Here is a 57,671-nt window from a genome sequence, read left to right on the forward strand (position 1 = left end):
AATTAACGGGCTGAAAATTTTTGGCTATAATTTGCGACGAAGGAGCAAAGCCAAACATTTTGCAGTCCTGTTGAATTGCTTGTTAGGTATGATGCTAGTTAAAACCTATGTAACATTTAGGACCGTAACCCCATATGCGTACAAATTTACTATTAGCCTCAAATTCAACACCGATTTGTTGTAGTGAGTTTAGTATTTCTGTTTTTTTACACACATTTGTTTCAACTAAGCCACCATTACATACTTTTTGGTTGAAAACTTCATATCCAATATCAAACCATTCTACTGAAATAAATGGAAAAGGTAACCGATAAAGCCAATCATTTTCCCAATTGGAAATGTAACCTGAAATGTCTTTTGAACGATTTGCTACAGTCCAATTGTTTTCCCTGAAACAATTTAGAACTTCATTCCATTTTGTATTGTTACATAAACCAACTAACTGCCTTTTTTCTATTAACTTTTTCAATGAAGGAATAAGGTTTTCATTTTCCGAGGCATCAGCCATTGGTAAAAGGCTCATATAAATACCTAACAGCTTATTAGAGGGAAAAAGTCCTCCTTTTACTCATCAGACCTTTCCCTTTAAAGATTTTTAATTTCACAACTATAAAACATTTGATACAAATATTTCAATAACTTATCAAAATCAACTAAAAGGACTTATCAGTTGAAAGCAGGATTTTTTCCTTTTTTTGTCCTGAAAACTGGAATTTATTTAACACTGTGATTTTATACAGCGGAAATTATTGTTTTTAAATTAAAATATATTCAACTATAAAATCTAATCTATCACGAAACTTTCGATGATACTTTTGAGTTAAAGTTCTAAATCATTTTGGAGAAAAATCTACTTATAGACTACTCCAAAGAAATTTGCAGGCTGCGATGACTCCCCTACTGAAGTTATTCAAGAATATCTGAAATGCTTAGCTTCTTATGGGCGGCTCAGGGGCAAGAGGGGGAAGCTGCTGGAGGCTTCCCTTTTTGGCAGTGTGGAGTGCAACTCCACGACTTTGAGACTAAAGTAGAAGTTTAAAATAAATAAAGTGATGTAATCACATCGCAATATCAACCCTGACACTATTCTCCAAATAAACCACTCTCACCCTATCACCAGCCTTAAAAGGCATTCCAGGATCAAGGTCTTGAACAATCATGACGCTCTTACCATCATCTTGTTTGATCATCATTTCAATCAGCTTATATTCACGGTATCTTGGTTGACTACTCTGCTGGTTAGCAATACTACCACCAGCAATTGCACCTAAAACAGTTGCAATGTCTCTTCCGCTACCTTTACCAAATTGATTACCAATCACACCACCTAACAAAGCGCCACCAAACGTCTTCCAACCACTATTTCTATCTTTAATGATCTCTTGCTGAGTGATATTTCGAATTGAGGTAACATCACCATAAACCACTTCTTTAACAGGTTGTGCCTTGTTACGGTTGTACGGACCAGAAGCAAAGACTAAGCTTGAAAATAAACACAGTAAAATGAAACTGCCGAGTTTAGGTTTTATCATAATCAATTTTCCGTTAATTTATATATAAGAACTACATTACTCTAAAAACATGCATTCGTTAACTTTTCTCACTGAATCTGATCATAGCTTTCCTGATCCGAGTTTAGCACTCGCTGAACCAAACGGGCTTTTAGCTATTGGTGGCGACTTATCTCCAGCTCGATTAATTGCTGCATACCATAACGGCATTTTTCCTTGGTTTGATGATCAAGACCCCATTTTATGGTGGTCACCAGATCCTAGAGCTGCGGTTATCCCAGGACAACTTCACATCAGCAAAAGCTTAAAAAAGTTTTTAAAAAAATCGGATTGGATGATCACAATTAATAACGATTTTAAGTCTGTAATTCAACATTGTGCCAAGCCTAGATTAAAACAAGAAGCCACTTGGATTACACAAGATATACAAGATGCTTATTATCAGCTCCACACCTTAGGACAAGCACATTCAATAGAAGTTTGGGATCAAGACCAGTTAATTGGCGGCTTGTACGGTATTGCTGTAGGGCGAGTATTTTGCGGCGAGTCGATGTTCCACACTAAAACCAATGCATCAAAAGTCGCAATGGTTTATCTTCAAGAATTATTGCTCGAATTTGACTACGCTTTAATAGATACACAAATGATGAATCCTCACCTAGAGAGCCTTGGTGCTAGAATTATTTCAAGAAGTGACTTTTTAACTTTGTTAGCCAAGTTTAAAGCACAACAACCAAAACAAGGTTGCTGGCAAGCTAGAGTATTTCGTGAAGGGGGAGTTCGTGAATAATAGAACTACATCGACAGAAGAGCTGATTTATTTCGGCTTAACTCACCCATTTGATTGCAGCTACCTTGAGGGTAAGCAAGAGCAATTATTAACGCTCACAGATTACGAGATTGATCTTTCTCTCTATGAACGGTTATTAAGTTTAGGCTTTCGACGAAATGGCAGCGCTATATACAAACCCCACTGCCCTGCTTGTGCTGAGTGTAAACCAATTCGGATTAATGTTGATGAGTTCAAACTATCTAAGCGCCAAAAAAGAACGCTAAAAAAGAATGAGCGATTCACTTGGAAGTTAGCGGATAAAAATAAAGAAGTATATTTTAAGTTATATCAAGAATATATTGAGGCCAGACACTTTGACGGCCCCATGTATCCTGCAGATAGAAATCAATATGAACAGTTTTTGCTTTGCTCTTGGTTGCCTGATTCATTTGTAGAAATTTACGATGGCGATAAATTAATTGGAGTTGCTGTTACGGATGTTTTAAAAAACTCTGTCAGTGCCATCTACAGTTTCTTTGATAATGACTATGCCGATTACTCATTAGGCAGCTATATGATTCTAGTACAAATTGAGTTAGCACAGAAAACGAATAAGCATTATGTGTACTTAGGCTATCAAATTGATGAATGTCGAAAAATGAACTATAAAAAGTTATATCGCCCTTATGAAGTACTTACAGATCAAGGCTGGCAAAGACACAATTAATCTTGTGGTTTTTTAATGCTGCCCTTTACAGTTTGTATAAATTGGGGCATGATACGCGCAATTTTTATATTTGAAGGTAATGGGATAATAATTTAATGGCGAAAGAAGACAACATTGAGATGCAAGGCACAATCCTTGAGACTCTACCAAACACTATGTTTCGTGTAGAGCTGGAGAACGGTCACGTTGTCATTGCGCATATTTCTGGAAAAATGCGTAAAAACTATATTCGCATTCTTACTGGTGACAAAGTTACAGTGCAATTGACTCCTTACGATTTAACTAAGGGACGTATCGTCTTCCGCGCACGCTAATCTAGCAAGAATATATTCCATCTATTAAAAAACCCGGTTATTGCCGGGTTTTTCTGTTTAAGATACTCGTAATATCTATTTAGTAACTGCTTTCGCGGGTGATTTTGATTCAATCACAATTTCACCATCTTTAGCATCTACTGTTGCTTTACCACCAGACTCTAGCTCACCGAAGAGAATTTCGTCAGCTAATGGGCGCTTGATCAAATCAGTCACAACTCGTGACATAGGACGAGCTCCCATGTTCTTATCGTAACCTTTTTCAGCGAGTAAAGTTCTTGCCTCATCGGTCACAGTAAGTACAACACGCTTATCATCAAGCTGAGCTTGCAATTCAACCAAGAACTTATCGACAACTTTAGCTATAACAGTCATATCTAGGTGATTGAACCAAATAATGCCATCTAACCGGTTTCTGAATTCTGGTGTAAACACACGATTGATTTCATCCATCGCATCATCACTTCTATCCAATTGTTGGAAACCGATAGATTGCTTAATGGTTTCTTGGACACCAGCATTCGTAGTCATCACCAAGGTTACGTTTCTGAAATCGGCTTTACGGCCATTGTTATCCGTTAAAGTACCGTGATCCATAACTTGTAATAGCAAGTTATAAACATCAGGGTGTGCCTTCTCAATTTCATCCAATAAGACAACGCAATGCGGCTGCTTGATAACAGCATCCGTTAATAGACCACCTTGTTCATAACCCACGTAACCTGGAGGCGCACCAATTAACCGAGCAACCGCATGAGCTTCCATATACTCCGACATATCAAAGCGTACGAGCTTCATGCCAAGGCAATTTGCTAGTTGGTTGGTTACCTCTGTTTTACCTACACCTGTTGGCCCTGCGAATAAGAAACTACCAACGGGCTTTTTCTCTTGTCCCAAGCCGCTACGAGAGAGTCTAATTGCTGAACTTAGGCTCTCAATCGCTTTATTCTGGCCGAATACTACCATTTTAAGATTACGCTCAAGGTTCTTGAGTAAATCTTTATCTGATGCGGTAACCGTCTTCTCAGGGATACGTGCGATTTTGGCAATGATTTCTTCAATTTCGAATTTGCCAATCGTTTTCTTTCGCTTCGTTTTCGGTTGCATCGCCATACGAGCACCCGCTTCGTCAATCACATCAATGGCTTTATCAGGTAAGTGGCGATCATTGATATGTTTAGCGGATAACTTAGCTGCAGTGCTTAAGGCTTCTTGAGTGTAACGAACGCTGTGATGATCTTCATATTTGGTTTTAAGGCCTTTCAAAATCAATGTCGTTTCAGCCACACTTGGTTCATTAATATCGATCTTTTGGAAACGTCTTGCTAACGCTTTATCTTTATCAAAAATGCTCTGGAACTCTTGGAAAGTCGTAGAGCCCATACAGCGCAAGTTGCCACTTGATAATAGAGGCTTCAACAAGTTTGAGGCATCCATTACACCGCCAGAAGCTGCACCAGCGCCAATGATGGTATGGATTTCATCAATAAAGAGAATGGCATGCTCATCCGCTGTCAGTTCTTTCAATAAGCTTTTAAAGCGTTTCTCAAAATCACCACGATATTTAGTACCTGCGAGCAGAGCTCCCAAGTCTAATGAATAAACCGTCGCATCTTCCATCACTGTCGGCACTTCTTTTTGATGGATGCGATAAGCAAGACCTTCAGCGATGGCGGTTTTACCCACACCAGCCTCACCGACAAGTAACGGATTGTTCTTTCTTCTACGACATAAGGTTTGAACGGTTCGTTCAATTTCATTATCACGACCAATTAACGGGTCAATATCACCCCGCTCAGCCATTTTATTTAGGTTTGTCGTATATTGTGCAAGAATACTTTTCTCTTGCTCAGTTTCCGTTTCAGAATCACCCGCTTCAAAACTGATTGACTCAGGCTCACTATCCGACTTAGTGACACCATGAGAAATGAAGTTAACCACATCTAGTCGAGTAATATCGCAACGTCTAAGTAAATAAACGGCTTGTGATTCTTGTTCACTGAAAATCGCAACCAGTACATTTGCTCCAGTGACCTCGTTACGACCAGAAGATTGCACATGGAATACGGCACGTTGAAGAACACGCTGAAAACCTAATGTAGGCTGCGTATCTTTATCTTCACCTGTCTCAGCCATCAGCGGCGTAGTTTGCTCAATGAAGCGACTGACTTCATCTCTAAGGCGATTAATGTCTGCACCACACGATAGTAAAGCTTCTTGAGCGGACGGGTTGTCCAAAAGCGCGAGCAATAAATGCTCTACTGTCATATATTCGTGCCGAGAATCTTTAGCTTGCTGAAAAGCTGAATTCAATGTCACTTCTAAATCTTTGTTCAGCATAGGCACCCCCAAAAAAATAACCCGATACTCTTAGCGTAATATATTTTCATATTTTCTCTAGCGTACAAAGCAAAGGATGTTCATTATCTCTCGAAAATTGATTCACCTGAATAACTTTAGTCTCTGCAATATCAAAAGGATAAGTGCCACAAATGCCTTTTCCTTGATGATGAATAGTTAACATTATATCTGTCGCCTGCTGTTCATTCTTGTTAAAAAAAACTTCTAACACTTCGACAACAAAATCCATTGGCGTGTAATCATCGTTATTTAAAACGACCTGGTACATAGAAGGCGGGGAAAGTTCTGTTAAAACATCATCTTCCACAACTTCTGCACTACCTAATTTGCTCATTACTGGTTAAACCTCTTTGTAGAAACCATGTCTAATCTACATTGTTTGACATGCAACTGTCATTATCACAGTTTATATGTTGTATTTTTGTTAAATTTATCTTGACATCTTATAAATATCATCACATTCTGGTTGCCGAACGTAAATACCTTTATGTTCATTTAGTTTTTACTATCTTACCGAGAAGTAGACAACAGAAGGAAGTGGAAGTATGGCAAGCGGAACTGTGAAGTGGTTCAACAACGCCAAAGGTTTTGGGTTTATCTGCCCAGACGAAGGCGGCGAAGATATTTTTGCACATTATTCAATCATCGACATGGATGGATATAGAACTCTTAAGGCTGGACAACCTGTTGAATATCAAGTTGAGCAAGGCCCGAAGGGTATGCATGCTTCAGCCATCACACCTGTAAAATAAATAATAACTCTGCTTGTCTATTCGGTTTCGATTAAATAAAGCGGTTGAATGGTGTATTTAAAGAATAAAAAGGAAGCTCAAATAGCTTCCTTTTTTAATGCCTATCAATTGATACAAATGAAGGTTTTAAACTTGAGCCATTAACCTCAACAGCTCAAGTTCAATTTTATCATTTATCCAATCAACGCATTTAATGTAGCGCTTGGGCGCATAGCTTTACTTGCCAAAGCTGCATCAGGGCGATAGTAACCCTTTAAGTCAACAGCTGGGCCTTGTGCACCATTCAATTCAGCAATAATCGTTTCTTCATTGGCAGTCATCTTCTCAGCCAACTCAGCAAATGCTTGTGCAAGTTCTGCATCTTCAGACTGTACTTTAAGTGCTTCAGCCCAGTACATCGCTAGATAAAAGTGACTACCACGGTTATCAAGCTGACCCACTTTACGTGAAGGTGACTTATTATTGTCTAAGAATTTACCAATTGCACCATCTAGCGTTTTCGCTAGAACCATTGCTTTTTCGTTACCCGTGTTTTGGCTTAGGTGCTCTAGAGAAGCACCTAACGCTAAGAACTCACCTAATGAATCCCAACGTAAGTGACCTTCTTTCTCAACTTGCTGCACGTGCTTAGGCGCACTACCACCAGCACCAGTTTCGAATAAACCACCGCCATTCATTAGTGGAACGATAGACAGCATTTTTGCACTTGTACCTAACTCAAGGATTGGGAACAAGTCAGTTAGATAATCACGTAACACGTTACCTGTAACTGAAATCGTATCTTTACCTTCCTTAATGCGCACTAACGAGAAGCGAGTCGCTTCTTGTGGAGCCATAATATGAAGTTCAAGGCCAGCTGTATCGTGCTCTTTAAGGTACTCTTCTACTTTGCTGATTAACTGAGCATCATGAGCACGGTTTTTGTCTAACCAAAAAACAGCAGGAGTCTGGCTCAAACGTGCACGATTCACCGCTAATTTAACCCAATCACGGATAGGCGCATCTTTAACCTGACACATTCTGAAGATATCGCCTTGCTCAACATTTTGAGTCATAAGCGTATTGCCTTCTGCATCAACAACCGTCACAACACCTGCGTCAGCAACTTCGAAAGTCTTGTCATGGCTACCGTATTCTTCTGCTTTTTGAGCCATCAGGCCTACGTTTGGTACAGTACCCATCGTTGCTGGATCAAATGCACCATTTTCGATACAGAATTTAACCGTTTCATCGTAGATAGTTGCATAGCTACGATCTGGGATCATGTATTTAGTGTCTTTTTGCTCGCCATCAGGGCCCCACATTTGACCGCTCGCACGAATTGCAGCAGGCATAGAAGCATCAATGATGATGTCACTTGGTACATGTAAGTTTGTGATGCCTTTATCAGAATCAACCATAGCTAATGCAGGACGATCGGCATATACAGCTTCGATTGCTGCATTGATTTCGGCTTGCTTATCAGCTGGAAGGTTTTTAATTTTAGAAACAACATCACCAAAGCCGTTATTCGCATCAACACCAAGTTGTTCAAATTCAGCAGCGAATTTTTCAAATACTGGCTTGTAGAAAGCTTTAACCGCATGACCGAAGAAGATTGGATCAGAAACCTTCATCATGGTAGCTTTTAAGTGAAGCGATAAAAGTACATCTTCTTGCTTCGCTTTCTCAATTTCAGCTTCAAAGAAGCTCACCAATGCTTTTTGGTTCATTACAGCTGAGTCAATAACTTCACCAGCCAGTAGGTTGATACCAGATTTTAATGTTTGCTTAGTGCCATCAGCTTTCGTTAATACAACATCAACAGAAGTTTCATTAGCAACAGTTACTGATTGCTCAGTGCTGAAATAATCGCCGTTAGACATGTGCGCTACGTGAGACTTAGAGTCTGAAGACCATGCCCCCATAGAATGTGGGTTTTTCTTGGCGTAGTTCTTAACAGCATTTGGTGCACGACGATCAGAGTTACCTTCACGAAGTACTGGGTTTACCGCACTACCTTTAATTTTATCGTAAGCCGCTTTGATCGCTGACTCTTTGTCATTTTGTGGCTCATCAGGATAGTTAGGTAATTGATAACCTTGCGCCTGTAGCTCAGCAATACAAGCTTTTAGCTGTGGGATAGACGCACTGATATTAGGCAGTTTAATGATATTTGCTTCTGGCGTTTTCGCCATTTCACCTAATTCTGCTAGCGCATCAGAAATGCGTTGGCTTTCAGTTAAGAATTCAGGAAAAGTCGCAATGATACGTCCAGACAAAGAAATGTCACGGGTTTCAACATTTACATCAGCAGCGCTGGTGAAACGCTTAATGATAGGTAACAGAGAATGCGTTGCTAATGCTGGTGCCTCATCTGTCTCTGTATAAATAATTGTTGGAGTTTTATCTTTCATTTCTCGTCCTATAGATATGGATAGAAGTTAAGTAACTGACCATAAATTCTCTTACATTTTTTGACATCCAAGTTTACCGCTCTATCGCGTTGCAATTTCGGTTACATAGCTAAGGCTATGCGCCCTACATTGCGCCTTGTATACCAGCAAACCTGAAAGCCAAAATTCTGAAAAAACTTATGGTCAGCTACTTTATTGTTAATTTTTATAAGGGTATGGGTGCGTCGCAAATTCAAGTAAAAATGTGACAACTTGCCGATTTGAGAAGCATCATAAATGAATTTATGAATTCATTACAAATTCCCAAGCTGCGTAAACCCTAGTAAACTGTCAACCTAAGCAAACAATTAATACTAATTATGGTAATTGGTATAAGTAATTAATGGATAGCTTTTGACTGAAAATAGTTTCAAAAATCGTTCTAAATGGCATAAAAACGCCCCCAAGCGCTCAACAAATCACCAAGGCAGTCACAAACATAAGTTTCAAAATAAGAAAACTGTTTCTGCTGAAGATAGAAAATTAGTGCTATTTAACAAACCTTTTGATGTTCTTTGTCAATTCACCGATGAAGAAGGTCGAAAGACGTTAAAAGATTATATTGATGTTCAAGGTGTATACGCAGCAGGCCGATTAGACAGAGACAGTGAAGGACTATTGTTACTCACCAACGACGGTAAACTGCAAGCTAAATTGACGCAGCCCAACAAAAAAACCTTCAAGACCTATTGGGTGCAAGTAGAGGGTGCTCCTAGTGAAGCAGATCTGGATAAGTTACGCCGAGGTGTCGAACTCAAAGATGGATTGACCCTGCCAGCCAACGTTGAGTTAATGGAAGAGCCTGATATCTGGCAAAGAGTACCACCGATACGTGAACGCAAAAATAAACCTACACAATGGTTAAAAATCAGTATTTGTGAAGGTAGGAATCGACAAGTTCGTCGTATGACAGCCCATATCGGTTACCCTACGTTAAGATTGGTACGCTATAGTATAGGACAGTACACTTTAGATCATACCGCTCAGCCGATTGAGCTTGGCAAATATATCGAAGTTAATCCTAAGCTGTAATCATTAAAGGTGAATCAATGACTGAACGTTTTAAACCGAATGTAACGGTAGCAGGTATCGTTGCATGGAATGACAAACTGTTAATGGTAGAAGAGGTTATCGATGGTAAAACGGTTTATAACCAGCCAGCAGGGCATTTAGAAGCCAACGAAGGTCTTATCAAAGCTTGTGAACGTGAAATAATGGAAGAGACAGGTATTGCAACTAAAGCGCTTTCGTTGACCAGCGTTGACCAATATCAAGCTAAAGAAGATCTTCAATTTTTAAGGTTTACGTTTCATTGTATTGTAAATCAATACGGGGTAACCATAGACCCACCGACACCTAAACCACAGGACCCTCAAATTGTTGCAGCGCATTGGATGACGTTCGATGAAATCAAGGCAATCGAAGCACAATTAAGAAGTCCGCTTATCATTAAAACGATAAAAGATTATTTTGCAGGAAACTTGGCACCATTAAAGTGTCTATCTGCTGATTTTTTATAAGCTTCTCATCGCTATTCTCGTAGCTCAAATACTTTAGCCGTGATAGAATGCTGCGCCTATTAATACTAGGCGTATTTTGCATTTCTAATTTGGTTTTAAAGTATTTATGACATCTGAAAATTCCACAAATCATGATAAAAAAGTCATCGTTGGTATGTCCGGCGGTGTAGACTCTTCTGTTTCTGCTTATTTGCTACTTCAGCAAGGTTACCAAGTTGAAGGTCTTTTCATGAAAAATTGGGAAGAAGATGATACCGATGAATACTGTGCGGCAGCTGAAGATTTAAAAGATGCTCAAGCTGTTTGTGACAAACTTGGCATCAAACTTCACACCGTTAACTTTGCATCTGAATATTGGGACAACGTTTTTGAGTATTTCCTTGAGGAGTACAAGGCAGGACGTACACCAAATCCTGACATCATGTGCAACAAGGAAATAAAATTCAAAGCGTTTCTAGATTTTGCTGACGACATACTTGATGCAGATTACATTGCGATGGGACATTACGTTCGTCGCCGTGATGTTGATGGCACGACTCAAATGTTACGTGGCGTTGATGGAAACAAAGATCAAAGCTACTTCCTATATACTCTCGGACACGATCAAGTTGCCCGCAGCCTTTTCCCTGTTGGTGAATTAGAAAAACCTGAAGTACGTAAAATAGCTGAAGAACAAGGCTTAGTTACAGCATCTAAAAAGGACAGTACCGGTATTTGCTTTATCGGTGAACGCAAGTTCACAGATTTTTTAGCGAACTACTTACCAGCACAACCGGGTGACATCGAAACTGTTGATGGTGAAGTAATCGGTCAACACCAAGGTTTGATGTACCACACGTTAGGTCAGCGTAAAGGCCTTGGTATTGGCGGCCTGAAAAACAGCAACGAAGATCCTTGGTATGTTGTTGATAAAGAATTAGACCGCAATGTACTTGTTGTGGCTCAAGGTGGTCACCACCCTCGCCTAATGTCAGTTGGAATGAAAGTGAATCAGTTGCACTGGGTAGACCGAAAAGGCCCTGAAAATGGTTCAAAGCTCACCGTTAAAACTCGCTATCGCCAAACCGATGTTGCTTGTTATATCACTTATATCGATGACGAAACCATTCGAGTCATGTTTGATGAACCAGTCGCTGCAGTAACACCAGGTCAATCTGCTGTATTTTATGACGGTGAAGTTTGCTTAGGTGGCGGTATTATCGATGAGTTAATCAAGGACTAATTCATGGATCAGCAAAGACAAGAAAAAGCAATGGCGTTTGCGGGCATTTTGAATGCCCTGTCTTTAGTTCAAAAAATTGCTCGAACCGGCGAAATGGACATTGAAGCCACAGAAGCTTGCCTAAGCAGTATTCCGGTTACCAACCCAGATAGCATAGCCGATGTGTACCCTCACAAGTCTGTTCTCGAAAAGGGTTATAAACTTACTTTGCAACAGCTTGGGGACTCTGACAGTAAGGATATCGAGATCACCCGCTATCTTGTTGCTGTTTTATCTTTAGAGCGCAAACTGGCTAAATCCGGCAATATGTCACAGCTGGGTGAAAGAATTGGCCAGCTCGACCGTCAATTAGTGCACTTTAAAATCACTGATGAACAAATAATCAAAAGCCTTGCTAGCATCTATGTTGATTTAGTCAGCGTACTTGGTCCGAGAATTATGGTGGCAGGTAAACCAGATATTATTAAGCAAACTTCCACCCAAGAGCGTGTACGAGCCTACTTGTTAGCAGCTATTCGTAGTGCTGTTCTATGGCGCCAATTGGGTGGAAAAAGAAGAGAACTCGTGTTTCAACGTAGAAAACTCGTTGATGCCGCAAAATATAATTTACAGAATTTATAAAAAGAAAGTCACTGGATGCCCGCCTTCGCTGGCATGATAGTGAAAGAACCCCCTACAAAAAACTAGAGTTCATCAAGGAGCTTATAATGGAACTTTCCGCACTAACTGCTATCTCTCCTGTAGACGGTCGCTATGGCAGTAAAACAGTTGAGCTAAGAGAGATTTTCAGTGAGTTCGGTCTTACGAAATATCGTGTTCAAGTTGAAATTAACTGGTTAAAGTTATTAGCAAACTGCAACGGTATCGAAGAAGTACCTTCATTGAGTTCAGACGCTATCGCTCGATTAGACAGCATTAAAGATAATTTCAGTGCTGATAATGCAATGCGAGTAAAAGAAATTGAGCGTACCACAAACCATGACGTTAAGGCGGTTGAGTACTTCATCAAAGAACAATTCGCTGATAATGCTGAACTGAATGCAATCAATGAATTTGTTCATTTCGCTTGTACTTCTGAAGACATCAACAATCTATCCCATGGTTTGATGCTAAAAGAAGCAAGAGAACAAGTTGTTGTGCCTTATTGCGAAAAAGTGATTTCAGCAATCAAACAGATTGCTAAAGAAACTCGCAGTATTCCATTAATGTCTCGTACTCACGGTCAACCGGCTTCACCTTCTACGCTTGGTAAAGAAATGGCAAACGTAGTTGTACGTCTTGAGCGCCAACTAAAGCAAATTAAAGCCATTGAATTGATGGGTAAGATTAACGGTGCTGTTGGTAACTACAACGCTCACTTATCGGCTTATCCAACGGTAAACTGGCATGAACTTTCAGAAAAATTTGTAACGAGCTTAGGTTTAGAGTGGAATGCTTATACTACTCAAATCGAGCCACATGATTATATTGCTGAGCTATTTGATGCAATTGCACGTTTCAACACAATCCTCATCGATTTCGATCGTGATATCTGGGGTTACATTGCTTTAGGGCACTTTAAGCAACGTACTATTGCCGGCGAAATTGGTTCTTCAACCATGCCACACAAGGTTAATCCAATTGACTTTGAAAACTCAGAGGGCAACTTAGGCATTGCGAATGCTCTAATGCAACACCTTGCAGCTAAGCTTCCAGTTTCTCGTTGGCAACGCGACCTAACTGACTCAACAGTATTAAGAAACTTAGGTGTTGGTATTGCGCATTCTGTTATTGCATACCAAGCGAGTTTAAAAGGTATCAGCAAACTGCAAGTCAACGAAGAACACCTTCGTGATGAACTTGATCACAACTGGGAAGTATTGGCTGAGCCAGTGCAAACCGTGATGCGCCGTTATGGTATTGAAAAGCCATACGAGAAGTTAAAAGAACTCACTCGTGGTAAGCGTATTGATGGTGAGCAACTTTCAACGTTTATTGATGGTCTTGAATTACCTGAGGACGTGAAAATTGAACTCAAGAAAATGACTCCAGCTAACTATATTGGTCGTGCTGAAGCCTTTGTTGATGAGCTGTAATATAGCGTCGTTTTCTCTATAAGCCGCTTTATTAGCGGCTTTTTAGCTATTTCTGCTTCTAAGTTCTCTTACTTTTGTTAAGTAATCAGATAACACATCGCGTACATGATCAATTGAATGCTCTTTGAAACCAAGCCATTCGATTAATGAAGTTTTAGCTCCAATGATGTGCCGCTGCCCGCCTTCATTACTTGACGGGAGAAAGTCGTTTAACCTCGATAATATTTCACCTTGAACGGTAAATACTAGCGATAGGTTATCAAGATCATGAACCTGAGTTCCATTTGAATTTTTTTTAATAAAACGCTCAGCTGTTTTATCGCAAACAGATGCAGGGTTAAATACAATAGAACGACAGCCTGAAACTTTCGAACTGGCTAAAGCAAGCCCTCCTCCCAAAGAGTGCCCTACACATACAACCTTTTCTTTTCCTACTGTTTGTGTAAGTGTCTGCGTTAATAGCATTGCTTTTTCGTAAGCCGATGATTTGAGAGCTGCACCTTGCTTTACACTCTGCAATAGACCTGAAGCGTTATCCGTTCCCCGAAAAGATAAGTAATATCGATTTAGGGTTGAGTCATAAAAAAGCCGATAGCAAAAACCAGACTTGGGGTTACTTTCTGGTATATCAGATAAATCAACGCCGGTATTGGTCGTTCCATCCAAATTTCTTTCAACTTCTTTAAACGTTTGAGAAGCGTCGAGTTCGTTAGTTCTGTAACTGAAGTGAGCTAAATCTGCTGCAAGACCCAATTCTTTATCAGAAAATACATCAAGTAGATCAACCCTAACAGGGGCCGCAGATACGATACTTTCATCAGTTGTTTGCGCTTCTACATGATAGCCATCTATTAAGAGCTCAGCTTTTGGTGGGGGCTTAGGAATCGCTTTATCAACCTGTTCCCAAAAATCATCAGAGAGCAGATCTGCAGCTCCTTTTTTAACGGAATAGTCACAGGAATTTAGAGTGACAGAGGCATCAGCCTTCCCTGTATTCATTGCTCCATCAACTGAACTTCCAACAACCGTTGATCCAGCAATAATAGAAGCTGGTCGAGTTTGCTCGAAAGAGGAAGTGAGGCCCATTACATTCTGATAATTAATGCATTTGTGAAAATAATACGGATTAAAACGCCAGAAGTCAGGAATCATTAACTATCTTATATCAATTAATTTTAGTTCTATTGCTAATCAATGAGTTACATGGCATTTATAATTAAAAATTAATATTATTGCCTTCGTGTTGCTGAAATTTAGATTTTAATTTGCATTATTTCCTAAAAACAAAATCGATTTTGATCACAAGTATTGCTAAAATTTGATAAACGCAAAACCAAATGGAAATCGTAAGGTGTCGAGTAGTACCAACAAGGACTTAGAATCTGTCGTTTTATGTCATTCTTGTGATGTTGTCGTTTCTAAACGTGCGCTTCCTGTGAGTGTCCGAGCCTTGTGCCCTCGTTGCCATACAGCCCTTTATCATGCTCCATTTTGCACCATAAACGGTTTATTAGCTTTATGCATCACAGCACTGATATTGTTAATCCCTGCTAACTATTTTCCCATTTTGGAACTTCACTTTCTTGGCAGTGTCAGAACCTCTACGGTTTTTGAAGGCGCAAATGCCGTTTTAAGCCAAGGCTTTTATGTCGTTGGGATAGCTGTGATACTTGCCGCTATTGTTGCGCCCTTATTTTTCGTTCTCTCTATTCTCTCGCAAACATTAATCATCAAGTTTGCTATGGATAATATATTTGCAAGAAATGCATTCAGGTTTTTACTCAAAAAGCATAATCTCATTAAACAGTTTTCGATGCCTGAAATATATATCATCAGTTTGCTGGTGACCTCGTTCAATTTAGGTGATTTTGCTGATGTTTATTTTGGTATAGGGACATTTTGCTACACCATGTTGTTCATAACGATGATTTTTATGCAACGTGAATATGACATAGAACATATGTGGAACCACCTTCATGACTAAAAAGGTGGAATATACTCAAGGCAGTGAACTTGATTTGTTAATTTGTCACACATGCAAAAGGGTATGTCATCGTACGCTCAATAATTGTGATAGATGCGGCACTGAATTACGAGATAGAGATCACTCCAGTATCCAAAAAGCCTGGGCTCTATTAATCACAGCGGCAATCATGCTGGTACCTGCTAATTACTATCCAATCAGTATCATTACAAAACAAGGTAAAGAAACTGAGGATACTATTTTTACGGGGATTCTTCATACCATCGACTTAGGCATGATACCAATAGCCATTATTCTATTTATTGCCAGTATTCTCGTACCATGGTTGAAAATATTGGGGTTAATTACTTACCTTTCAGCCATCAGTTTTAATTTACCACTTCCTAAGCGTGTGCTTATGAAAGGTTTTCATATCATTGAATGGATTGGGCGCTGGTCTATGCTTGATCTATGTGTAATTTCATTAACGGTTGCTCTAGTTAATATGGGACAGCTGCTTGATGCTCAAGCAGGCCCTGCTGCAACACCTTTTGCTCTAGTAATTTTATTCACCCAGTTGGCGGCCAAAGTGCTTGATACAAGATTGTTGTGGGATAAAGTGGAAACGGAACATGATTCAAAGCGAAACTCCTAAAATAGTAAAAAAGAAACTTTTCTCCCCGATCTGGCTGTTACCAGCGGTAGCATTCCTTTTGGGAATTTGGCTTCTCGTCAAAGGAATAAAAGATGCAGGAACTGAAGTTAAAATTCACTTCCCGAATGCGACTGGTATTGAAATTGGTAAGACACTTGTCAAATATCAAGGGGTAAACGTTGGTAAGGTTACCGATATTGAAATTGACGGTTCACTTCAAGGTGTCATTGTAACCGTTAATATGAACTATCGTGGGGAGCCTTTTTTAAATGAAAACTCTCAATTCTGGTTAGTCAGCCCTAAAGCCAGCATTACTAAGATTGAAGGTCTAGATACGCTATTTTCTGGCAATTATATTGCAATAAAACCCGGTGATGGTGTTCGTAAATTAAAGTTTGAAGCAAGCCTAGAAGCACCACCGATAATGCCTGCAAGCGAAGGGATGCTGATCACTTTATATGCGAAAAAATTGGGTTCAATTGATATAGGCTCTCATATTTTCTACCGTCAAATTCCTGTAGGTAATGTGGTGAGTTTCCGCTTAGATAAGAGTGATCAAGTTGCTATTAGCGTATTTGTCGAAAAGCAATACGCTTATTTGATTAAGAAGAACAGTCATTTCTGGAATACATCTGGCGTTAAAGTTGATGCATCTCTTTCTGGTATTAAAATCAACGCTGAAAGTCTAGCCTCTATCATTGCTGGCGGGATCAGTTTTGATTCCCCAGGCGATAGTAAGCAAACAAACTCAGGTGCCACTTATACTTTGTTTGACACTGAAGAAGAAGCCGTTGGCGGGCTCAATATCAAACTAATAACGAACTCAGCGGATAGCATCAACATCGGTACTAGCATTGAATATCGTGGTCTAACCATGGGCAATGTAACTAAAACCGAATTAAAAAATGGCAAAATAGAAGTAGAAGCTCAGATTTATCACAGATACACTCACTTACTCTCTGATACCTCAAAGTTTTGGACTGCAGGTGCACAAATAGGCTTAGATGGCATTAAACACGCTTCAAGGTTAGTTACTGGTGCAGTAATTAGTTTTCTTCCTGGTCAAGGCACAACAAGCGCTTCAGAAACTGAATATACACTTCTTACCGATGAACCAGACGAAGCTAAAGCACCATCATTTAAATTTACGATCAATAGTGATGAGAACTTCGGTTTGAAAGATGGGTCTGCAATCACATATCGTAATATTAAAATTGGTAAAGTGAATGAAGTTTCCCTAGCGAAAGATCTCAGCCACGTAAAATATTCAGCTGAAGTTAAACCTGAATTTCGCAATTTAATTAATAAGGCCAGTTATTTCATCCCAAAGCCTGCATTGAATATCAGTGCGAACCTAAAAGGTGTATCGGTAAAAACAGGCGATCTTGCAAGTGCTTTAAATGGTTCCATTGAATTGATTGGAAAACAATCGAACCAAGAGAATTCATTAACGTCATCTCTACATCTTTATCAGTCTACCGATATTGCGAGTGAATCAGTTATCGAAGCAAACTCAATCGGTTACAACCTGATATCTGCTGAATCTTATGGGCTTGAAAATGGTTCGCCCATCTTTTATAAAAAAATGCGTATTGGTCAAATTCGAGCAGTAAAATGGCTTTCCGATACTGATAAATTTGAAATCAAATTAGGCATCAATAAACAGTTCCATTCTCTTATTAATAATAAGACCGTATTTTGGCGTAATCAGGCAGCTCGTATTGATGCCGGTTTGAATGGTATCAAAGTTGATATTGCACCTCTAAGCGGTCTATTACAAAGCAGTATTAGCCTTGGGTTACTAAAAGCATCTCCCGCAACGTCTAGCCATATTCTGTACGACTCTAGTGAGCTTGCGATTGCACAAGCAAAACCTATAACCATTGATTTTTCAGCGAAATCGAACTTAAAGGCTAACGCCCCTATCTCATACCAAGGGTTTGAAGTTGGTAAAATCACGAGTGTAAGGTTAAACAAAGATTTAGAATCAATGACAGCCACGGGATACTTGCAAAGCCAGTACGCCCAGTCGTTCACTCGTTCAGACTCTACTTATTCTCTTGTTAACGCAGAAATCTCATTAGCTGGTATCAAGGCTCCTGAAACTATACTTACAGGCTCTTATGTCTCTGTAGTTCCCGGTGTTAGCAAAAATGACGCAGACAATTTCAATGGGAAGTTAAGTAAAACTCCTTTTTCTGATGCACCTAAAGGCGCCTATAGAATCACTCTCGTCAAGAGTGAATTGGGATCTATAACTAAAGGCACTCATATTTTCTTTAGAGGTATTCCTGTCGGCCAAGTTGAGACTTACCACTTAAATAAACATGGTAATAATGTGGAAATAGAAGCTTACATTGATAGCAAGTTTGCGAAATATGTTAATCAGAGCAGTCAATTTTGGGAACGTTCAGGCATTAAAGTTGATGCAGGGATATTCTCAGGCTTACAAATTGATACTGGTTCGCTAGAAAATATACTTGTTGGTGGTATTGCTGTTGTTACAGAAGATAAAACAACTTCATCAAATCATCTCGCACCTCAAAATACTTTCACACTGCACCCTGAAGAAAAATCAGGATGGAATGATTGGGCGCCAAAACAATAAGTACTTAAATCTACGTTTGCCAGTCGGATGTGTTATCTGGCTGGCAAAAATACAGCTCATACTCATTACATAAACCTACAAATTCTTTTGCCCCCCGCACTTGAATACAATATCTTGCACTCATTCCATACGATTAAAGTCCCAACAAGAGTTTGTAAGCCACTGTTATAAATGTTAATTTTGATAAAAATGTAGACAAGAATGCAAAATAAGGAAGTGTCATGAAGTTCGAGCAGTCTAAGTTTCAAGATTATTTTTCAAGATGTTATGAAGGTTTTATTTACATTATTTATTTCTTAGCTTTTGCATTCTTTTTTAAAAAGGTATTTTCATTCGATATTGGCCTTATAGAGAGTCTCATTGTTTCAGCTCTCGTCACAATTTTTACATTTACGTATATCTATTTTAAATTTAATGCTGGATCGCATTCATTAGAGATCACTGATGAAAAAATCATATTCAAAGACGATCAATATGAAACACACATTAAACAAGCCGATTACCAAGGTTATCGAATTACTCGCTTCTTACCGCACAGAATCGAAATTAAGAACAAAGTTTATGGCGAAACATCATTTAGTTATTACGCCTTTCCACCAGAACAGCGCCGGCAGATTTTTAAATTACTCGATGCATATTAAAACAAAAAAAGCCACTGTAATTTCAGTGGCTTTTTATTTGGCAATATCAATAACGTTTATAAATCTGCAAGTGCTTCTTTACAAAGTTCGGTAATACGATCCCAATCACCTGATTCCATTGCATCTGTAGGAGCAATCCAGCTACCACCAATACATTCAACATTGGGTAATGCTAAATAATCTTTATAAGAATCAGGTGTAATTCCACCTGTTGGGCAAAAACGAATATTAGAAAGTGGGCCAGAAAAAGCTTTAAGAGCTTTAACACCACCAGATGCTTCAGCTGGGAAGAACTTAAAATGCGTGTACCCTAGATCCATTCCCTTCATCACTTCAGAAATGCTGGCAACACCAGGGATTAACGGAACACTTCCTTTCATCGCAGCTTCTAATAAATGCGTTGTTGCACCTGGAGTAATGATAAATTCAGAACCTGCATTAACCGCATCTGCCAACTGTTCTTCATTTAATACTGTTCCGGCACCAACCATTGCGTCAGGTACTTCAGCTTTAATTTTTGCAATTGCGGCTAAGGCACATTCGGTACGAAGCGTCACTTCAAGAACTTTGATTCCGCCAGCGACAAGTGCTTTAGCCAAAGGGACAGCATGCTCAATTTTATTGATAACCATAACAGGAACAACTGGACTGCAAGCAAATACTTCTGCAGGTTGAATTGACCAATTATTTTGTTTAATCATTCTCGATTCCTTAATAGTGTTCATCAATAGCTTGAGTAGAACGAGCGCCCGTTTCAGGGCTACTTAAGTTTGCTCTCAAGGCACCAAACAGCTCACGTCCCATTCCATAGCGTGAACGTTGTAAATCAATCTTTTCAGCTTCACGGTTAGCCAGTGTTGTTTCATCAACCAACAAGCTTAAGTCACCAGTAATGGCATCAACACGAACTAAATCTCCGTCTTGAATTTTACTAATTAATCCACCATCAATTGCTTCTGGAGTTAAGTGAATTGCGGCTGGCACCTTACCTGAGGCACCAGACATTCGGCCATCAGTGACTAGAGCTACTTTAAAGCCTTTGTCTTGCTGTGAGCCTAATAATGGAGTCAATTTATGCAGCTCAGGCATACCGTTGGCTTTTGGTCCCTGTCCTTTAACAACAACGACGCAGTCACGGTCTAAGCCGCCGTCATCGAAGATTTTTTGAAGTTTATTTTGATCGTCAATCACCACTGCCGGCGCTTCTACAATACGGTTTTGTTCTTGTACTGCAGAGACTTTAATAACAGCGCGGCCTAAATTGCCTTTCATAAGCTTCAAACCACCATTGGGTTGAAAAGCATTTTCAACTGTAGTTAATACTTCTTTATCTAGGCTTTCAGTTGGACCATCGACCCAAGTTAACTCACCATCGATGATTTTTGGTTCTTTCGTATAAGTACGTAAACCTTGCCCTGCAACAGTCTCAACTTCCTCATGGAGCATGCCATTATCAAGCAACTCACGAATTAGATAAGCCATACCACCTGCAGCATGGAAATGATTAATATCAGCGTGACCATTCGGATAAACACGAGCAAGCAGTGGTACCACATCAGACAGTTCAGAGAAGTCATCCCAATTCACAATGATGCCAGCAGCACGTGCAGCAGCAACAATGTGCATGGTTAAGTTGGTTGAACCACCTGTTGCTAATAGCGCAACGATTCCGTTTACAATCGATTTTTCACTGACAACTTCACCAATTGGCGTGTATTGACCGCTATTTTCTGTCAAACGGCACACTTGTTGTGCTGCTTTCTTGTTTAACGCTTCACGCAACGGATCATCAGGATTAACAAATGAAGAACCGGGTAATTGCAGCCCCATCACTTCGAGCATCAATTGGTTTGAGTTAGCCGTACCATAGAAAGTACAAGTACCAGCACTATGATAAGATGCAGACTCTGCTTCGAGTAGTTCTTCCCGCCCAATAAGCCCTTGTGCAAACTTTTGTCTAACTCGTGCTTTTTCTTTATTTGGGATACCTGACTTCATTGGCCCTGCTGGAACAAATAACATTGGTAAATGACCAAAGCTCAATGCACCAATCAATAGTCCAGGAACAATTTTGTCACAGATCCCAAGTAATAAAGCACCGTCAAACATATTGTGAGATAGACCAACGGCTGAAGCCATGGCGATGATCTCACGGCTCAATAAACTAAGCTCCATACCAGGCTGACCTTGAGTCACACCATCACACATAGCTGGTACACCACCTGCTACTTGTGCAACACTCCCAATTTCCTGGCATGCTTTTTTCAGCAATTCGGGATAATGTTCGTATGGCTGATGTGCTGACAGCATGTCGTTAAACGCCGTCACAATACCAATATTCGCTTTGTTAAAATGCCTTAGGGCATTTTTATCATCCGGATTACATGCTGCAAAACCGTGGGCAAGGTTACCGCAACTCAATGAGCTGCGATGCACGCCTTGTGTTTTTGCATCCTTCAATGCTGCAAGATATTGAGCACGCGTTGTTTTACTGCGCTCGATGATCCTATCAGTGACAGACTGAACTACTGAATGCATTTTGCCTCCTTAGGCACTCCAATACACATCTACAGGGGCTTTGTGTTGAGTTAAAACCGCTCGTATTGGCATTGTATAAATGTCATTGTCTTTTAATGCTTGACGATAAACCGTCAGCTTTTGCTCTCCAACCAAATGCAAAAAGATTTGTCGGCTGGATAAGATTCTTGATTTTGTAAATGTAATACGCTCATGTGGTGCAGAGCTTGGTGTTACAGCAGCGATAGCATCAGGCGTGGTTAATGCATGTTCCAACTCGGCTCTTTCTGCACATGGGAACCATGAACAGGTATGACCATCATTGCCCATACCTAGAATCACCACATCAAATCGTTCAGAGAAATGCTGCAGCCTGTCTGTTGCCATTTGCACACCTTCAGCAGCCGTTGAAAACATGTTTTTCAACCCTGTAAATTTAGCGGATGCGGCCTTATTTTGTAATAAATGCGCTTTTACTAAAGCTTCATTTGACGCATCCGAATCCGCATTAACCCAACGCTCATCAGCAAGCGTGATATAAACGTCAGACCAATCGATGTTTTTTGTATTTAACAGTTTGAATAACGGCACTGGTGTTGAACCACCAGAAACTACTAAACTTGCCTTACCACGTGAATCAATGGCTTCTTGTAATAATGTTGCGATTTTCTCTGCCAACTTTTCTGCAAGTTGATCAGCATCGTCAAATGATTTAAACACTGCTTCTTTCATTTTATACGCTCTACTCGTCCCATGAACGACCGTCTTTACTAATTAAGGCTACCGATGCTACCGGTCCCCACGAACCTGCTGGATACGGTTTCGGTTTTTCACCACTCTCTTCCCACGCATCAATGATTCCATCTACCCAGCTCCATGCTTGTTCAACCTCATCACGGCGTACGAATAAAGCCTGATTTCCTAACATTGCTTCAAGCAGCAAACGCTCATAAGCATCAGCGATACGATCGTTTTTAAATGTATCTGAAAAACTTAAATCTAACTTTGTTGTTTGCAGGCGTTGCTTTTGCTCTAGTCCTGGAACCTTATTCATCATCTGAATCTCTACACCCTCGTGTGGCTGTAGACGAATCGTCAGTTTATTAGGTGGTAAGTTACGGTAACTTGAACGATACAAGTTATGTGGTGGGTTTTTGAAATAAACTACAATTTCTGAACTCTTAAATGGCATGCGTTTACCACTTCTTAGATAGAAAGGTACCCCAGCCCAACGCCAGTTATCGATATCAACTCGCAGTGCAACAAAAGTTTCTGTATTTGATGCAGTGTTAGCCCCTTCTTCCTCAAGGTATCCTGGCACTGCCTTTCCGTTTAAGAAGCCATTGCTGTATTGACCACGAACGGTATTTTCAAAAACGTTGTTCTCGTTAATACGACGCAGTGATTTAAGCACTTTTACTTTTTCATCACGAATACTGTCAGCACCAAGATTAACGGGAGGATCCATTGCAACTAAAGTCAAAACTTGTAGCAAATGGTTTTGGATCATATCTCGCATTTGGCCAGCTTTATCAAAATAGCCCCAGCGGCCTTCAATACCAACTTCTTCTGCAACCGTAATCTGTACATGATCGATCGTACGGTTATCCCATTTTGACGCAAAAAGTGAGTTAGCGAAACGGAGTGCAATAAGGTTTTGAACGGTTTCTTTACCTAGGTAATGATCAATACGGTAAACTTGTGATTCATCGAAGTAGGCAGAAACTTGGTTATTGATGATTTGCGAGGATTCTAAATCGTGACCAATTGGCTTTTCTAATACAACACGCATTTCAGGGTTGATCAGGTTCTGCTCTTTAAGACAACGGCAGATATCACCAAAGATGGCTGGAGGTGTAGCAAAATAGTTCACCATGACTCGTTTTTCTGGTTCTAGAATGTCATGGAATTGAGCATAACCTTCAACCTCTTTGAAGTTGGTACCTATATAATGACAACGTTCAACAAAACGTTTCACCGTTTCATTACACAGTTCTTCTTTAACGAAGGTATTTAAGGCTGTGGTCACCAGCTCGTGGAATTGTTGCTGAGTAAAATCATCTTTAGCAACACCAATAATGCGAGTTTCAGAGGAAAGCAATTCGGCTTTATCTAGTTGATATAAAGATGGCAGTAGTTTTCTTCTTGCCAAATCACCCTTAGTACCGAATAAAACAAAATCACATGCTTTAGCTTCTGATGCTTTTTTGCCCATTACGAACGACGCTCCTATTGTAGGGTTCAGACTTATTAATATAGCTAATCAATATGTCTTATCTGTGACCTTTAGTTGATTATCCAATTAAGATCATAAGATTTTGTTGTAATATAACAACAGAATTTGTTAAATGCACCTGTAAAATGCAAATTAGTCATTTTTATGTTGTAGCCAGTTACAGTACAAATCTGCTATTCTTTTTGTAGTTAACTTACTGTAGATTGAGTAAACTTTTCAAAATTGACGTAAAAAGTGACACCCTGCATCCTGATTTGATTCAATATGACGTGTGATCAATCGGGTACAAAACCAAAAATAAAATTACAATCATTAATTAGAGCGGACACACGCCTATGAACACTCTAGAAAAGGTTCAAAAAAGCCTCATACACTTCAGTAAATCTGAGCGTAAAGTAGCTGAAGTCATTCTTGCTTCTCCACAGACTGCAATTCATTCAAGCATTGCCACACTCGCCAAGATGGCTGACGTGAGTGAGCCTACCGTCAATCGATTCTGCCGTAGGTTGGATACAAAGGGCTTCCCTGATTTTAAATTACATCTTGCTCAAAGTCTTGCAAATGGTACACCTTATGTAAGCCGTCATGTTGAAGAAGATGATTCACCAGATTCTTACACGACAAAAATCTTTGAATCTTCAATGGCTTCCCTTGATACAGCTCGTCAAAGCCTCGATATTGGTGCCGTAAATAAAGCTGTTGATATGCTGACTCAAGCTAAAACAATATCTTTTTTTGGCCTGGGAGCTTCTTCATCTGTAGCACACGATGCACAAAACAAGTTCTTCCGTTTTAATGTACCGGTTATGTGTTTTGATGATGTGTTAATGCAACGTATGAGTTGTATTAACTGCAATGAAGGCGATGTTGTGGTTTTGATCTCTCACACAGGCCGTACAAAGTCTCTGATCGAAATAGCTAAACTCGCCCGTGAAAATGGTGCTGCTGTCATTGGTATTACAGCTCGAAATTCACCTCTCTCAGAAGAGTGCACATTGGCCGTAACAATGGAAGTACCTGAAGATACAGATGTTTTCTTACCAATGGCGTCTCGTTTAGCTCAGCTTGTTATTATTGATGTGCTCGCTACTGGCTTTATGTTACGCCGTGGCCCTCGTTTCCGTGAAAACTTACAGCGAGTAAAAGAAGTTCTAAAAGAATCAAGAACTACGAAAGATACCATTTTGTAATTGGCTATCTATTTACAGACGGCGAGATCATTTTAAGCATCTCGCCAACTTCCTCTCAAAAATTAGCTGTTCATCACAAAAATTACTGTTTCTTATATCTCATTTTGGTGTAACTTTCCTACATATTGTTTTTTTCTTTGGTAAACTAGCTCTAGTTTAAGAATTCATAAATAGATACAAATCGGAGTATCCCATGTTCCGCAGAACTAAGATCGTTACTACTCTTGGCCCAGCTACTGATCGCGATGATAACCTTCGCAAAATCATTATAAAAGGCGCTAATGTTGTCCGTTTAAACTTTTCTCACGGCTCACCAGAAGATCACTTAGAACGTGCTAATCAAGTAAGAAGTATCGCGAAAGAACTAGGTAAGCAAGTTGCTATTTTAGGTGACTTACAAGGCCCTAAAATCCGTGTTTCTACATTTAAAGACAATAAGAAAGTTCAATTAGACTTAGGAAAATCATTTGTCCTAGATGCTGAACTTGAAAAAGGTCTTGGCGACGAAAACCAAGTTGGTATCGACTATAAGCAACTTCCTGAAGATGTAAGCATCGGTGATATTCTAATGCTTGATGATGGTCGTGTTCAGCTACGTGTTGAAAAAGTTGAAGGCCGCAAAGTTCACACGACTGTGACAGTTGCAGGTCCTCTTTCTAACAACAAAGGTATCAACAAGCAAGGTGGCGGCCTTTCTGCTGCAGCACTTACTGATAAAGATAAAGCTGACATTATTACAGCAGCAGCAATCAAAGTTGATTACTTAGCCGTTTCTTTCCCACGTACTGGTGCTGATCTTGATTATGCACGCAGTCTAGCAAAAGATGCTGGTCATGAACCAATGATCGTAGCAAAAGTTGAACGCGCTGAAGCCGTTGCTACTGACGAAGCAATGGACGATGTCATTAAAGCATCTGATGTTGTTATGGTTGCTCGTGGTGATTTAGGTGTTGAAATTGGAGACGCTGCACTTGTAGCGGTTCAAAAGAAACTTATCCTACGTTCTCGTCAATTGAATAAAGTAGTTATTACTGCAACTCAAATGATGGAAACAATGATCACTAGCCCAATGCCTACTCGTGCTGAAGTTATGGACGTTGCTAACGCAGTTTTAGACGGTACTGATGCTGTTATGCTTTCTGCTGAAACTGCTGCTGGTGACTTCCCTGAAGAAACCGTGATTGCAATGGGCAATGTTTGTGTCGGTGCTGAAGAGCATCCAAGCATCCGTGCTTCTAAACACCGCTTAGACCAAGAGTTCACAACCATTGAAGAAACAATTGCGCTTTCTACAATGTATGCTGCGAACCATCTAAAAGGCATCAAAGCAATTATTGCTCTAACTGAGTCTGGTGAAACTGCTAAGCTTATGTCTCGCATCAGCTCTGCATTGCCTATCTTCGGTTTATCTCGTCATCCTCAAGCTCTTGCGAAAATGGCTTTATACCGCGGTGTTATGCCAGTTGAATTTGATTCAACTCAGTTCAAAGCTGATCAGTTAGCAAAGAATGCAGTTGAAGAGCTTAAAGCTGCTGGCTACCTGAATTCAGGTGACATGGTGCTTATGACTAAAGGTGACGCAATGGAAACTGTTGGCGGCACAAACACTTGTAAAGTACTTGTAGTAGCTTAGTAAATACTTTCTTGATAAAAGGTGTGTGTATTCAATACTCACACCTTTTTTTGTGCCTGAATTTTAGATTAGTATTCAACAATGGATAAAAAATGGTTTCACACTTATCGAATTGATGCTGTTATTGTATTGATTGGGATCTTATCTTTTGTTGCTGCACTCAAGTTCATAAATCTAAAAACAGACGCTCAAAATGCTACATAAAAAAGTTGGAATGTTATGTTTATTATGAAGCACCAAAACCCTTAAGTGACAAACCATTAATTGGTTACGAGCCTTGTAAATGATAAGAGCACAAGAAAGTGCCCTTAACCGATTTGAAAGCATATTATACGACTATCGCTAATTGCTGATAATCGTTCACAAAATTTTCAGACAAATTTTCAGCTTCTTTAATAAATTGATCGGCAGCATCATGAGTCGCTGTCGGGTTTGCTGCGATAAGTTGTTTATGCTCATCTTGGTTCATTGTTGCATGAATTTCTTCGTGCTCAATAAAGCCTCTACTAGCTCCTGCATCAAGTTGTGCTAAACGCCCAGTAATTACAGGTTGATCACTTTTAAACTCAACACCGTAGCTATCTTTGTATTCTGAGATGTGATTGGCAGCGACTTTCTGCAACACTTTAATGTGCTTCATACACTTAGTGAATTCGGAATCGCTGATTGCCTGATCTTCAGCAACCAGCAATTTAGCAAAACGATACGGGTGAGCAACGAAACCAGAACCAACAGCTAATGATGCAATAATCGGCGTTGTTATCACTGACGTCTGAAACCATTCCGAAAACTGTTTATGATCTTGTACTAGACTGCCTGGAGTTGTACGGCTCAACCATGCCTCTTTAGCTTTCTTCAGTACTTTAGTTAATCTTGAGCGTTGAATAATGTAATCTATCATACTGGCAATTCGAGTCAAAATGCCTGCAACGAGCCCTATAATGGTTCCTGTTCCAGAAGTCGCATCTCCCGCCGCTTTCAAACCAATTGTAGTAGTCGTAATTGCTAAGCCACCAACAGCTTTTGCTGCACCGATGCCTGAATGTCTAGAAAGTGCTTTGGCAATAACAGAAGGGTGACCTCCTAGTAATTCAACCCCATGTCCAGACCATAACTGCTCAATGAACTCTTTTGATTTTAGAATTCCACCACGAAGACCGTCATAAAGGTCGACAAAATTATTCACATAACCCAGACCAGGAACAACATCGGCCAATGAGCCTGCAAACTCTGAAACTAGCCAAGTTCCCATTTCAGTAACCCACTCAAGCCCGTGTAGCGCATCCCCATATGTGAGGCGAATCTTATCCAGCATCTTCTGAAAAAACTCAGCGATCATTTGCTTGAGTTTATCCATCTGCTCGCTCATCTTTCCAATGCCTGATGAGACAGCTTTACCGACCTTAGATTCCTTAAATAACTCTGCTTTAGCTCCTATCCCACTCTTAAGTTTTCTTCCTGCTTGGGTAAAATTCAGAAGATACTGACAGCCATCTTTAATATCACTTACGGGAGTAACGCCACTGACAAAGGTTCCAAATAAATCAGTATTAAAGGATGCAGCTTTCTCGACTTCCAAATTGCCTAAAAAGTACACCACTCCTAGGCGGGCATCTTCAATTTCTTGCTGTTGTACACCAATTGCCGTATTACTCGTTTTACCAAAAACTTTATCGGCAAAGTGTCTAATTTTTCTTTTACTAATTTTTACTCTTTTCATGCGCTTACTCCCCATACGATTGATATTGATGACTCCATCAATCGGAACGACACTACAATGTAAACTATTTTGAATAAATCAACCTTTCAACAAACCTTTAATTTATTGAAAGCTTAATCAATAATTAGTCACAATTTTAACTTTGTCTGAAATTAATTTCATCAGGTTCAATGAAAAGGAACTTTTAATTATTTATAACGACCGAATTATTCGCATTTTTAATTCATTTTCTCTTATATTTATATAATATAAATACTTTCACCTATAAGCGGTAAAAACAAATTTTAATTAGAACACCTTATAAATATCACATTCCGCTTCACAACCACCTGACTAGGCTCACATTTATACAAGTACAATAATAACTTTAAACGTAAAAGAAATTAGACCAGAAAGAAATATAAATAAAGCAAAAACTCTATTAACCAATAATCAGAAATTTACTATGTGCATCATATTGAATTAGTTTGATTTATTAAACCAAGAACAGTTAAATCGAGTTTAATAATATTTTTGTATATTTTAAATAATGATTTATATAGAACAATAAAATCTATGAATTTATCAAAATAATTGAACATCTACTCTAATTTCAGCTTTATCTTTACGCCTCTTAACAAAATAAATAGACATAAAAAAACCACCGACAAGAGTCAGTGGTTTTAGATACTTTTTGCGATGGCTTTTTATTTTGTTATTTTTTGAGCATGCCGCAAAAAAGCTTAGTCAAAAGCTACTTCATCATCAACTTCAATTGGTAGAGAGTCAATTACGTCATCTTTAACTTGATAATAAGCACTTTCATAATCATGTAGGTCCATAACTAACTCCAACTTTTTTAGTAACAGCTTTGTGGGGTATCAGAGGTATGCCTTCTTCAAAACGAATTGTCTAGACATAACCTTATTGCACCGTATCGTGCGGGATGCATGTTACCAAAAAAGCCCACGATAGTTACATAAAACTTTCAGAAATGTTTGTTTTGATTTTCATACCAATCAAGCTAACTAGAGGCCGTTCCCAATTAGTCATCTCGATTTGTTACTGCCTAAAACTGGCAAAATCGAGGCACAAAGATAGAAGTTTAGTGAGCTAAATGAAAGATGAGTAACAAAAAGTTTACCACCTTTAGGCGTAACCCGTAGGGCTGCGTACATTTTTCGTTTCTTCTGTGTTGCCGAATGCTTATGTAGAGCAACTACACCTCACATTCGTCGTCTTGAATAAACAAAAAATCTACAACAGCAAATCGAAATCGTTAATTGGGAACGACCTCTAGGGTTTCAGGCCTAAAACATGTAACTCAAACAGAAAGACTTTCAGAATTTTTGTAATAAAGCACTTTCAAGGCTCTATCACTATCTACATCAATAAATGCATCAGGATTGTCTAAACGAGAGATAAATTCGAGCTGAGGGACAATGTCGTTTACTTGCTCTTTCAAATAATTTTCATCTAATTCAGGAGCGTTCAAACATAAAAGTAATTCACAGTCATCTGCCATTAGCTCAGGTAATCTCTTTAATAACCGAGAATAATCCTTTGTTGCGATAAACGAGCCTTTTTGATTACTCGGAGGATCAGCAATGATCATATCGTAAGGACCATTCTTTTTCAGCTTACCCCATGATTTAAAAATATCGTGTCCGAGGAAACTTGCACTCCCTTCTAAACCATTCAAATGATGGTTTTGCTTACCGATTGATAGTGCCCCTTTGCTCATATCTATATTGACCACTTTTTCAGCGTGACCTAATAATGCGACCACGGAAAAACCACAGGTATAAGCAAACAGGTTTAATACTTTCTTGCCCTGGGCATTTTGTTTTACCCAGTTTCTACCATTCGACATATCAAGGAATAAACCGTGGTTCTGCCCTCTCAGTAGATGAATAAGATATTGAGCGCCATGCTCAGTAACGATATGCTTTTCTGGAACATCCCCTTCAATGACTTCAGTCTTTGTTCCCAAACCAGAACGATATTGAAAAACTAGGTTTAGTGGCTCATTACTGAGTGCTTGCCATCTGTTTTTTATTGCAACGACAGCAGTATTTAAATCGTCATCTGTTAGCGTTTTAAAACTTGTAAGAAGTAGGACAGGAGAAAACCAATCCAAGCATAAATGTTCGCACTGTGGATAAGCGCCGCCACGGCCATGGAAAAGTCTATTGGCATCTTGGGTTAGCCCCATACCAGAAACAACATTGAGAAATGCCTGCATTTTAGAGAAAGTCTAATTGCGAAAAAATGCAGGCATTATATGTAGCTGTCATTAAATATTCTAACGTTTTTTGTCACCCTGCTCCATTGTGCTCCCACAACCTATACAAAGAGAGCTCTATGTTTCGCCTTGCGCATTGCTCGGCTATTGAGCGCTATTCTGATTTATCCTCGACCACTTCAGATGTCGCTTTATCTTCAACATCATCAGCCAATAGATAAGCAAGCCAATTACCACTTTCGCTCGATTCAAGGCCTATTTTAACAATCATAGTCAAAGGAACTGATAACAACATGCCAACAGAGCCCAACAGCCACCCCCAAAAAATTAAAGATAAGAATACGACCAGAGTCGATAAACCGAGTCCTTTACCCATAAACCTTGGCTCGATGATATTCCCCATTACCATATTGGTCGCTAAATATAATGCGGCAGTACCACCAGCCGCTGTTGGGCCAAGTTGAATTAATGCTAACGAAACTGCAGGTATAGCGGCAATGATAGACCCAATGTTAGGTATATAATTAAATAGAAATGCAACTACACCCCACAATAATGCGTAATCTACGCCTATGATTGAAAGGCCGATACCAACAACCAAACCCGTCGCCAAACTTACTAAGGTCTTAATCACCATGTATTGATTCACTGACTGCAGAAAACGATCAATCTGTTTGATGCGCATTTCAGGATCATCAAGGGCAAAGTGCAACTTTTTAGGGAATGACTCAGCTTCAAACAACATAAAGACCACAGTCAATATAATTAAAAACACATTCGCCATAACATTCCCAACACCAGAGAGCATATTGGTTGTCATCGACAATGCCACTCCGGGATCAAAGTAGTTAAGCACTTGCTGTTTAGATATTTGAATATTAAAACTTTGAAGTCTATCTATCACCCAAGTAAATTGCTGTACAAGCTGCTCTCGATATTGAGGTAATTGATTTGAGAACTCATTAATTGAACTGCCTACAATACTTGTTAGCCACATCCCCATCAAGACGATAAAGGCGACTAACACGATGACAGAAAGCCATTTAGGAACCCGGTATCTAGACATCATTTTGATTGCCGGGTTACAGATCACGGCAATAAAAATTGATAGTACAAAAGGTACTACAATCGAACTTGCGGCTTTTATTCCTGCAAGCACGATGACTAAACATGCAAGAATGATAAAACTCTTTACTGCGGTAGTATTTTGATCAAATCGTGGCATAGACACTTCCCTGAATTAATTTACGTCATGATCTTATCTTGCTCTTTTTAAGTATGCAAAATAAAAAGCCTACTATAATTTGCTTACAAAATAAGGAATTTACTTTTGGCTTTAAATTATTGTGGGATTAAAGCAATGAAAATACTCATCACTGGTGGCACTGGTTTTATAGGACGACAACTCGTACCTTTGTTAAGCACTCAGCATAAAATTACCGTTTTGAGCCGAGATACCAAAAAAGCGATTGACGTTTTGGGCGAGATTCCAAGAATCATTAACACGCTCGATGATTTTGACAATCTTGATCACTTCGACATAATCATTAATCTCGCTGGAAAACCGATAGTTGATAAACGTTGGACAGATCAACAAAAACAACAGCTTTGCCAAAGCAGATGGGAGATCACATCAAAGCTGAGCGAATTGATTTCCAAAGGTGAAAAACCACCAGCTTGTTTTATTAGCGCTTCTGCAATAGGATATTACGGCGCTCAATCCTCGTCTCCAATAGACGAATCTGCTCGGCCTAATAATGAATTCACTCATCAGTTATGCCAAGAGTGGGAAAGGTTAGCACTTTTATCACAGTCTGAATTAACCCGAGTTTGCATCATTCGTATTGGAATTGTATTGGATGCAAATGGGGGGGCCCTGTCTAAAATGCTGCCTCCGTTTAAACTCGGCTTAGGAGGACCAATTGCTAGTGGCAAACAAGGTATAAGCTGGATACATCTTCGTGATTTAATCAGAATTATTCAGCACTTAATCGCAGAATCAACATGTAAAGGCTGCTTTAATGCTACAGCCCCAAACCCAGTCAGCAACCTGATTTTCAGTAAAACGCTAGCAAAACACCTAAAACGACCGGCAGTATTACCTATGCCGAGCTTTGTTTTAAATCTTGCCATGGGAGAGATGAGCAAGTTACTCACTGAAGGACAATTTGTAATACCACAAAGGCTTATTGATACTGGATTTGAGTTTAATTACCCAACCATCGATAGAGCCTTCAAACAAATTACAGGCTCCCACTAAAGTCGTACAGTTTTAGCGAGGGTCAATGATGGGGACTTTATGCCACATAATATTGTCGTAAATCCAATATACTCTTTTGCTGTCGTTTTACTTTGCTTGATTGTTGGTCAAACATTAAACTCTAAAATATCAGTTTTAGATAAATACAACATTCCCTCTGCAATTACGGGTGGTATTGTTGCTGCAAGCTTCATCACTATTCTTCATTTTTTGAATTTCAATATCAGTATGGATGTCCCTTTACAAGAGACATTTATGTTGATGTTTTTCTCCTCTGTCGGCCTTAATGCTAATTTTCACAAAATATTATCTGGCGGAAAAAATATCGGTCTTTTTTTGCTCTTAACGACTGTATTTCTCATTTTACAAGATGGAGTAGGTGTAAGTTTAGCCAAAATGCTGAACCTCGATCCAATATACGGTTTGGTGGCGGGTTCTATTACGTTGTCAGGTGGCCACGGTACCGCAGTAGCGTGGGCTGATGTCTTTCAAGAGCGATATGGTATTGATACACTAGAGCTTGGTTTAGCGGCAGCCACTTTTGGTTTAGTCGTAGGAGGGCTCATTGGTGGACCACTCGCTCATAAAAGAATATCCAGTCTTAACCTTAAATCAACAGATGTAGTGCTAGAAGAAGATATTGAGACATTTAAAAACGAAGTATGTCCAACGAGTACACTCTATTCTGCATTTTTACTTTTCTTGTGTGTTATAGGCGCTACTTACTTAAAGGATGCTGTAGAAGGATTGGATATTGGGTGGTTGAATTTACCTAAGTTTGTTTTTGCATTATTTAGCGGCATAATCATTACCAGCCTTTTGGAACTAAAACCCAAATATCGATTTTCTGAACACTCAATGGATTTTGTTGCAGAAATAAGTTTATCTCTATTTCTATCAATGGCTTTAGTAAACCTTCAACTCTGGAAAATTTTTGATCTTGCTCTGCCACTGCTAATCATTTTAGTCGTCCAAACCATAATAATGGCTCTTTTTGCATACTGGATAACATTTAAAGTCATGGGTTCAGATTATGATGCCGCCGTTATTTTAGGTGGACAGTGTGGTTTTGGTTTAGGTTCTACACCAACAGCCGTAACCATTATGAACTCTGTCGTATCTCATCATGGAGTATCCAAAAAAGCATTCTTGGTCATTCCAATTGCAGGCGCTTTTTTTAACGATCTTATTAATCTTTTTGTCATTGAAGGCTATTTACATTTTTTTAGGTAGTGTTGTTTCTCAAGGGAGTATTTAAGCCACGGCTTACCGCTTTCTTGGTAACAGGACTCAAACCTCATTCCGAGCTTTTTGATTAAAGCATGAGATGCTTGATTGCCGTCCATAGCCCTTGCAACGATAGTGTTTAAGCCAAATGTCTGAAACCCTAACTTTAAACACAAATCTGCAGCTTCTGACGCATAACCTTGCCCCCAGAATGCGCGTTTAATCCGAAAGCCGATATCCACATCTTCTGTTATACGACATTTCCTAAGACCACAAAAACCGATATATTGATTGCTGTCTTTTAAATACACAGACCAACGACCAAACCCATTTTCATTATAGTGTTGGTAATTATCAATAAACCGCATTACTTCGAGCTTGTCTTTAAACGGGCTATCGCCAGTGTATTTCAGAACAATAGGATCATTATTTAACTCAAAGAAGCCATTAACATCATTTTTTGAAAACTCTCTTAACTCCAGTCTTGTTGATTCTGCAATAATCATGTTGGCCTTTCACATTGCTTCAAATGTAGCTTTGTGAGCAAAAATGTTAAAAATAAATGAAATAGGTTTACGAAGTATATCGAGAGTGGTTGATGATATATAGAGTTGAATTAACGTTTAAACTTTAATAAGTGGCCTCTAACGGGTTCAAAAGAAGAGCCCTCAGAATGAAAGTTTTCTGAAGTACAATCAAAACCATGGTTATGCATATGCTTTATTAATTTTCCTTTGTGCCCTCTTCTAGGGTCAACAAGAATCACTTCACTATTAGCTTCAGTATGCTTATTAATGAATTGTGCTAAGGGTTCAATCGAAAATTCATCGTAAAGCACATCACTGCCAATGATCACGTCGAACTTACCAAAATCATGATCATTGTCCGTCCAGTCTACTCGATAATACTTGAGGGCGTTCAAACCATTAAGTTTGATATTTCGATCTAAAAATTCAGAAACGGCTGGATGGTAATCAGAAGCGGTTATGTCTGCTTTACGTTTGTTTAATAAAAGGCTGGTAAGCCCTATCCCGCAACCTATTTCCAAAATCCGTTTATTCTTTATTTCGTAATTTTGCATAAAATCAGCCAACACGATACTTGAAGGCCAAACAATCCCAAAAAGAGGCCATGACGCTGAAGAAATACCAAGTTTATCAGCTTCTCCTTTTGGATCATGGAATTGATTTCTATCACGTAAAGTACACAGATGGATATCTGTGTTATCGAATTCAAGGGTTTGGTAGCGCAATCTAAGAGCAGCCATACATTATATGTATAGCACATAAATTCTAAATCTCTTAACAATAACGGTTAACACACTGATAATAAATGTTTTAAGGCATTCAACTCATTTTACGCCATTGAAAATATTTTTCATCTGCAATGGCCAGCATTTCATTATCTTCGAATGTATCACCGTATGCGTAAATTGTATTGAAGTCGTTAATATTAAGCAGCGCATTAATTCTATTGACCTTTTCATGACGACTGCAATCTGCACCTAGGTAATTCCCCGTTAAAGCTCCATCTTTTATTTCAAGATTCGAACATAACAATTCTAAATCGTGTTGCTTACACCAGTGAGCTAAGTAAGGGTTAAGGGATGCTGAAACGACAATAATCCTATCAGCGTTATCTCTGTGCCATTTGATTCGTTCAATTGCTTCTTGGCGAAGTACTGTCGAAATATAATTTTCAGCAAACCTTCTGCCTTCTTCGAACACTTCTGTTTCGCTTCGGCCTTTAAAAACATAATGCGCCACTTTAGGCCGAGCTTTATGTGCAGGGATGAAACCAAGTTTATATCCCACTATTATGGGAGCTAAAGCTAGCTTTCCAACAATTTTTCGCTTTTTAGGGGTAGTTTGTTTAATAAACTCTGTAAACGTATCAGCAGTCGTAATGGTGCCGTCAAAATCAAATAGGGCTAAATTCATTCTTGAATCACAACGTATTTATCTTTTTAAATACAAGCTAAATAAAGTCGTTGAAAATGTAAATGCCTGATGCTCTATTCCCGAACTGAAGTAGAGATTTTATTTACCACAAAAGCGATGAATATGCTGGCAAAAACTTTGTAAAACATAATGACTGCAATGGAAAGTATTTCACTGGAATTCAGTTTTATTATATACATCATCAATGGTATACAAACAAAGCTGACGAAACATTCGGCCACAAAACAAGAAAGAAAATAACTGCAAAATCCAGTGACTTTTCCCTTCATGAGAGCAAACAATCTGAAATTGATAAAAACTGCAATGTAAACAACTATGAGTGCAATAATAACCAATCCCCAAACCAACTCCCTATCGATGAATTTATGGTCGTCATAAGAATTTATAAAACTAAACCCGCTTACAGTGAGTCCTAAAAAAATCAAAATACCACATCCTATAAGGATCCCTAATCCAAACTTTTTACCAAAGATATGATGAGCTAGATTGTTTAGATTGAAGACGAGAGGAAACAGCAACAAGCCACTAGAGAAAAATGCAATTCTATTTGAGATAAACAAAGGCTCAAAATCGAAAAACAGAAATGACGCCGCCAATGCACAAAATAGACATATGACACTTATGGCGACTTTTGCAATTAAAGAACCTTTTGTGCTGCTTTCTTGATAATTAACTGTGCTTTGTGACTGAGGCGCTTTCATATTGACTCACTAAAAGTAATGAGTCTTTATTTTATTGAAATAGATAAATTTTGCTTAGAGCTATAAAGCGCTCTGTCAGCCTGTGTTCAACCAGTTCCATTTCTAACCTAAATAAAAAACACCAAACTTATGCTTGTCTAAATCACGAAAGTACGCCGCATAAACCCCAGGTTTTCTTTCACCAGGTGTACCATCGCAAGTTCCCCCTAGTGCTAACGCTGTAGCATATACCTTTTCGACCATGTTTCGAGATTGTGCTTTTAACCCAACCATACATCCATTGCCATTTGAAGCAGCTTTTCCATTTTGAGGAATACAAACCGCAATACCGACAGGAAACGCTTCTGCTTTCCATAATATTGCTCTGTCTGTCTTTTGGCACAGTTTAGCCTCAAAGTGGTTAAGTAATTCATTATAGAAGAGCTCAGCTTTAGCTAAATCATTAGGGTCTGTTGATCTTTCGTGATTGTTTTTGCAGCGATAAATTGGTTATTTTATGCAAGGCAGCGCTTGTGCGGTTTGGTTATTCCAAATAAACAAGCGATAACGCAGTAGAAATGACCAATTTGCGCTGTCTTCGATGCTTTTTAGCGTTCACTGTTCTGTGTTGTGACCAGCTCACTTAGATGACTAAGCTTCACTGCTCACGCCTTGAACAGATAAACGCTAAAATAGCACAAAATTTAATCCTGAAAGATCAACAGACCCTAGTACCCAGTAAAACATTACTTATCATTATCTTTCCCTAATATTTGAGCCCTACTCGCCATGGCGGATTTAACCTGTTTTCACCGGCCCAATATAGTTTAATTTTATTACCAGAAGGATCGCATAAAATCGCTTCTCGCCATAAATACCTTTCATCTAACGGCCTCTGGGCAAACTCAATACCTCTACTTTCTAGTTCATCGACCCATTCATCGAGTTTTTCGTGTTCGAAATAGATTACTGCACCATTACTGTAATCATCCGTTTCCAATGATAATGAAAACGTTGCATTACCTTCAGGACACTGAAAACGAGCATAATGAGGTGTATCGACAATTTGAATAAAACCTAGCTTAAGATAAAAACTCACAGCTTTAGGCATATTAGATACGGGCAGTGTAATTTGGTTAAGATTCATGTCAGTCCTTTTAGGCTATATCTCTAGGATGATTAATACCGTCAACAGTAGGTATTTCACCTAACTCACCTAGATTAACGCCTTTAATACAAGCCACATTAACACCAAATAAGTGGGGGTTAGATCGCCGTTGATGATGCGTATAGATACCGCATTTAGAGCAAAAGAAGTGCTGAGCTGTATGAGTATTAAACTGATACAAGGTGAGGTATTCATCGCCTTTTGTGACTTTTAAATTTTCCAGTGGAACAGAAGCAACGATAGCCCCTCTTCTACTGCACATAGAACAATTGCATCGTCGGAGTTCTTCTAAACCATTAGGTAAGTTAAGCAACAATTGAGCTTCGCCACAATGACAGTGTGCTGTGTGAGTATGTTTAAAATCCATTTCATTACACTTTTATCAAAATAATGTTTTAACTTAATAAAATATAAAGAAATATTAAAGTGCTAATTTTCAAAAGCCTCTGGTCTAACCTGACCTTAAAATACTGATGAGGCTGTGATATCTTAGAATTATGTTTGCTATTACCACGGAGAAATAATGAAAGTAGGCATTGCGTTAGGCTCTGGTGCTGCAAGAGGTTGGGCACACATTGGTGTTTTAAAACAGCTTCAATCCATGGGAGTAAAAGTCGATGTCATTGCTGGTAGTTCCATCGGCTCGTTTGTTGGGGCTGCTTACGCAACTAACCATCTAACAGAACTGGAAGATTGGGTAACCCACCTTAATTGGAAAGAGCTTTTATCTTTTGTTGATATCAACCTTTCAGGTGGCCTCCTGCAAGGCGATAAACTGATTAATTTTTTCCGAGAAGTTGGCATTTGCTCTGCCATTGAAGACTTACCTTGTCATTATGGTGCAGTGGCGACAGAGTTTGGTACAGGGCAAGAAATTTGGCTGAGAAATGGCCCTGTTTTGGACGCAATAAGAGCTTCGTGCACATTTCCGAGCTTATTTAATCCTGTACTTCATGAAGACCGATGGTTGCTAGATGGAGGTCTAGTGAATCCTGTTCCGGTATCGCTTTGTCGAGCTCTTGGTGCAGATGTCGTCATTGCTGTTGATTTAAATACGCAACTTGTTGGACGCCACGCACTCTTTGAAACTCCAGAACCAAAAACGGATGATACAGATGAGAAGCGCGACCTCGGTAAAATTGAAATCGTAAAAAATTGGCTGACACCCAATTTGCATAAAAATAAAGATGAGCATCCTGGATTACTGGAAGTCATTACCGCTTCAATTAATATTATGCAGGACCGAATCACTCGTAGCCGCATGGCTGGTGACCCACCAGATATTTTATTATCACCGAGAGTCAACGATATTGGCATGTTTGATTTTAGTCACGCACAAGAAGCGATAGATGAAGGCGTGATAGTGACACAAAATGCACAAAAAAGAATCATGGACTTATGCGGCATCAAAGAACAAATTCATGATTACGAGATATCATAAATTAACCATCTTGTAATAATGGTCATTAACAGTTTCGACGAAGAAATAACTTATTGAGGTGAACATGGAAACGCTACTCACTTGGCTAGACGCCAACTCACAAAACCTGTGGGATTTATCCGCAAATATTATTATTGCTTTTATTATTTTATTTGTAGGATACAAACTGGCTAAATACCTTAAGAAAAAAGTCATCAAATATAATGAAAAAAAGAAAATGGATGCTGCTATCAGTATCTTTCTTGCCGACATAGTCTTCGCTGGCATCATCGTTTTAAGTTTTATAAGCGCTCTTTCCAATTTAGGTGTTCAAACATCAACCTTTATTACAGTAATCGGTGCCTCTGGTTTAGCCATTGCATTAGCACTTAAAAGCTCTTTAGCAAATTTGGCTTCTGGCGTTCTAATATCGGTATTGCGTCCTTTTAAAGCTGGGCACTACATCGAGGCTGCAGGAAAAGCTGGTACCATCAGAAAAATTGAACTGTTTTATACTGAACTCAATACTCCTGATAATAAAATTGTGCTCATCCCGAACTCACAAATCTGGGGTTCACCTATCGTTAACTACTCAAAAGAAGACACTCGAAGAATTGATTTAGTGATTGGTATTAGCTATGACAGTGACCTACTGAAAGCTAAAGATTTACTCATTCAAATTATCAATGATGATGGTCGAATCCTAAAAGAACCTGAATTCAAAGTTGCAGTATCTGAACTGGCTGATTCAAGCATTAATTTTATTGTAAGACCTTGGGTTAACGCAGACGATTACTGGAATGTTCGTTTTGAATTACTTGAAACGATAAAACTGGAGTTTGATAAGGCAGAAATTAATATTCCATTCCCACAAATGGATGTTCATTTAAAAAACTAAGTAAAAGGTAAGAGTGTGTCCTATTGTAGAACACACTCAATGAAGAGTTAGTTAACCTTCAATGCCTTTACTGGTAAGGAATTCATCGTAGCTACCTTTGAAGTCCTGAACGCCTTTAGGTGTCATTTCTAAAATACGGTTAGCAAGTGACGAAACGAATGCACGGTCATGACTCACAAACAGCAATGTACCTTCATACATCTCAAGTGCATTGTTTAACGATTCAATGGATTCCATATCCATGTGGTTCGTTGGTTCGTCCATCACTAAGACATTTGGCTTTTGCATGATAAGCTTGCCAAACATCATACGGCCTTTTTCACCACCAGAGAGCACTTTTACTGACTTTTTAATGTCATCAGAACCAAATAACATTCTGCCTAAGTAACCACGTACTGATTGATCATCATCTTCTGGTTTACGCCATTGACTCATCCAGTCAAACAATGTCATGTCATTAGCAAACTCAGCTTCATGATCCTGTGCGTAGTAGCCAATATTAACGTTTTCAGACCATTGGATTAAACCATCTTTCTGTGGCAAATCATGAACCAAAGTTCTCAGTAAGGTTGTTTTACCAATACCGTTCTCACCAAGAATGGCTACTTTTTCGCCCACTTCAACAATTAAATCTAATTTATTGAATAGCAACTCATCAAAACCGTTAGAAAGTTGCTCCAGTACCAACGCATTTCTGAACAATTTCTTTTCTTGTTCAAAGCGAATAAACGGGTTTACACGGCTTGAAGGTTTAATCTCATCAAGTTTAATTTTATCGATTTGTTTCGCACGAGAAGTCGCTTGCTTCGCTTTAGAAGCGTTAGCAGAGAAACGAGCAACGAACGTTTGCAGCTCGGCAATTTGTGCTTTTTTCTTGGCATTATCAGACATCATTTGCTCGCGAGCTTGTGTCGCTGCCATCATGTACTCATCATAATTGCCTGGGAATATCTTCAACTCACCATAATCTAAATCAGCCATGTGTGTACAAACTGAGTTTAAGAAGTATCTATCATGCGAAATGATGATCATTGTGCTGTTACGTTGATTCAGAACTTCCTGTAACCATCGGATTGTATCGATATCCAAGTTGTTGGTCGGTTCGTCGAGAAGCAGTAAATCAGGATCAGAAAACAGTGCTTGTGCTAGCAGAACACGTAATTTCAAGCCCGGTGCGATTTCAGACATCAGACCAAAATGAGTATCAACTTCAATACCTACACCCAAAAGAAGTTCACCTGCACGAGATTCGCACGAATAACCATCCATTTCAGCAAACTGCATTTCTAAATCAGCGACTTTAATACCATCTTCTTCCGACATTTCTGGAAGTGAGTAGATGCGATCACGCTCTTTTTTGACTTCCCAAAGTTCAGCATGTCCCATCACAACAGTATCAATCAGCGAATATTCTTCATACCCAAACTGATTTTGGCTTAATTTACCCATACGTTCATTAACATCAATGGATACATTACCTGATGTTGGTTCTAATTCACCCGTAAGGATTTTCATGAATGTTGATTTACCACATCCATTCGCTCCAATTAAACCATAGCGATTTCCACCGCCAAATTTAACAGAGATATTTTCAAACAATGGCTTAGAGCCAAATTGCATTGTGATATTAGCTGTTGTGATCACGCTTAATTTCCAGATATGTAAGTTTGAACTGGCGAAGTGCCATAATTTTATGGGCGGAAGTATACGCTTTAATCAGCTATTCCACCAGATGTTACAATAGGTCTGCACAATTTCGGCTTGCAACTGTTTTAAAAACAGGCGATGTTAAATCAAAGAACGCATAAAACTTCAGTTAAACAAGCTAAAGGAAAGCCAATGAATACCCTACAAGTTTTTCCTCCGAATCAAGCTCTGGCTGAAACAGCAAATATGGATTCCGCTAGGTATCAACAACTTTATCAAGAATCCATTTTAAACCCTGAGGCTTTTTGGGGGGAACACGGCAAAAGATTAAGATGGACTAAACCCTACACCCAAGTCAAATCGACAAACTACGATATAGAGTCGCTCTCCATTGAATGGTTTTATGATGGACAGCTGAATGCCTGTGACAACTGCCTAGATAGACATTTAGATGAAAATGCCGACAAGGTAGCCATCATTTGGGAAGGTGATGATGCGAATCAACAACAAAGAATTACTTACAAACAACTGCATCAAAAAGTCAGTCAATTTGCCAACACATTGAAAAGCCAAGGCGTAAATAAAGGTGATGTGGTCACCATTTACATGCCTATGATTCCAGAAGCGGTGATCGCCATGCTGGCTTGCGCTCGAATTGGCGCTCCACACTCAGTGATTTTTGCGGGTTTCTCACCAGATGCCATTGCAGCAAGAGTCACTGATGGAAACTCTAAACTCATCATCACTGCTGATGAAAGCGTTCGTGCCGGCCAACATATTCCATTAAAAGAGAATGTTGATGAAGCAATCTCACTCCTTGATGACTCAAAGCAAGTTAAGACCGTAATTGTCTATCAAAGAACAGGAGCCAATGTTGAATGGAATACTGACAGAGATGTGTGGTGGCATAATGCAATTACCAATCAATCATCAGACTGTCCTGTTGAAATCATGGATGCTGAGGCACCATTATTTTTACTCTATACATCAGGTTCAACTGGCAAGCCAAAAGGCGTTTTACACACAACCGGTGGTTATCTTGTTTACGCATCAATGACGCATGAATACGTTTTTAATTATCAGCCAGATGATATTTATTGGTGTGCGGCTGATGTTGGTTGGATTACAGGCCATACCTACATGGTTTACGGGCCTCTAGCTAATGCAGCGACCATTATCCTGCATGAAGGTGTACCTAACTATCCATCACCCGCGCGTTTAGGCGAAATTATTGACCGCCACCAAGTTAATATTCTCTACACATCACCAACGCTTATCAGAGCATTAATGGCAAAGGGAGAACATCACTTTGATGCATATAATGGTTCAAGTTTAAAAGTAATTGGAAGCGTTGGTGAACCCATCAACCCAGAAGCTTGGCGTTGGTACTATTCAAATATAGGCAAAGACGATTGCCCGATTGTAGACACTTGGTGGCAAACTGAAACCGGTGGCGCCATGATCACACCACTGCCTTATGCAACCACAACGAAACCCGGCTCTGCAACTTTACCCTTTTTCGGAATTAAACCTGAGCTGGTTGATAACGAAGGCAATGTGCTTGTCGGTGAAGCAGAAGGCAATTTAGTCATTACTGATTCTTGGCCGGGACAAATGCGAACCGTTTATGGAGATCATGAGCGCTTTGGTCAAACTTATTTCTCAACCTTTAAAGGCAAATATTTCACTGGTGATGGCGCACGCAGAGATGCCGATGGGTATTATTGGATCACAGGTCGTGTCGATGATGTCCTCAATGTGTCAGGTCACCGCTTAGGTACAGCTGAAATTGAAAGTGCATTAGTGGCTCACCCGAATGTCGCTGAGGCTGCTATTGTCGGGTATCCACATGATATCAAAGGACAAGGTATTTACGCTTATGTCACGTTAACTCATAGCAGCGAACCGACCGAAGATTTAATGCGTGAGCTCAAAAAGTATGTCAGTAAACATCTCAGTCCAATTGCCGTCCCAGATATTATTCAGTGGGCTCCAAATTTACCTAAAACCCGTAGTGGCAAAATCATGCGTCGTTTTTTACGAAAAATTGCAGCGAATGAATTTGAACATTTGGGTGATACGTCTACTTTAGCTGATGCTTCAGTTATTGAAGAATTGATAAAAAATCGAAAATAATACTAAAAAATCAACTCCAGTTGCTTGGTCTAACTTAAAACACCAAGCAACTGTAATTCTTCTTGATCAAACCCCGTAATATCTTGAATTAAGATTGATCGCTTTCTCACTAAACCCTCTGCAATTTTGGAAGTTTTTTGACCAAAAACAGGAAACAACATTCTAAAATCAACAACATTCTTTGAATAGTCTCGTATCGATACAAGGTTACTTCCTGCGCATGATTTATCAAGGTTCGAGAAATGTTCCATAAGTAGTCGTTTTGCATCAGCATAGGATCTTAAAAAGTCGTTGGCTGAAGATTCATCAGACACAAGTACAGAATAATGTTTCTCGAGTTGTTTTTTAACCTTTTCAGAGCTTTGTGGAATTGAAGTGGTCGATAATTTATTTTTTTGTATAAAATTAAGAGACATTTCGATATATAGCTTCCAGACAGGGCTTGGTGTCGAATCTACACTTTTAAACTCCGTCATATAATCAAAATATAGTACTTCTCGAGTGGCTTCAATTTGTGGAGAAGCAATTGCACAAGTCTGACCCGACTGAGTGACTGTAGCTTCTGATATATGAAGTTTCATCCATTTACTCATCAATTCCTCATACAGTAAAGCATCACATTTTTTCTTTCGTTTGTTAGATATGTGGCATCTGATAAATTTGTACCATTCGTCTGCAAATGCGAATTCTTGTTTAGAAATTAATTTATGATGAATGGTGAATTGTTGGAATAATTCTGAATTTGCATCACCTATGCCTTTCCATGAAATCGTTGTATCTCCTGTCGATGTTTTTCTTTCATCAAAAAAACGCTCGAAATGTTCTCCCAAGTACCCTTTGATTCGAGAGATAGCTACATAGTTGTGGCCATCAGTAAGCCACTCAGCCGTTTTTAAATCAGCCAGAAACAGTAGTGTTTCGCCATAGGCCGATCTCCCAGGTGATATGGGGGTTTTTGATATCGATTCATTTAGTTTTATCGCCATTGGGTGCGATACTATCGATTCCAGTCGGTTCAAATGAGCCTCCTTTAATGCCATTTGAAATAAAGGTAAGCTCAAATGCATTATTGGCCTAAATAACAACTACTTATTAAAACCTTAAAAAATCCCGCATTGAATGTACAGTTAACCATTGATTATTTATTGTTCATTAAACTTATACTACAACTTATACCAATTACTGTAATTGGTATTATTAAAATACTGATTCAGCTATCATCAAAAATTAAGGGAACATATGGCGCTTTATGATAAAGTTCAGCCATCTTAACTTATCTAAATAACTCGTTTGAAACTAAGAGATTACCAACAAGACTCTGTTGATGCCGCTATTTCTCATTTTAGAGATTCAAAGAATTCAGCAGTTATTGTGTTACCAACAGGCGCAGGTAAAAGTATTGTCATTGCTGAATTGGCGCGAATAGCCAAAGGTCGAGTTTTAATTCTGACTCATGTGAAGGAGTTAGTTGAACAAAACGCTGAAAAGGTAGGTTTACTTACTGTAGATGCCGACATCTATTCTGCAGGCTTAAAACAGAAACAATCTTCAGCAAAAACGGTTGTTGCCAGCGTCCAATCAGCGGCACGAGCACCAAAACAATTTTCTGAACCATTTTCATTAGTCATTATTGATGAATGCCATCGAGTTAGTCTGAATGAGAAAAGCCAATATCAAATGCTATTGGCTCATTTAAGAGAAGTTAATCCGAGTATTCGCTTGCTTGGTCTTACTGCAACGCCCTATCGTCTTGGTCTTGGTTGGATTTATCGAAATCATTATCACGGGAAAGTGGGAAATACTGAAAATCCAATATTTGAAAGATGCATTTTCGAGCTACCGTTGCGCCCATTGATTAAAAAAGGTTATTTAACTCGACCGAAGATGTTAGATGGTGTATCAGCACAATACGACTTCAGTATTATCACGCCGACTGAAAATGGCGAGTACAACGAAGCAAAAGTTAATTCCATTTTGTCTCGCGCAGGTAGAGCAACCAAGCAAATCACAAAGCAGATTGTTGAGCTAAGCAAAAGTCGAGAAGGCGTAATCATTTTTGCTGCAACCGTGCGGCATGCACAAGAGGTATTGTCATATTTAAGTGAAGATGATGCGGTATTGATCACTGCTGATACTGCTACAGAAGATCGTGATAAATACATTAAACAGTTCAAAACGAAACAATTTAAGTTTCTTGTGAATGTATCAGTGCTGACTACAGGCTTTGATGCTCCGCATGTGGATTTTATTGCAATATTACGCCCTACTGCTTCGGTGAGCTTATTTCAGCAGATGGTTGGCCGTGGACTTCGTCTAGCAGACAACAAAGACGATTGTCTTGTTATTGATTATGCGGCGAGTGGCTATGACCTGTATTTTCCTGAGGTTGGTCAAGCCAAGCCAAACTCAAAATCTGTTCCCGTTCAAGTTCACTGCCCGGTGTGTAATTTTGCTAATACATTTTGGGGAATAACCGATAATGACGGTGATTTAGTTGAACACTTTGGTCGTCGCTGTCAGGGCTTAATTGAAATTAATGATATAGAAACCCAATGTGAGTTTCGATTTCGGTCTAAATCTTGCCCAGATTGTGGCAGTGAAAATGATATTGCAGCCAGAGTTTGCCAAGTATGTGATTCGACCTTAATCGATCCAGATAAGCGCTTAAAGCAAGTGCTGACCAATCAACATCATCACTTATTCAAAGTACAAGATATGCTATTGCTCGCTGAGGGCTCAATTTTAAAGGTTCAATATATTGATATTGAAGGTAATGATTTTGTCCGCAAGTTTAAGATGGAGACTAAAGGCCAAATTAAAGCATTGTATGCTCTGTTTGTATTTCCACACACAAAAACACCCGGTGTATTACACACTCAATATCAGAAACCTGAGCAAATTATTGAAGAAGTGGATAAATTTAGAAAACCAGATTTAATACTGCTTAAAAAGAACAAAAAATTTTGGCAATGGGTGGAAAGTTATTTTGATTATTCCGGTCGTTATCAGATAGAAAAAGACATGTAATAAGAGCTGTGATATAAAGCGGCTACAAAAAGTGAAAGGACAAATAATGAAAGTTACAATTTACGGCCGTTCAGGCTGCCCTTACTGCACACGAGCAATTCAAATTTCTGAGCATTTAACAAAAGCTAAGCAAGACTTTAGCTTTGAGTATATTGATATGATTGCTGAAGGTATTTCTAAAGAAGCGTTAAGCGAAAAATTAAATGTTCCTGTGCGCACAGTACCTCAAGTATTGGTTGATGGTAATCATGTTGGTGGTTGCACTGAGTATGAACAATATTGCCGTACAAACAATTTAATCTAGCACTAAAAATTCTTATAAAGCTCAGCGATAATGCTGAGCTTTTATGTGTAAAACTTCTATACTCAATTCATCATTCCAAAATTTCATTACCATGATGAATTATCAACTTGCAGTTAGATTATCAAAGACCTTTATAGCACTCTCCATTGGTCTATTTGCTTTTATTGTTGGTCTAGATAATATCTTGGATTTTAATACCAACTATCAATTTGTTATACATGTTCTATCTATGGACACCTTTCACCCTTGGTATGACGGCAAAGAAATTGAATGGCGAGCGATTACCAATGAATCAGCACATATTTTCTTTTATTGGGTAATCATTTTGTTCGAGATTGCCGCTGGAATCATTTGCCTTACTGCATCAGTAGTTATGTTCAAACATATAAAGACTGATAAATTTAAAAATGGAAAAGCCATATTTTTGATTGGCGGTACTGTTGGAATTGCCGTCTGGTATTTAGGAATGGCTGTTATCGCATCAGAATGGTTTGCTATGTGGGCGAATAAATGGACTGGGCAACAATCTGCTTATAACATCTCAATGGTTATACTCATAGGTATGTGTTATATATCCTTTAACAATGAATAAGCTATCGCTATCATTCATTTGTATTTATCTAATAGATAAATCAGCTTGATATTTTGGGAGCATGAACAACATCATCTGTTGATTGATATTCACTATCGGCTCCTTCTAATCCTAGCACCTGTTTCCAAAATGGTCTCTTATCGACTTCTTTGGTTGTATATTCCTCTAATAAAACAGGTCCTTTCAACTCTGGAGCTTCAACATTTCCCTCATGTTTTAACCTATCTCTTAGTCGACTAATCAAATTGGCAATCTCAGCTCTTGACTTCAAAACTAAGTTCTTCACCTCTATAGTTCCATTGCCAATTTCAGAACGATGCTTATCAATATCATCAATTATTTGAGTTTGAATGTTATAAATAGTTTCCAAATAATCCATATTTCGTTGACTGAATGCGCTTTGTGATCTTCTTTCATAATGACGGAGGATAGTTTCAACTTCTGAGCGGAAACCTTTTGCAGCAACTAAATGTAAAACCGATAACCCTTCCTTATTCTTTTTAGTTGATATGATTCCTTGCTTTGTAAATCTATCCACCGCATGGTCATTTCCAAACTCTGCAGAGTGCATAGTAATGTCATTGCCTCTTTCATCAGTTGTAACAAGCTCCTTAGTAACTTCAATCCCAACTAATTTTCTATATTGATGTATAACGTCACGATACTTAGCCGTAATTCGTTCGCTCCCTGCTTTACCAAACTTTTGACATACTGAATCAATATGATGAAATGCGTTCTTGTTACCCATAACAGAAAATAATGGTGGTCGACCTTTATTGTCTTTTATACTTAAATCAGGCTCTAATGACATCACATAATCTATAATTTCAGGATGTCCCCCTTCTATTGCGGCATGTAAAACTGTCTTCCTATCTTCTTTACTTTGAGTATTAACATCTAAAGCTAAATCACCAGTTAAAAATTGCTTAACTCCATCAATGTTACCAGAACGAGCACAATTATTGACTAAATCAGGGAGTAAATCTTTAGCGGTATTCATATGATTATTTCTAATATCAGCATTAGCTCCTAATCTCATCAAGATAGTAGCTTCTTCTAAGTTACCTTCATCAATCGCCTTATGGAGTAAAGTTCTTCCATCTTTAAATGGAGAATTAATATCAAAGGCAAATGGCTCTCTCATTAACTGTTCTACCAGCTCATAATCCTTTTGCAAAAAAGCCAAATGCAGCATGGTAGCTCCTTCAAGGCTTATCTTTTCAATTCCCTCTAAATAGTTATATCTTTCAAGCTTATTAATAAATTCTGACTTCTCACCTCCAGCAACCATTGCCAAAGAAGTCTGCTCTTCTTGTTTAGGCTCTACATTTGTTAATTTCAAAGCTGAGTTTATATTTTGGCGCTCCCGAGCTTCTCTTTGTGCATCAGACTCTTCTTTTCTTTCAGGTGTTTCAACAGTAACTTCAGGAACATCGCCATCAGATTCAGAGCGTGCCTCTAATTTAAAGCCATCTTTGCTATTTCCTGATAGATCAGAATAATATTTTGCTCTTTTTGTCTCTTGACTCGATAATTTAGCGCTTACTCTTTCTATAATTCCTTTCAAAAATTTTACAGGTTGTCTGATCAGTGATCTCAAACTCGATGGTTTTTCATCTGAAGGTTTAGCGGTAATCCATAAAGGATTACCATCAATAGGCCTATGAGTGATTCCCCTATACTTTTGTGGAATTTTCTCATAGAACTCATTGAACCCTTTGTACTCGATTGCTAATTGAAGTGGAGTTAAGCCATCTTCATTCTGATCAGTCAACATTTTATAATATGAAGGAATTTTCATAAGTTCATTCAATGTTTCAAAAGAACCAAAACGAGCACAGTAATGAAGAGCACTATTTCCTTTTGCGTCAACTTGATTTGCGAAACGAGCACCAGTTGCATCTGACATTATTCTTACCATCTCAGAATCATTAAGCATGCAAGCTTTTAAAAGTGGAGAACATTGGCTAACAGGATCAACCTTGGAAACATCAGCACCAGCTTTGATCAATTTTCTAACAGCATCCTCACTCAACCGTTTTTCCGAACCTTTAGGTTCACCCACGCTCTCCATAAGAACTTGATCTAAAGTTGATTTAGGAAACATAAGTTTCAGTTCCTCAACCGAGCACTTGTTTATATAATCCGGCTTACGTAGATCTTCCTTTGAAGCGACATGAAAATTAAATTTTGATACAAGCATGCTATGTATTCGTGATTTTGTAACTGCATCTTTAACTTCACGATCTAAGCGAAGGAGCATTTCACGGTCTTCGCATTTTACAACTACGTCGAACAGATCGTTATTAGACATCTTCTTTAAGTCTATAGCTTGAGCTATTTTTTTCTGAATAGCTTCATCAATTTCATACCTAGTTTGTCCATCAACTAATTTCACTAACACATGTTCAGATAATGTTTTAGAAATCTCAAAAGCATCCTCAGGTTTAACACCACCCACTACATGAGATACAATTGCTTCCCCCAAACTTCTTTGCATAGTTTGTAATTTATAAATTTTTTGCTCTAGCTCTTTTGTCCTTTTAAAAGTCTCAGCGCCTCTCGACCCACCTGAAGCTTGCTTCAACTGTTCTGAAACTTCCTTCAATTGATCTGAAATACTTTTAGCTATGACTTCGAGCCCTACGTCATATTGCTTAGCTAAATCATCCCAATCAAAACTTAGTTTTTCAGTACAAATTCTTTTGAATCGGTTTTGTTCTGAACACCTAGGGTCAAAGAGAGCTTCATTGAGTAGTTGCAGCTTTTCTGTCAAAGTGAACTCTTCAATGCTTTCGTTGATCAATCGAGCAAACGCTGATGAAGTTTGCAAGTCTGCTAACATTTCCTTAGGCGTTACTCCAATATCTTCTGCAAATGAAACTCTTTTATCACTGCTACTTTTTAACCAAGAAAAATCTTCATTACAGCCAAATTCTTTCTTTTGTGCACTTTTGAACAGCTTTTGTTTAAGTTCACTTTCTACATGGTTTCTTTCTTCAGTCGTTAGCTTACCAGTCCCTTCAAGTTTATTTGTGAATTCAACAAATTCTTCCAACGTTTTTACTTGCTTAAGCTCATCCATACATTTATGGTGATGGTAACCTTCAAATTCCTTTATACATTGATCAAACTGAAGGCTTAATTGCTGTTTTAATGTTGACTCCGGCATTTTAGAAAGTACTAATTTATCAAAAGCTAACGCATCATCGACTGTTGATATACTTTTAACTAATTTCTGTCCTTCATACATTTGCATCGAATCTGGTAATGATTTGAAGTCAAAACTCTTGAAGTCTTGAATTTGTAACTCCCTTTGCCTCCCAGCATCATCAACAACACAATAAGCACCTGCATGTACTTCTAGGTTACATTTATGCTCACCATTTCTAGTGAGAAGAAAACTTCGACACGGAGCTGCACCTTCGATGGATGGACAGTAGCTTTGTAATACAGCTTCAGGGGGGTGTCCTTGACATAGAGTTGCAAATACTCTTTGAGCTGAAATATGAAGTTTGATTTGTTCAACTATTTTTGAATGCTCTGCTGAAGGTATTTTCGCAACAGATAGTTTTGGCAAGAATGATTGCATTCTGTCATCGCTTAACCCTAGTTCTCTAGCAACCGCTTTTGTTTTTTCCGTACAGCGATCTTCAATAGATTTTTGTAGAGAATTAGTAACATCACAAAAAGCTGTCTCTAGTACTTTTTCATAGACATCTCTCTTCCCTTCAGCTTCAGCATGAAGAAGCATTACAGGAAGAGACAAAGATGTGGACTGCTTTCCTTCAGGTTCAAATTCACCTTGCTCAATAAAAAACACAAATTGTTTTAGGGCATCTTGCTTTATCTCGTTAGGAATACCTTCATTAGACAACAGCTCACAAAATTGAACAAATAGTCGGCTATGTGCTTCCAACGGGCGAGCAGGAAAACCAGCTTGTACTTGTTTAAATGCAGAATTGTAGCTTTGCTCAATCAAAGAGGCTTTGTGAGGGGGCACTTGTAAAAGCAATTTACTAAAGTGGTGTTCAGAGCGAGCCATTGAGCTTAAATGCTGTTTTGTTTCAGAATCTGGTAAATCACCTAAGTTTGGTTCTGAAAGAAATACACTGGATGAGTCTTGATGGCTAACATTGGGAGATTTATTTTCAGCAATTCGTGAATGGGATGGTTCAAAAGGTTTTGGGGCAACACCAACACGCAACAGTAAACTCTCTGATGCTCGCTCAGCATGAGAGGTTTCTAAAGCATCAATCTGAACACTTTCTTGAAATTGGTTTGGTTCAAGAAATGATAGACTACTTTGATGCGATTCTTGAGAACTGCTTCCAGTTATTCCACCCATAAACTATTTTCTCTGTGACCTTACTTCAAACATGACGTTATCTATAACTACATATAATTATAGATAACGAGTGGCCTTAATTGCAGTTAATTCGAGTTAACATTCAAGAAAGTTAAAGTTCATTATGGTCTTTAAAATTGCATCTTCCTCATACAGAGGTATAATTCTCTCTTTGCGGTATTTTCTTTTACCGAGCTTCCATATCCTGAGTTAACTAACCTTAAGGTCATTTAATGATTAACCATTTCAGCGTTCTTGGCATTAAGCCAAATGCTAAAGATGATGAAATTAAAAAGGCTTACAAGCGCCTTTCCAATAAGTATCACCCAGATAAACTTATCAATGCTTCTGATGACGAAAAGGAAGAAGCTGCTGCTTTACTTCATCGAATTCAAGCTGCTTATGATGTTTTGTCAGACTCAAAGTCACGAAAAGCATTTATCAATGATTTTAAAAACGTAGTTGTTAAAAATCCAAATGAAGCCATGAGTGAGCTTTGGAATAGCTACTTTTAATGTATATATAGAGTTTATTAATGAGCAACAAATTAGATTTAGCGTATGTAAAGCAGTTGAAGCAAGACGCATGGGAAAATATTGAGTCATACCAAGACCCTGACACTCCAGATGCTTTGAGCGGTTATACTAATCAAATGAAAAAAGTACTGTTAGCAGATCCTGGCATGCTGTCTTCATTACCAGAGTATTTACCTGTCGCACTATTCGGAAATGTACGATTTCCAGATTCAGTTCATCAACAATGGAAAACTTGGATAGGTGAGAATATCCTGCCAACTTGGGATGAATTTAAGATCAGTATTGCGTTTAACAATGAAGATATACCTTTAGTTAAAGCTGTAAGAAATCACTCTGAATCACTGCTCATTCAAAGCTGTGCAGTACTATTTATGTTAATGATCGATGATACCGTTTCTCAAACAGATGAATCTGAGTCTGATTTTGATGAATATGAGAGTGAATCTGACGATTATTCTGACCAATACGATGCAAACGAGGATTATTAATGAACAGTCTGATAGAACTAACAGCTGAAGAAATTAAGCAACTCGCTGACGTAGAGCCAAAAGAAGCAAGTAAAAAGTTTGAGTTGGTCGCAAATACGATGAATGACGAACAGCTCGTTGAAGTCATTGAACAAATGGATATTGTGACGCTAACTCAAATAAACAGTGAACACGATATTTCTTGCCCTTCAATTATGTCTGAGTTGATGACTCCTGAGCAAATCAGAGATATCGTTTGTCAGCAGCCTTTGTATTGGGAAGAAAAGATCAAAGCTAACGCAGACGAACTTGCAACTCAAACCTTTGATTTCTTAACTTACTTGATACGTGTGCAACCAAATGCTGAAAAACAAACTGCTATTTTAGAATGTTTAGCTGAAGAGCCAGCAGCACTATTTTATTTATCGATTCCATTTATTGAATTGATTCTAGCCCCTCAGGAAGGTGACCTATCAAACAACATCGCAGACGTATTTGATGATGAAGATGATGGTACCACAGTTGGATACACGGATAGAACTGAGAGCGAAGAAGCACTCAGTCTAGAGATTGATGATCCAAAAAGCTTACTTGCGTTAATTAAAGAATTAGCTCCAGACGTTGAAAAGGCCATCAAAAGCTTATTACGCAATCAGTCTTCAAATTGGCAAGTCGTCATCGGTAAATTCGTTTCAGAAGTGGTTACTCAAGCTAAAGAAAAGAACGAAGAGCAAGACGAATACTCAGAAGTTGATGACATGTTCAGCTTTCTTGACTAAGAGGTCATAAATGCAAATTGTATTACGTGACCCGAATCAGGGTCCTTTTCTTCTTAAAGCACTGAGATTTGCAGCTGAAGAAGAGATTTTATCTGAAACTGAACTCTCCGATATCAAGAAGAAAGCCATTTTGATGAGTTTAAAGTTGGCAGATAAGTTCTATAACAAGTACAAAATGCACTTGTTAGAGCAAGCAGCTCAAGATGTTATTGGCGTAGCTAGCTTAGGGCTGATGGCATTAGCCAATCAAGACCAAGTAAAAGCAATATTATTGCTCAAAAAACCTGATGGACTCGTAAAGTCGTTTCAGAAAGGTTGGACGATGCTTGCAACGGTGAGCAAGTATAAGTTAATCAACATCAAGTCAATCTACGGTGAAGTTGAACAACGATTACTTGAAACCGTTTCTTGCCCTGCAGATCATGACGAGTGGGCAGGCTGGGATATTTATCAAGATGCTTTAAAAGAACATCAAAAAGAACAAGCAGCTGAAGCGGTAAAAAGTTTATTTTTCTTTAACCCTGTTTATGACCCAATTGAATGCCTAAGTATTGAAGAGATGTTTGCTGAGGCAATCGTTTATCAAATTCTTTGCGGTGGACAAGCTAAGGTCAAAAAAGGCCTTAAGAAAAAGTTACCTGAGTTAGAATTTGAAGCGGCTTGGTTAAAAGAAGACTTTATTAAAGAGTTGATTGAAAGAAGCCTTGAAAGCTTACCAGAGCAACTTCAAGAGACCATTCGTACCGACTTGAATCGCCACTTTGCCAGTTCAATTGTAAACACAATCAAATTTGCTCAGAAGTATCGAGAAGAAATGATTAAAGGCGCAACGCCTGAAAAGCTTGAGCGAATGGAGCATAAGCAAGGTATGGTTGGATTAATTGGCTGGCCTATTGATCCCTTTCTATAATCTATAGCCAAAGTCATTTTCATACTTTACCGAACATAAAAAATCCGATAATAAATATCGGATTTTTTATATCTCTATATTTTTAATTAGGTTTTACAGTTTCTTAAAATCATTTACATTGATCGCAGCTAAACGCATTTCATCAGCCTGTTTAAGTTGCTCATACTCATCTTGATTAATTACCTCATTTTCAAGAGCAGTATCAAACAACATCATGCCTCTCAGTTTACGTTTAACTTTGCCTTCTTTTTGAGCTTCAGCGATTTTCTTAAATAGGTGACGACATTCATATTGAGCTAAGAATGCGTTTTCGACTTCTGCTACACCACCATTATCGCCCTCATAACTTGTGCTTAAGAACGTAATTCGTTCTCTAGCAGGGCTTGGCTGTTGCATTGCAGTTGCCAAACTTGATGCTAAGTCATCAGATGGCAGCTTAAAACGATTTCCTAGTGGGAAAATCACAGCTCTTAATGCCCAAGCAACTGGCTTATTAGGGAAATTACGAATCGCATCTTGCATCGCTTTAGCAGCCAAATGCAAACGCTCTTGCATCACATAATGCACAACTGGCAAATCATCTTGTTGATGACCATTATCTTCGAACATTTTGAGTGTGGCGGAGCCTAAATATAATTGACTTAACACATCACCAAGACGTGCAGACAACATTTCCTTACGCTTTAAATCACCACCGAGAATCAGCATGGCAACGTCAGTAACAAAAGCTAAAGCAGCTGATATACGAGTCATATCTTTATAGTATTGCTGCGTTTCACCCGCTACAGGGCTTGAAGCTAATCGGCTCCCCGTTAATGCATGACCAAAAGCTGAACCGGCGTTTCTAAGCGCATAACCAATATGACCCATCAATAATTTATCGAAACGGTCTAATGCAGCAGACTTATCTTCCATCATCGCCGTTTCCATTTCAGGAATAACATATGGATGACAACGCGTTGCACCTTGACCAAAAATCATCAAAGAACGAGTAAGGATGTTTGCCCCTTCAACCGTAATGGAGATCGGCAGCCCCATGTAACCATGACCCAGATAGTTTTTAGGTCCGAGCTGAATACTTTTACCTGATTGAATATCCATAGCATCATTTACGACTTTACGGCCCAGTTCAGTCATATGATATTTAGCTATAGCTGTTACAACTGATGGTTTAACCTTTAAATCAATACCTGTGGTCGTTAACCGTCTTGCTGCTTCAAGTTGATAAGTGTTCGCAATGATTCTTGCTAACGCTTCTTGCACACCTTCAAAACGCCCAATGGATAGACCAAACTGCTTACGCACATAACTGTAGGCTGTTGACGTTTTAGTGGTTAAGTGACCTGATGCTGTTGCGAGCGCTGGCAACGAAATACCGCGGCCCGCTGACAAACATTCAACTAACATTCTCCAGCCACGACCAGCATATTGTGGGCCACCGATTATCCAATCCAATGGAATGAATACGTCTTTACCATGCGTCGTACCATTCATAAATGCCAGACCCATTGGATCATGACGATCTCCAATCTCAACACCTTCATGACTTGTCGGAATTAAGGCACACGTAATACCCAATTCTTTTTTGTCACCCAGTAAATTATCAGGGTCACGCATTTGGAAAGCTAAGCCTAGAACAGTGGCAACTGGTGCGAGTGTGATGTAACGTTTATTCCAGGTTAATGATAAACCAAGAACTTCTTCACCTTCGAACTCACGACGACAAACGATACCAACATCAGGAATACTTCCTGCATCACTACCAGCCTCTGGGCCTGTGAGAGCAAAACATGGAATTTCTTTACCTTCAGCTAGGCGTGGTAACCAATGGTTACGTTGCTCATTAGTACCATAGTGAGTTAATAGTTCCCCTGGGCCAAGCGAGTTAGGTACCATAACGGTAACCGCAGCACTGACGCTTCTTGTTGCCAACATAGATACGATTGTCGAATTAGCATAGGCAGAAAACTCTTTACCCCCATATTTTTTAGGAATAATGAGCGCAAAAAAGCCTTCTTTTTTGAAGTAATTCCAAAGTTCTGGCGGCAAATCACGACGTTTTTGAACAATATCGTAATCGTCCATCATGCTGATGGCCGTCTTAACTTGATTATCAATAAATTCTTTTTCTTCTGGATTTAGTTGTGGACGTCCAAAGTTATGTAGCGTGTTCCAGTCAGGCTTACCTCTAAAGAGCTCACCTTCCCACCACACATCGCCCGCTTCCATAGCTTC

At 38.9% G+C, this 57,671-nt stretch carries 52 protein-coding genes (1 of these 52 running past the window's edge); 28 read left to right on the plus strand and 24 right to left on the minus strand.

Translation table 11 applies throughout. The features are described from left to right. Positions 1-94: 94 nt before the first annotated feature. Both AC1EU2_RS13995 and AC1EU2_RS14000 read right to left on the minus strand, forming a co-directional pair. The gene (locus AC1EU2_RS13995) at positions 95-523 is read right to left on the minus strand and encodes a DUF6678 family protein (protein WP_480298894.1); all 429 of its coding nucleotides are present in this window, start codon (positions 521-523) and stop codon (positions 95-97) included. A 535-nt stretch (positions 524-1,058) separates the two neighbouring features. Then, positions 1,059-1,532, minus strand: a complete 474-nt coding sequence (locus tag AC1EU2_RS14000; RefSeq protein WP_480298895.1) for an outer membrane lipoprotein — start codon at positions 1,530-1,532, stop codon at positions 1,059-1,061. Between the two features lie 49 nt (positions 1,533-1,581). Between AC1EU2_RS14000 and aat the strand changes: the two genes are divergently transcribed. From aat to infA, 3 genes are all read left to right on the plus strand, one after another. Beyond that, positions 1,582-2,301 (plus strand): leucyl/phenylalanyl-tRNA--protein transferase, encoded by a 720-nt coding sequence (aat, locus tag AC1EU2_RS14005; RefSeq protein ID WP_480298896.1) that lies wholly within the window; start codon positions 1,582-1,584, stop codon positions 2,299-2,301. Continuing rightward, positions 2,294-3,010, plus strand: a complete 717-nt coding sequence (locus tag AC1EU2_RS14010; RefSeq protein WP_480298897.1) for an arginyltransferase — start codon at positions 2,294-2,296, stop codon at positions 3,008-3,010. The genes aat and AC1EU2_RS14010 overlap by 8 nt, the downstream gene beginning before the upstream one ends. Positions 3,011-3,105: 95 nt before the next feature. Next, the gene (gene infA / locus AC1EU2_RS14015; RefSeq protein WP_006081934.1) at positions 3,106-3,324 is read left to right on the plus strand and encodes a translation initiation factor IF-1; all 219 of its coding nucleotides are present in this window, start codon (positions 3,106-3,108) and stop codon (positions 3,322-3,324) included. A 75-nt stretch (positions 3,325-3,399) separates the two neighbouring features. On the opposite strand, the gene clpA is transcribed toward infA, so the two are convergent. Both clpA and clpS read right to left on the minus strand, forming a co-directional pair. Continuing rightward, positions 3,400-5,664 carry an ATP-dependent Clp protease ATP-binding subunit ClpA gene (clpA, locus tag AC1EU2_RS14020; RefSeq protein WP_480298898.1) on the minus strand — a complete coding sequence of 755 codons (2,265 nt, stop codon included), beginning with the start codon at positions 5,662-5,664 and terminating at the stop codon, positions 3,400-3,402. Positions 5,665-5,710: 46 nt separating this feature from the next. Beyond that, positions 5,711-6,019, minus strand: a complete 309-nt coding sequence (clpS, locus tag AC1EU2_RS14025; RefSeq protein WP_480298899.1) for an ATP-dependent Clp protease adapter ClpS — start codon at positions 6,017-6,019, stop codon at positions 5,711-5,713. A gap of 211 nt (positions 6,020-6,230) precedes the next feature. Here clpS and cspD point away from each other — a divergent pair, with 211 nt between their 5' ends. Beyond that, positions 6,231-6,437 carry a cold shock domain-containing protein CspD gene (gene cspD, locus AC1EU2_RS14030; protein WP_133407117.1) on the plus strand — a complete coding sequence of 69 codons (207 nt, stop codon included), beginning with the start codon at positions 6,231-6,233 and terminating at the stop codon, positions 6,435-6,437. A gap of 173 nt (positions 6,438-6,610) precedes the next feature. Here the strand turns inward: cspD and AC1EU2_RS14035 are convergent, their stop codons facing one another. Next, complete coding sequence (locus AC1EU2_RS14035; protein WP_480298900.1) at positions 6,611-8,833, minus strand: NADP-dependent isocitrate dehydrogenase; 2,223 nt, start codon at positions 8,831-8,833, stop codon at positions 6,611-6,613. Between the two features lie 393 nt (positions 8,834-9,226). Between AC1EU2_RS14035 and AC1EU2_RS14040 the strand changes: the two genes are divergently transcribed. From AC1EU2_RS14040 to purB, 5 genes are all read left to right on the plus strand, one after another. Continuing rightward, a complete protein-coding gene (locus tag AC1EU2_RS14040; RefSeq protein ID WP_480298901.1) occupies positions 9,227-9,904 on the plus strand; it encodes an rRNA large subunit pseudouridine synthase E in 678 nt (225 codons plus the stop codon). 17 nt (positions 9,905-9,921) lie between these two features. Next, complete coding sequence (locus tag AC1EU2_RS14045) at positions 9,922-10,392, plus strand: NUDIX domain-containing protein (protein WP_480298902.1); 471 nt, start codon at positions 9,922-9,924, stop codon at positions 10,390-10,392. Positions 10,393-10,498: 106 nt separating this feature from the next. Next, entirely contained in the window at positions 10,499-11,614 is a 1,116-nt protein-coding gene (gene mnmA / locus AC1EU2_RS14050; protein ID WP_480298903.1) for a tRNA 2-thiouridine(34) synthase MnmA, read from the plus strand. Between the two features lie 3 nt (positions 11,615-11,617). Beyond that, positions 11,618-12,235 (plus strand): high frequency lysogenization protein HflD, encoded by a 618-nt coding sequence (gene hflD, locus AC1EU2_RS14055; RefSeq protein WP_480298904.1) that lies wholly within the window; start codon positions 11,618-11,620, stop codon positions 12,233-12,235. Positions 12,236-12,321: 86 nt separating this feature from the next. Beyond that, a complete protein-coding gene (purB, locus tag AC1EU2_RS14060) occupies positions 12,322-13,689 on the plus strand; it encodes an adenylosuccinate lyase (protein ID WP_480298905.1) in 1,368 nt (455 codons plus the stop codon). A 42-nt stretch (positions 13,690-13,731) separates the two neighbouring features. Here the strand turns inward: purB and AC1EU2_RS14065 are convergent, their stop codons facing one another. Beyond that, positions 13,732-14,775: a Tle-like phospholipase domain-containing protein gene (locus AC1EU2_RS14065; protein WP_480298906.1), complete on the minus strand. Its 1,044-nt coding sequence runs from the start codon at positions 14,773-14,775 to the stop codon at positions 13,732-13,734. Positions 14,776-15,040: 265 nt separating this feature from the next. On the opposite strand from AC1EU2_RS14065, the gene AC1EU2_RS14070 reads away from it, so the two are divergent. The 4 genes from AC1EU2_RS14070 to AC1EU2_RS14085 all read left to right on the plus strand — a co-directional run bounded on the left by AC1EU2_RS14070 (position 15,041) and on the right by AC1EU2_RS14085 (position 19,556). After that, positions 15,041-15,673 carry a paraquat-inducible protein A gene (locus tag AC1EU2_RS14070; protein WP_480298907.1) on the plus strand — a complete coding sequence of 211 codons (633 nt, stop codon included), beginning with the start codon at positions 15,041-15,043 and terminating at the stop codon, positions 15,671-15,673. Next, complete coding sequence (locus tag AC1EU2_RS14075) at positions 15,666-16,307, plus strand: paraquat-inducible protein A (RefSeq protein WP_480298908.1); 642 nt, start codon at positions 15,666-15,668, stop codon at positions 16,305-16,307. Before AC1EU2_RS14070 ends, AC1EU2_RS14075 begins: the two co-directional genes overlap by 8 nt. Next, positions 16,285-18,915: an MlaD family protein gene (locus tag AC1EU2_RS14080; protein WP_480298909.1), complete on the plus strand. Its 2,631-nt coding sequence runs from the start codon at positions 16,285-16,287 to the stop codon at positions 18,913-18,915. Before AC1EU2_RS14075 ends, AC1EU2_RS14080 begins: the two co-directional genes overlap by 23 nt. 221 nt (positions 18,916-19,136) lie before the next feature. Continuing rightward, positions 19,137-19,556 (plus strand): hypothetical protein, encoded by a 420-nt coding sequence (locus tag AC1EU2_RS14085; protein ID WP_480298910.1) that lies wholly within the window; start codon positions 19,137-19,139, stop codon positions 19,554-19,556. Positions 19,557-19,612: 56 nt separating this feature from the next. Here the strand turns inward: AC1EU2_RS14085 and AC1EU2_RS14090 are convergent, their stop codons facing one another. Genes AC1EU2_RS14090 through zwf form a run of 4 tightly spaced genes read right to left on the minus strand, consistent with a single transcriptional unit; the run spans position 19,613 to position 24,288 of the window. Then, positions 19,613-20,254 carry a bifunctional 4-hydroxy-2-oxoglutarate aldolase/2-dehydro-3-deoxy-phosphogluconate aldolase gene (locus AC1EU2_RS14090; protein ID WP_480299053.1) on the minus strand — a complete coding sequence of 214 codons (642 nt, stop codon included), beginning with the start codon at positions 20,252-20,254 and terminating at the stop codon, positions 19,613-19,615. A gap of 13 nt (positions 20,255-20,267) precedes the next feature. Further along, a complete protein-coding gene (gene edd, locus AC1EU2_RS14095; protein ID WP_480298911.1) occupies positions 20,268-22,094 on the minus strand; it encodes a phosphogluconate dehydratase in 1,827 nt (608 codons plus the stop codon). Positions 22,095-22,103: 9 nt separating this feature from the next. Continuing rightward, complete coding sequence (pgl, locus tag AC1EU2_RS14100) at positions 22,104-22,805, minus strand: 6-phosphogluconolactonase (protein ID WP_480298912.1); 702 nt, start codon at positions 22,803-22,805, stop codon at positions 22,104-22,106. A 10-nt stretch (positions 22,806-22,815) separates the two neighbouring features. Next, positions 22,816-24,288, minus strand: a complete 1,473-nt coding sequence (gene zwf, locus AC1EU2_RS14105) for a glucose-6-phosphate dehydrogenase (RefSeq protein WP_480298913.1) — start codon at positions 24,286-24,288, stop codon at positions 22,816-22,818. Between the two features lie 356 nt (positions 24,289-24,644). On the opposite strand from zwf, the gene AC1EU2_RS14110 reads away from it, so the two are divergent. The 3 genes from AC1EU2_RS14110 to AC1EU2_RS14120 all read left to right on the plus strand — a co-directional run bounded on the left by AC1EU2_RS14110 (position 24,645) and on the right by AC1EU2_RS14120 (position 27,265). Further along, positions 24,645-25,499, plus strand: a complete 855-nt coding sequence (locus tag AC1EU2_RS14110; protein ID WP_480298914.1) for a MurR/RpiR family transcriptional regulator — start codon at positions 24,645-24,647, stop codon at positions 25,497-25,499. Positions 25,500-25,692: 193 nt separating this feature from the next. After that, complete coding sequence (gene pyk, locus AC1EU2_RS14115; RefSeq protein ID WP_480298915.1) at positions 25,693-27,132, plus strand: pyruvate kinase; 1,440 nt, start codon at positions 25,693-25,695, stop codon at positions 27,130-27,132. Positions 27,133-27,217: 85 nt separating this feature from the next. Then, positions 27,218-27,265 carry a prepilin-type N-terminal cleavage/methylation domain-containing protein gene (locus AC1EU2_RS14120; protein ID WP_480299054.1) on the plus strand — a complete coding sequence of 16 codons (48 nt, stop codon included), beginning with the start codon at positions 27,218-27,220 and terminating at the stop codon, positions 27,263-27,265. Positions 27,266-27,460: 195 nt separating this feature from the next. Here the strand turns inward: AC1EU2_RS14120 and AC1EU2_RS14125 are convergent, their stop codons facing one another. From AC1EU2_RS14125 to AC1EU2_RS14135, 3 genes are all read right to left on the minus strand, one after another. Next, the gene (locus AC1EU2_RS14125; RefSeq protein ID WP_480298916.1) at positions 27,461-28,852 is read right to left on the minus strand and encodes a hypothetical protein; all 1,392 of its coding nucleotides are present in this window, start codon (positions 28,850-28,852) and stop codon (positions 27,461-27,463) included. A gap of 1,303 nt (positions 28,853-30,155) precedes the next feature. Next, positions 30,156-31,076, minus strand: coding sequence for a class I SAM-dependent methyltransferase (locus tag AC1EU2_RS14130; protein WP_480298917.1), 921 nt, complete (start codon positions 31,074-31,076; stop codon positions 30,156-30,158). Positions 31,077-31,230: 154 nt separating this feature from the next. Continuing rightward, positions 31,231-32,301 (minus strand): AI-2E family transporter, encoded by a 1,071-nt coding sequence (locus tag AC1EU2_RS14135; protein WP_480298918.1) that lies wholly within the window; start codon positions 32,299-32,301, stop codon positions 31,231-31,233. 135 nt (positions 32,302-32,436) lie between these two features. Between AC1EU2_RS14135 and AC1EU2_RS14140 the strand changes: the two genes are divergently transcribed. After that, on the plus strand, positions 32,437-33,336 hold the full coding sequence (locus AC1EU2_RS14140; RefSeq protein ID WP_480298919.1) for a TIGR01777 family oxidoreductase: 900 nt from the start codon (positions 32,437-32,439) through the stop codon (positions 33,334-33,336). A gap of 39 nt (positions 33,337-33,375) precedes the next feature. Continuing rightward, positions 33,376-34,569, plus strand: coding sequence for a sodium/glutamate symporter (gltS, locus tag AC1EU2_RS14145; RefSeq protein WP_480298920.1), 1,194 nt, complete (start codon positions 33,376-33,378; stop codon positions 34,567-34,569). On the opposite strand, the gene AC1EU2_RS14150 is transcribed toward gltS, so the two are convergent. The 7 genes from AC1EU2_RS14150 to AC1EU2_RS14180 form a co-directional block, all read right to left on the minus strand. Further along, positions 34,548-35,069 (minus strand): GNAT family N-acetyltransferase, encoded by a 522-nt coding sequence (locus AC1EU2_RS14150; RefSeq protein ID WP_480298921.1) that lies wholly within the window; start codon positions 35,067-35,069, stop codon positions 34,548-34,550. The two genes, gltS and AC1EU2_RS14150, sit on opposite strands and share 22 nt — an antisense overlap. 110 nt (positions 35,070-35,179) lie before the next feature. Continuing rightward, on the minus strand, positions 35,180-35,830 hold the full coding sequence (locus AC1EU2_RS14155) for a class I SAM-dependent methyltransferase (RefSeq protein WP_480298922.1): 651 nt from the start codon (positions 35,828-35,830) through the stop codon (positions 35,180-35,182). Between the two features lie 79 nt (positions 35,831-35,909). Continuing rightward, complete coding sequence (locus AC1EU2_RS14160) at positions 35,910-36,503, minus strand: HAD family hydrolase (RefSeq protein ID WP_480298923.1); 594 nt, start codon at positions 36,501-36,503, stop codon at positions 35,910-35,912. A gap of 74 nt (positions 36,504-36,577) precedes the next feature. Further along, on the minus strand, positions 36,578-37,225 hold the full coding sequence (locus AC1EU2_RS14165; protein ID WP_480298924.1) for a hypothetical protein: 648 nt from the start codon (positions 37,223-37,225) through the stop codon (positions 36,578-36,580). A gap of 102 nt (positions 37,226-37,327) precedes the next feature. Then, complete coding sequence (locus tag AC1EU2_RS14170; protein ID WP_480298925.1) at positions 37,328-37,498, minus strand: VOC family protein; 171 nt, start codon at positions 37,496-37,498, stop codon at positions 37,328-37,330. Positions 37,499-37,970: 472 nt separating this feature from the next. After that, a complete protein-coding gene (locus AC1EU2_RS14175) occupies positions 37,971-38,351 on the minus strand; it encodes a VOC family protein (protein ID WP_480298926.1) in 381 nt (126 codons plus the stop codon). A gap of 10 nt (positions 38,352-38,361) precedes the next feature. After that, positions 38,362-38,739 (minus strand): GFA family protein, encoded by a 378-nt coding sequence (locus AC1EU2_RS14180; protein ID WP_480298927.1) that lies wholly within the window; start codon positions 38,737-38,739, stop codon positions 38,362-38,364. Between the two features lie 156 nt (positions 38,740-38,895). On the opposite strand from AC1EU2_RS14180, the gene rssA reads away from it, so the two are divergent. Together rssA and AC1EU2_RS14190 are read left to right on the plus strand one after the other, a co-directional pair. Then, the gene (gene rssA / locus AC1EU2_RS14185; protein ID WP_480298928.1) at positions 38,896-39,813 is read left to right on the plus strand and encodes a patatin-like phospholipase RssA; all 918 of its coding nucleotides are present in this window, start codon (positions 38,896-38,898) and stop codon (positions 39,811-39,813) included. A 64-nt stretch (positions 39,814-39,877) separates the two neighbouring features. Next, the gene (locus AC1EU2_RS14190; RefSeq protein ID WP_480298929.1) at positions 39,878-40,690 is read left to right on the plus strand and encodes a mechanosensitive ion channel family protein; all 813 of its coding nucleotides are present in this window, start codon (positions 39,878-39,880) and stop codon (positions 40,688-40,690) included. Between the two features lie 51 nt (positions 40,691-40,741). Here the strand turns inward: AC1EU2_RS14190 and AC1EU2_RS14195 are convergent, their stop codons facing one another. Beyond that, positions 40,742-42,334 carry an ABC-F family ATPase gene (locus AC1EU2_RS14195; RefSeq protein ID WP_480298930.1) on the minus strand — a complete coding sequence of 531 codons (1,593 nt, stop codon included), beginning with the start codon at positions 42,332-42,334 and terminating at the stop codon, positions 40,742-40,744. Between the two features lie 195 nt (positions 42,335-42,529). On the opposite strand from AC1EU2_RS14195, the gene acs reads away from it, so the two are divergent. Then, on the plus strand, positions 42,530-44,473 hold the full coding sequence (gene acs / locus AC1EU2_RS14200) for an acetate--CoA ligase (RefSeq protein WP_480298931.1): 1,944 nt from the start codon (positions 42,530-42,532) through the stop codon (positions 44,471-44,473). Between the two features lie 29 nt (positions 44,474-44,502). On the opposite strand, the gene AC1EU2_RS14205 is transcribed toward acs, so the two are convergent. Further along, positions 44,503-45,492 (minus strand): hypothetical protein, encoded by a 990-nt coding sequence (locus tag AC1EU2_RS14205; protein WP_480298932.1) that lies wholly within the window; start codon positions 45,490-45,492, stop codon positions 44,503-44,505. Between the two features lie 271 nt (positions 45,493-45,763). On the opposite strand from AC1EU2_RS14205, the gene radD reads away from it, so the two are divergent. The 3 genes from radD to AC1EU2_RS14220 are packed head-to-tail and all read left to right on the plus strand — an operon-like array spanning position 45,764 to position 48,396. Further along, positions 45,764-47,500, plus strand: coding sequence for a DNA repair helicase RadD (gene radD / locus AC1EU2_RS14210; protein WP_480298933.1), 1,737 nt, complete (start codon positions 45,764-45,766; stop codon positions 47,498-47,500). A gap of 46 nt (positions 47,501-47,546) precedes the next feature. Further along, positions 47,547-47,804 carry a GrxA family glutaredoxin gene (locus tag AC1EU2_RS14215; RefSeq protein WP_480298934.1) on the plus strand — a complete coding sequence of 86 codons (258 nt, stop codon included), beginning with the start codon at positions 47,547-47,549 and terminating at the stop codon, positions 47,802-47,804. Positions 47,805-47,847: 43 nt separating this feature from the next. Then, entirely contained in the window at positions 47,848-48,396 is a 549-nt protein-coding gene (locus AC1EU2_RS14220; RefSeq protein WP_480298935.1) for a DUF2165 family protein, read from the plus strand. A 40-nt stretch (positions 48,397-48,436) separates the two neighbouring features. On the opposite strand, the gene AC1EU2_RS14225 is transcribed toward AC1EU2_RS14220, so the two are convergent. Next, complete coding sequence (locus tag AC1EU2_RS14225; RefSeq protein ID WP_480298936.1) at positions 48,437-52,603, minus strand: ankyrin repeat domain-containing protein; 4,167 nt, start codon at positions 52,601-52,603, stop codon at positions 48,437-48,439. Between the two features lie 374 nt (positions 52,604-52,977). Here AC1EU2_RS14225 and atcJ point away from each other — a divergent pair, with 374 nt between their 5' ends. Genes atcJ through atcC form a run of 4 tightly spaced genes read left to right on the plus strand, consistent with a single transcriptional unit; the run spans position 52,978 to position 55,436 of the window. Beyond that, positions 52,978-53,259 carry a cold adaptation protein ActJcold adaptation protein ActJ gene (atcJ, locus tag AC1EU2_RS14230; RefSeq protein WP_480298937.1) on the plus strand — a complete coding sequence of 94 codons (282 nt, stop codon included), beginning with the start codon at positions 52,978-52,980 and terminating at the stop codon, positions 53,257-53,259. A 20-nt stretch (positions 53,260-53,279) separates the two neighbouring features. Further along, positions 53,280-53,768: a cold adaptation protein AtcA gene (gene atcA, locus AC1EU2_RS14235; protein WP_480298938.1), complete on the plus strand. Its 489-nt coding sequence runs from the start codon at positions 53,280-53,282 to the stop codon at positions 53,766-53,768. After that, the gene (atcB, locus tag AC1EU2_RS14240) at positions 53,768-54,526 is read left to right on the plus strand and encodes a cold adaptation protein AtcB (protein WP_480298939.1); all 759 of its coding nucleotides are present in this window, start codon (positions 53,768-53,770) and stop codon (positions 54,524-54,526) included. Before atcA ends, atcB begins: the two co-directional genes overlap by 1 nt. Positions 54,527-54,536: 10 nt before the next feature. Continuing rightward, positions 54,537-55,436, plus strand: a complete 900-nt coding sequence (atcC, locus tag AC1EU2_RS14245; RefSeq protein ID WP_480298940.1) for a cold adaptation protein AtcC — start codon at positions 54,537-54,539, stop codon at positions 55,434-55,436. A gap of 93 nt (positions 55,437-55,529) precedes the next feature. Here the strand turns inward: atcC and AC1EU2_RS14250 are convergent, their stop codons facing one another. Further along, a protein-coding gene (locus AC1EU2_RS14250) for an acyl-CoA dehydrogenase (RefSeq protein ID WP_480298941.1) crosses the window boundary here: on the minus strand, positions 55,530-57,671 show its 3' portion. It continues 135 nt past the right edge of the window; 2,142 of the gene's 2,277 nt are visible here — the last part of the coding sequence; its start codon lies off the right edge, out of view — the gene reads right to left on this strand; it ends in the stop codon at positions 55,530-55,532.

It is taken from the genome of Parashewanella sp. 2304DJ23-3 (genome assembly GCF_056591695.1).

What these genes read in the sequence shown, in the direction of transcription:
- AC1EU2_RS14075 (WP_480298908.1), top strand. Translation starts at nt 15,666, where the DNA reads ATGACTAAAAAGGTGGAATATACTCAAGGCAGTGAACTTGATTTGTTA.
- AC1EU2_RS14035 (WP_480298900.1), bottom strand. Translation starts at nt 8,833, where the DNA reads ATGAAAGATAAAACTCCAACAATTATTTATACAGAGACAGATGAGGCA.
- clpS (WP_480298899.1), bottom strand. Translation starts at nt 6,019, where the DNA reads ATGAGCAAATTAGGTAGTGCAGAAGTTGTGGAAGATGATGTTTTAACA.
- AC1EU2_RS14160 (WP_480298923.1), bottom strand. Translation starts at nt 36,503, where the DNA reads ATGAATTTAGCCCTATTTGATTTTGACGGCACCATTACGACTGCTGAT.
- atcC (WP_480298940.1), top strand. Translation starts at nt 54,537, where the DNA reads ATGCAAATTGTATTACGTGACCCGAATCAGGGTCCTTTTCTTCTTAAA.
- gltS (WP_480298920.1), top strand. Translation starts at nt 33,376, where the DNA reads ATGCCACATAATATTGTCGTAAATCCAATATACTCTTTTGCTGTCGTT.
- acs (WP_480298931.1), top strand. Translation starts at nt 42,530, where the DNA reads ATGAATACCCTACAAGTTTTTCCTCCGAATCAAGCTCTGGCTGAAACA.
- AC1EU2_RS14140 (WP_480298919.1), top strand. Translation starts at nt 32,437, where the DNA reads ATGAAAATACTCATCACTGGTGGCACTGGTTTTATAGGACGACAACTC.
- AC1EU2_RS14190 (WP_480298929.1), top strand. Translation starts at nt 39,878, where the DNA reads ATGGAAACGCTACTCACTTGGCTAGACGCCAACTCACAAAACCTGTGG.
- zwf (WP_480298913.1), bottom strand. Translation starts at nt 24,288, where the DNA reads ATGGGCAAAAAAGCATCAGAAGCTAAAGCATGTGATTTTGTTTTATTC.
- AC1EU2_RS14165 (WP_480298924.1), bottom strand. Translation starts at nt 37,225, where the DNA reads ATGAAAGCGCCTCAGTCACAAAGCACAGTTAATTATCAAGAAAGCAGC.
- AC1EU2_RS14125 (WP_480298916.1), bottom strand. Translation starts at nt 28,852, where the DNA reads ATGAAAAGAGTAAAAATTAGTAAAAGAAAAATTAGACACTTTGCCGAT.
- purB (WP_480298905.1), top strand. Translation starts at nt 12,322, where the DNA reads ATGGAACTTTCCGCACTAACTGCTATCTCTCCTGTAGACGGTCGCTAT.
- AC1EU2_RS14150 (WP_480298921.1), bottom strand. Translation starts at nt 35,069, where the DNA reads ATGATTATTGCAGAATCAACAAGACTGGAGTTAAGAGAGTTTTCAAAA.
- mnmA (WP_480298903.1), top strand. Translation starts at nt 10,499, where the DNA reads ATGACATCTGAAAATTCCACAAATCATGATAAAAAAGTCATCGTTGGT.
- rssA (WP_480298928.1), top strand. Translation starts at nt 38,896, where the DNA reads ATGAAAGTAGGCATTGCGTTAGGCTCTGGTGCTGCAAGAGGTTGGGCA.
- AC1EU2_RS14080 (WP_480298909.1), top strand. Translation starts at nt 16,285, where the DNA reads ATGATTCAAAGCGAAACTCCTAAAATAGTAAAAAAGAAACTTTTCTCC.
- hflD (WP_480298904.1), top strand. Translation starts at nt 11,618, where the DNA reads ATGGATCAGCAAAGACAAGAAAAAGCAATGGCGTTTGCGGGCATTTTG.
- aat (WP_480298896.1), top strand. Translation starts at nt 1,582, where the DNA reads ATGCATTCGTTAACTTTTCTCACTGAATCTGATCATAGCTTTCCTGAT.
- AC1EU2_RS14220 (WP_480298935.1), top strand. Translation starts at nt 47,848, where the DNA reads ATGTGTAAAACTTCTATACTCAATTCATCATTCCAAAATTTCATTACC.
- AC1EU2_RS14045 (WP_480298902.1), top strand. Translation starts at nt 9,922, where the DNA reads ATGACTGAACGTTTTAAACCGAATGTAACGGTAGCAGGTATCGTTGCA.
- AC1EU2_RS14180 (WP_480298927.1), bottom strand. Translation starts at nt 38,739, where the DNA reads ATGGATTTTAAACATACTCACACAGCACACTGTCATTGTGGCGAAGCT.
- AC1EU2_RS14085 (WP_480298910.1), top strand. Translation starts at nt 19,137, where the DNA reads ATGAAGTTCGAGCAGTCTAAGTTTCAAGATTATTTTTCAAGATGTTAT.
- AC1EU2_RS14170 (WP_480298925.1), bottom strand. Translation starts at nt 37,498, where the DNA reads ATGGTTGGGTTAAAAGCACAATCTCGAAACATGGTCGAAAAGGTATAT.
- AC1EU2_RS14215 (WP_480298934.1), top strand. Translation starts at nt 47,547, where the DNA reads ATGAAAGTTACAATTTACGGCCGTTCAGGCTGCCCTTACTGCACACGA.
- atcA (WP_480298938.1), top strand. Translation starts at nt 53,280, where the DNA reads ATGAGCAACAAATTAGATTTAGCGTATGTAAAGCAGTTGAAGCAAGAC.
- AC1EU2_RS14135 (WP_480298918.1), bottom strand. Translation starts at nt 32,301, where the DNA reads ATGCCACGATTTGATCAAAATACTACCGCAGTAAAGAGTTTTATCATT.
- pgl (WP_480298912.1), bottom strand. Translation starts at nt 22,805, where the DNA reads ATGAAAGAAGCAGTGTTTAAATCATTTGACGATGCTGATCAACTTGCA.
- atcB (WP_480298939.1), top strand. Translation starts at nt 53,768, where the DNA reads ATGAACAGTCTGATAGAACTAACAGCTGAAGAAATTAAGCAACTCGCT.
- AC1EU2_RS13995 (WP_480298894.1), bottom strand. Translation starts at nt 523, where the DNA reads ATGAGCCTTTTACCAATGGCTGATGCCTCGGAAAATGAAAACCTTATT.
- AC1EU2_RS14130 (WP_480298917.1), bottom strand. Translation starts at nt 31,076, where the DNA reads ATGCAGGCATTTCTCAATGTTGTTTCTGGTATGGGGCTAACCCAAGAT.
- clpA (WP_480298898.1), bottom strand. Translation starts at nt 5,664, where the DNA reads ATGCTGAACAAAGATTTAGAAGTGACATTGAATTCAGCTTTTCAGCAA.
- AC1EU2_RS14155 (WP_480298922.1), bottom strand. Translation starts at nt 35,830, where the DNA reads ATGGCTGCTCTTAGATTGCGCTACCAAACCCTTGAATTCGATAACACA.
- AC1EU2_RS14000 (WP_480298895.1), bottom strand. Translation starts at nt 1,532, where the DNA reads ATGATAAAACCTAAACTCGGCAGTTTCATTTTACTGTGTTTATTTTCA.
- AC1EU2_RS14110 (WP_480298914.1), top strand. Translation starts at nt 24,645, where the DNA reads ATGAACACTCTAGAAAAGGTTCAAAAAAGCCTCATACACTTCAGTAAA.
- atcJ (WP_480298937.1), top strand. Translation starts at nt 52,978, where the DNA reads ATGATTAACCATTTCAGCGTTCTTGGCATTAAGCCAAATGCTAAAGAT.
- infA (WP_006081934.1), top strand. Translation starts at nt 3,106, where the DNA reads ATGGCGAAAGAAGACAACATTGAGATGCAAGGCACAATCCTTGAGACT.
- edd (WP_480298911.1), bottom strand. Translation starts at nt 22,094, where the DNA reads ATGCATTCAGTAGTTCAGTCTGTCACTGATAGGATCATCGAGCGCAGT.
- pyk (WP_480298915.1), top strand. Translation starts at nt 25,693, where the DNA reads ATGTTCCGCAGAACTAAGATCGTTACTACTCTTGGCCCAGCTACTGAT.
- AC1EU2_RS14175 (WP_480298926.1), bottom strand. Translation starts at nt 38,351, where the DNA reads ATGAATCTTAACCAAATTACACTGCCCGTATCTAATATGCCTAAAGCT.
- cspD (WP_133407117.1), top strand. Translation starts at nt 6,231, where the DNA reads ATGGCAAGCGGAACTGTGAAGTGGTTCAACAACGCCAAAGGTTTTGGG.
- AC1EU2_RS14065 (WP_480298906.1), bottom strand. Translation starts at nt 14,775, where the DNA reads ATGGGCCTCACTTCCTCTTTCGAGCAAACTCGACCAGCTTCTATTATT.